The following is a 55,791-nucleotide window of genomic DNA, read 5'->3' as shown; positions in this document are numbered from 1 at the left end:
CGGATGTGGTCAGGCGTGGTGCCGCAGCAGCCGCCGACGATGTTCAGGAAGCCGGATTTCGCCCATTCGGCGATGTGTTTCACCATGTCGGCCGGCGATTCGTCGTACTCGCCGAAGGCATTCGGCAGGCCGGCGTTCGGGTGGGCCGACACGTGGGTATCGGCAAGGCGCGACAGTTCTTCGACGTGCGGGCGCAGCTCTTTCGGGCCGAGCGCGCAGTTGAAGCCGAACGAAATCGGCTTGGCGTGGCGCAGCGAATTCCAGAACGCCTCGCCGGTCTGGCCGGACAATGTGCGGCCGGACGCGTCGGTGATGGTGCCGGAAATCATGACCGGCCAGCGGCGGCCTTCTTCTTCGAAGAACTTCTCGACCGCGAAGATGGCGGCCTTGGCGTTCAGCGTGTCGAAGATGGTTTCGATCAGCAGCAGGTCGGCGCCGCCTTCGGTCAGGCCGCGTGCGGCGGCGACGTAGTCGTCCACCAGCTGATCGAAACTCACGTTGCGGTAGCCCGGATCATTCACGTCGGGCGACAGCGAACAGGTGCGCGACGTCGGCCCGAGCACGCCTGCGACGAAGCGCGGCTTGTCCGGATTCTTCGCAGTGTATTCATCGCACACCTCGCGCGCCAGGCGGGCGCCGGTCACGTTCAGCTCGTGCACGATGGCTTCCAGGCCGTACTCGGCCTGCGAAATCACGGTCGCGTTGAAGGTATTGGTTTCGACGATGTCCGCGCCGGCTTCGAGGTAGGCGGCATGGATGCCGCGGATCACGTCGGGCCGGGTCAGCAGCAGCAGGTCGTTGTTGCCCTTGAGGTCCTTCGGATGCGTGGCGAAGCGTTCGCCCCGATAGTCGTTCTCGACCAGTTTGTGCCGCTGCACCATGGTGCCCATCGCGCCATCCAGGATCAGGATGCGGCGGGTCATCAGGCTCTTGAGCAGGTCGGTGCAGTCGGGGCGAATCATCAGGGTCTCCGGGAGCGGGGCTATCGGCACTGCAGAGGGTCACGGCAATGACGTCACGCCATCATGGCGGCACCAATGCAAAAACCCGTCGAACGCAGGCAGCGTACCGACGGGTCGGGACTCTCTTTAGCTGCATTTGTAACGCGCCCGCAAGCTGTGGCTCAAATCGGCGCGAGTGCGCACATTAAAAGCGTGTGCGCATCAAGTCAAGCGGACCTATCTCACATCGAGCGAAAGGATCCAGCCGACCAGCTTTTTCGCATCGGCTTCGCTGATGGCGACCTCGTTCGGCGGCATCGCCAGTCCGCCGACCTTGCCCTTCCAGTGGCTGGAATACGGGCTGGAGCCGTGCATGACGATCTGCGTCAGCGTGGTCTGCGCCTCCTTGACGCCGTAGTAGCGCGACGCGACGTCGCGCCACGGCGGACCGACCGGCACGCTGCCGTCGGCCTTGGCTGCGGGTTCCACGCTGTGACAGACGGTGCAGCCGCTGCTGGCGGCCAGCTTGAGCATGGCGGTGTCCTTCGCCGGATCGGCCAGCGCAGGCGTACTGATCAGGCTGAGCGACACGAGGCCGGCAGCCAGAGCGGTGTGGACGATGTGCATGATGAAACTCCTGATGGTTGAAAGCTTCGGAACGATGCGTACACGCTACGACCGGCGCCTGACCGCGGGATTGATGCACATCAAACGGATGTTGCGCCGCAACAGCGGCGCGTGGCGAAACTGCAGCTCAGGCCTTCGACAAGGCCTTCAAGGCCTGCCGGATGCCATCCGACACGCCCACGCCCTCGGGCAGCGTACGCAGCGCCGCCTGCGCTTCGCGGTCACTGTAGCCGAGCGCCATCAGCGCATTCAGGATGTCGGCGCCAGCGTCGGGCGCCACGGCGCTGGCCAGCGAGGCGGTCGGCAACAGCTTGTCGCGCAGCTCCAGCAGCAGACGTTCGGCGGTCTTCTTGCCGATGCCGGGGATCTTGGTCAGGCGCCCGGCTTCCTGCATGGCCACCACGCGCGCCAGTTCATCCACCGACATGCCGGACAGCACGGCCAGCGCCATGCGCGGCCCGATGCCGGTGATCTTCACCAGCTGGCGGAAGGCCGCCTGCTCGGCCGGCGAGGCGAAACCGAACAGGAAATGGCCGTCTTCGCGCACGACGAAGTGGGTGTGCAGCGTCACCCGCTCGCCGGCCGTCGGCAGGTTGTAGAAGGTGCTCATCGGCACATCGACTTCGTACCCCACGCCCTGCACGTCAAGCAGGATGCGCGGCGGGTTCTTTTCAAGCAGCGTGCCGGTGAGGCGACCGATCATGGGGGCTCCGGAATCAGGGTGACCGGGGGCGCTCCGCATGCATGCATGCCTGGTCGCAAGCGTGCGCGCCCCGTGAATGCCGCGATTGTAGGCGAGCGACCGCCCCAGGATGCGGCAGCCTGAAGGGCGCTGTTGGAAGGGGGCGGGGAAGCGACATTTGTGGGCGCGTCAATCCACTGCCGGCCCTGCGTGGCCAGCCGGCTTCGCGGGCAGCGAGCAGTGCTCTCCGAACCCCCCGCTCCGCTCCCGCCGTGACAGGCACAATGCACAGTGTCCATCGCGGCACGAGTGCGACATCCTGTGGGAGCGGCGTCCCCGCCGCGATACGTACTTTGCACTGCGGCACTCTGCACTGCGACCATCGAAGCACCGATCGCGGCGGGGACGCCGCTCCCACAAAAACCTCGCCGCTCCCAAAGTGGATCACGACTCCCCGCAGGCACCGATACCTGCGTCAGGCCGGTCGACGCGCGATGATGCGACCGCCGCGGCGGCGGCTGCCGGGGCCGGCCAGCGCGCCGATGCCGCGGGCGGCATGCGCGTGGCAGATGGCGCAGGCCAGCGCGTCGGCGGCATCGGTGCCTGGCGTGGCGGCCAGCGCCAGCAGGCGCGTCACCATGAACTGCACCTGTTCCTTGTTCGCCTTGCCGTGACCGACCACCGCCTGCTTCACCTGCAATGCGGTGTATTCGGCCACCGGCAGACCGCCTGCGGTCAACGCCGACAGCGCCGCACCGCGCGCCTGACCGAGCAGCAGCGTCGACTGCGGATTGACGTTCACGAACACGATCTCGACCGCGGCATGCGTCGGCTGCCAGGTGTCGACCACCTCGCGGATGCCTTCGAACAGCGTGGCGATGCGCGACGGCAGCGGATCGCGTTCGTTCGACGTGATGCGGCCGCTGGCCACGTACTGCAACTTCGCGCCCACCGCTTCCAGCACGCCGAAACCGGTGATGCGCAGGCCAGGGTCGATGCCGAGGATGCGCATCACTGCACCGGCGTCATGCCGGTGTTGATGCGTTCCAGCTGCTCGCGGATGCGCAGCGGGTCGTCGGAGCGCAGCAGCTTGAGCACGCGCGGCGCCACGTCGCCGCAGTCGCACCGCAGCACTTCGCGTTTCACTTCGAGCAGCTGCGAGGGGTGCATCGAGAACTGGCGCAGCCCCATGCCGAGCAACAGACGGGCGAACTGCGGCTCGCCGGCCATTTCGCCGCACACCGCCACCGGCATGCCGGCGCGCTTGGCCTGCGCGATCACCTGCTGGATCAGCCGCAGCACCGCCGGATGCAGCGGATCGTAAAGATGCGCCACCGCCTCGTCGGCACGGTCGATGGCCAGCGTGTACTGGATCAGGTCATTGGTGCCGATGGACAGGAAGCTGAAGTGGTTCATCAGCGTGCCCAATGCCAGCGCGGCGGCCGGTATTTCGACCATGGCGCCGACCGGCACGCGCTCGTCGAACTTGCGTCCGGCTTCGCGCAACTGCTGGCGCGCCAGCGCGACCAGGGCGAGCGCCGATTCGATCTCGTGCTGGAACGCCACCATGGGCAGCATGATGCGCACACTGCCGTAATGCGACGCACGCAGGATGGCGCGCAGCTGCGTGACGAACATGCGTGGTTCGGCCAGGCAATAGCGGATGGCACGCAGGCCCAGCGCCGGATTGGCTTCGCTGCGCTGTGCGCCGCGCAACGCCTTGTCGGCGCCGATGTCCAGCGTGCGCAGCGTGACCGGCTTGCCCTTCATCGCCTGCACGACGCTGCGATAGGCCTCGAACTGTTCGTCCTCGTCCGGCAGCGTGTCGCGGTTCAGGAACATGAATTCGGTGCGGAACAGGCCGATGCCGTCGGCGTCCACCTCGCGCACCTGCTCGACGTCCTGCGGCAGTTCGATGTTGGCGTACAGCTGCACCACCTCACCGTCCAGCGTGCTGGCGACACCGCCGACCAGACGCTTCAGCTTCGAGCGCTCGATCTCGATCTCGCGAGCGCGCAGCCGGTACTCGTCGAGGATGTTGTCGTCCGGATTGATGATGAGCACGCCGCGCAGGCCATCGACGATGAGCATGTCGTCGTCCTGGATCAGCGTGCGTGCTTCGCGCATGCCGACCAGCGCTGGAATGGCCAGGCTGCGCGCGACGATGGCGGTGTGCGAGGTGGCGCCGCCAAGGTCGGTCACGAAGGCGGCGATGCGCTGCGCCTTGAACTGGATGGTGTCGGCCGGCGACAGGTCATGCGCGACGACGATGCTGTCGGTGTCGCGCCGGCGCGTGCTCATGCGGTTGCGCTTGCCGGCCAGCACCTTCAGTACGCGCTCGACCACCTGCACGACGTCGGCGCTGCGGCTGCGCAGATAGGCGTCGTCGATCTGGTCGAACTGTTCGACCAGTCGGTCCATCTGTCGCTTGATCGCCCACTCGGCGTTGCAGCGGCGTGTGCGCATGAATTCGCGCGCCTCGTCGAGCAGCATCGGGTCGTCGAGAATCATGCTGTGCAGGTCGACGAAGGCGAGCAGTTCGCTCAGCGCTTCGGAACTGTCGGTGACCAGCCCGCTGCGCAGCTCGGCCAGCTCGTTGCGCACCGTGTCGAAGGCGCGCGACAGGCGCAGTATTTCGTCCTCGACCTTGCGCGGGGCCACGGCGTAGTGCGCCACCTCGAGCGTGGCGTGCGACACGAGGTAGGCATGGCCGATCGCGATGCCGCCCGACACCGCGAGACCGTGCAACGTGAAGGTCACGTTACTCGCCTTCGCCAAAACGGTCTTCGATCAGCGCGACCAGCCCGGCCATCGCCGCGTCGGCGTCGCTGCCTTCGGTGTCGATGGTGATCGTGCTGCCCTTGCCCGCGGCGAGCATCATCACGCCCATGATGCTCTTGGCGTTGATGCGGCGGCCGTTGCGCTCGAGCCAGACTTCGCACTGGTGGCGGCTGGCCAGCTGGGTCAGCTTGGCCGAGGCGCGCGCATGCAGGCCCAGCTTGTTGATGATGGTGATGTCACGTCTTGGCATCGCGCGTCGTCCTCATGGCCATCACTCCGTCACGACCGCCGCTGACCGCGCGGTTCACCAGACCGTGCAGCGTTTCGCGTTCGCGGTAAGTCAGCGTACGCAGCAGCATCGGCAGATTCACGCCGGCCACTGCCTCGATCCGCCCCGGCTCGCACAGCTTCTGCGCGAGATTGGACGGCGTGGCGCCGAACACATCGGTCAGCAGCAGCACGCCATCGCCGGTATCGACGACCGACAGCCACTTGCGGGCCAGCGGCAGCAGGTCGAGCGGGTCGTCCTGACCCGATACGCCCAGCTGCGCCATCTGCACCGGCCGGGTATTGAGTACATGGCAGGCGCACTGGATCAGCGATTCGCCGTAACTGCTGTGGGTGATCAGAAACAACCCGATCATGGGAATCCTCCGTAGGCGAGCCCGCATTCTAGGGTCAGTTGACTCCAAAACGCGGATCGCACGACATCTTCCACGGGCCGCCCCGGCCAGACCCTGCACGCGGACACGGGTTTCACACCTCGAACAGCAATTGCAGACGCGGCACGTCCACTGTGGAGTGGCGAGTCCCCTGTGGGAGCGGCGTCCCCGCCGCGACGCGCACGCTGCAATGAGACCATCTCGGGACTGATCGCGGCGAGGACGCCGCTCCCACAAGGCGCCGCTCACACAAGGGCCGCTCCCACGGTGCAGCGCCCGAAGGCCCGCCCGACGGCTCAGAACGTCGCGCAGCGCTCGCACGGCACCTGGAAGACCGCGCGATCTTCCAGCCGCAACGCGGTCAGCGCGCCGCCCCACAGACAGCCGGAATCGAGTGCGATGACGTGATCGGCGGTGCGATAGCCGAGCGCCGACCAGTGGCCGCACACCAGCGTGTGGCTGCGCCAGCGCGCGGCCGCGTTGTCGAACCACGGCAGATAGCCGTCCGGCGGCTCTTCGGGTGCGCCCTTGCTGTGGAATTCCATGCGGCCGTCAGGCGTGCAGAAGCGCATGCGGGTGAGCGCATTGACGACGATGCGCAGGCGGTCCCAGCCGTGCAGGTCGTCGCGCCACTGAGCCGGTTCGCTGCCCCACATGCGCTGCATGAATTCGACCGATTGCGGCCCGCGCAGCGCCGCCTCGACCTCGTGCGCCAGGGCCTGTGCCTGCGCGATGTCCCACTGCGGCAAAAGGCCGGCGTGCACCATGGCGTAGTCGCCCTCGACGTGCATCATCGGGCGCTGGCGCAGCCAGTCGATCAACTCGTCGCCATCGGGTGCGTCGAGCACGTGGTGAAAGGTGTCGAGACGGTGCCGTTTGCCCTGGCCGGCCGCGATCATCAGCAGCGACAGGTCGTGGTTGCCGAGCACCGTGACGGCAGCGTCGCCCAGATCGCGCACGAAGCGCAGCGTTTCGAGCGATTTCGGGCCTCGATTGACCAGGTCGCCGACAAACCACAGGCGATCGTGCCTGCGATCGAAGCCGCAATGTTCAAGCAGTGCTTCGAGTGGATCGAAACAGCCCTGCAGATCGCCGATCGCGTAAGTGCTCATGCCTGCTGACTGTCCGGTCCGGTTGCCGCGGGCGCCAGCATCACCGGCTGCGGTACGTCGTTCTGCGGTTTGTATTCGGTGACCCACTGCGCCAGCTCGCTGCGCAGCGCCACCGGATCGGCCGGCAGTGCGCCGGACAGCCAGCGTTCGAGACGGGCCAGCCACAGCGTGTCATCGATGGCCCGGGCACGCGCAATGCGCACCTTGGGGTGATGCGTCGGGCGGGTGGTTTCGTCGCTGGCCAGCAGTTCCTCGAACAGCTTTTCGCCCGGCCGCAAGCCGGTGAATTCGATCTTCACCTCGTCTTCCGATGCGCCCGACAGGCGGATCATGTCGCGCGCCAGATCGGCGATGCGCACTGGCTCGCCCATGTCGAGCACGAAGATTTCGTTGCCCTCGCCCATCAGCGCCGCCTGCAGCACCAGCTGCGCCGCCTCGGGGATGGACATGAAATAACGGATGATGTCCGGATGCGTCACGGTGACCGGCCCGCCGCGCGCAATCTGTTCCTGGAACTTCGGAATGACGCTGCCGGCGCTGCCCAGCACGTTGCCGAAGCGCACCGTGCTGAAGGCGGTCGTGCCGCCGCGCGCCGCCAGCGCCTGGCAGGCCATTTCGGCCAGCCGCTTGGTGGCCCCCATCACGTTCACCGGGTTCACCGCCTTGTCGGTCGACACCAGCACGAAGCGCGGCACGCCGCAGGCCTGCGCCGCGCGCGCCGCCGCCAGTGTGCCGCCGACATTGTTGCGGACGGCCTCGGCCGCATTGGCGCCTTCCATCAGCGGCACGTGCTTGTAGGCGGCGGCATGGAACACGACGACCGGTCGGTACTGCTGCATCGCCGCGGTCAGTCGCGCCTCGTCCCGCACATCGCCGATCACCGGCTCGATGCGCTGCTGCGGAAACACCTCGGCGAATTCTTCCACCAGGGTGTAGAGGAAGAATTCGCCGCGTTCGAATGCCACGATGGCCGACGGTGAAAAACGCGCAATCTGCCGGCACAGTTCGGAACCGATCGAGCCGCCGGCGCCTGTCACCATGACCACCTGACCTTCGATCAGCTGACGCAGGCGCGGCGCGTCGATCTTGACCGGATCGCGCCCGAGCAGATCCTCCACCTCGACCTCGCGCACCGCAGCCACCGCGACCTTGCCGCTGATCAGGTCGTCGAAGGACGGCACGGTCATCGGCTTGACGCCGGCCCGCACGCAGGCGTTGGCGGCATCGCGCCGCGCCTCGTGCGAGGCATTCGGCATGGCGATGATGGCGTGCGACACCTTCATTTCGCGCGACAGCCGTTCAAGCTCGCGCACCGGCCCGAGCACGCGCAGGCCATACAGCGTACGGTCGTGCTTCTTCGCGTTGTCATCGAGCAGGCCGACCACGCGCCACTGGCCCGAGCGGCTGATGTCCGGCAACAGCCGCGCCGCCGTCTCGCCGGCCCCCAGCACGAGCACCGGTTTGCCCTTGGCCATCAGCGCGCCGAATTCGCGATGCTCGCGCCAGGCGCGGTATGCAAAGCGCACACCGCCCATCAGGATGATCAGCAGGATGGGGTCGAGCACGTAGACCGACCGCGGCACGACGACCGACATGCCGAGCAGCACGATCAGTGGCGCACACAGCGCCGCCGCCGCGACCGAACGCACCAACTGCTGCAGGTCAGGCAGGCTGGCGAAGCGCCAGATGCCCTGATAGAGCCCGATCAGCCGGAACACCAGCGCCTGCGCCCCGACGACCCACGGCAGCGTGACCCACAGCGAGCGGACGAAATCTTCGGGGATGGAAAAGTTGAAGCGCAGCAGGAAGGACAGATACCAGGCGGCGCCGGCAAGCACGATGTCGCACAGGAAGACGACCGTGGAACGGGAAAGCAATTTCATCACTGACCCTCCGTCAGCTTCGATTCGAACGACCGCCAGCGCTTGTCGATACGCCGCCCCATGGCGCCGAACAGCAGGCACCACGCGACAAGCAACCAGATCGTGCGGGCCGGCGACAGCATCTGCACGATCACGGTCGAGGCGGCGCAACCCACCATCGCCGCGACATACAGTCGGGCCGTGCCCGAATGTCCCAGGCCCATGCGCACCAGCCGCTGATAGTAATGCGTCCGATGCGCCTGCCACACGCGCTCGCCGCGCAGTAGCCGGCGCACCAGCGTTGCCGACGCATCGGCAACGAACACCAGGAAGAGCATCGCAGGCGCAAAAAGATCCCACAAGCCACGCTGCACGCCGATGAGGCCGATCGCGGCCGCCATGAAACCCAGCGGAATCGAGCCGGCATCCCCCATGAACACCTTTGCCGGGTGGACGTTGCGCAGCAGGAAGGCGAGCGCGGCGCCGGCAATCACGAGGCAGACCGACAGCAGCTGCAGGTCGCCACCCAGTGCCGCAAGCAGCGCATAGCCACCGAAGCCGATCAGCGCCATGCCGCCGGCCAGCCCGTCGGAGCCATCCATGAAGTTGTACAGATTGGTCATCCAGACCATCGCAAACACCGTTGGCAGCAGCCACCAGGAGAGGCCCATCAACGATGCGGCAAAAGCAGCGGCCACGCCGATCTGCACCGCAAAGCGCGGTATGGCAGGCAGGGTGACGAAGTCGTCGATCAGCGACACGGCGGCCAGCACCGGCACCGGCCAGAGCCAGCCGGCCCAGGCCTGGCCGGCCAGGGGCAGGGCCAACGCTCCACCGATCAGGATGGCCAGGCCACCGAAACGCGGAACCGGCTGCGTGTGCAGCGAGCGCTCGTTCGGCCGATCCATCGGAAGCAGGTGGCGGGCGCGCATCAGCAACAGTTGCAGCACGATGGCAGTCATGCCGAAGGCGGTCAGGGCGGGCAGGACTGATTCGATGGACATTGAGGACTGCAGGGCTGTGCGGATGATCTACCGGACATGTTATCAAGCATGAGCGCTCATTCTCGCGGATTACCGGCTGCGGCGGGCGCGAGCCGATCGGCTTCAGAGCAGTTCGCGATAGATGGCAATCGTTTGTTCGGACGACAGCGCCGCCGAGTACTCGCGCTCGGCGATCCGGCGTCCGGCCTGCCCCATGCGCAGGCGCAACGACGGATCGGTGATCAGCGTCGCCAGTTTGTCGGCCAGATCGCGGGCATCGCGCACCCGGACGAGCAGGCCGTTCTCACCGTCGCGCACGACCTCGCGGCAGCCGGGCACATCCGTGGTGACGATGGGACGCGCCGCGGCGCAGGCCTCCAGCAGCGCCTTGGGCAGACCTTCACGGTAGGACGGCAGACAGACGATGTGGGCCGACGCGAGCATGGCCGGCATGTCGGTGCAGTGCCCGCTCCAGCTCACCAGGCCGGCGCGTTCCCACGCCTGCAACTGTTCGGCCTTCAGGGCCGCCGGGTTGTCGGCGTCGATGCCGCCGACCAGCACGAAATCAGCCTCGAGGCCTCGGGCGTGCAGCAGGCGGGCGGCCTCGACGAATTCATTGACACCCTTGTCGACCAGCATGCGTGCCGGCAGCACGATCCTGACGCGACCGTCCGGCTCGGGCGCACGACTGTAGGCATCGAGATCGACGCCGACACCCGGGACGAAACGGATGCTCCGCTCGGGTGCCAGACCCTCCCGGGTGAACATGCGTACATCATCCTGGTTCTGCAGGATCAGCCGGCTGCCCGGCACGGCCAGCACGCCGCGCAGCACCAGCCGCACGAAGGGCCGCAGCATACGCGCCGTCAGCGTCGACGACGAAAAAACGAAGCCCAGCCCGGGCAACGCGTTGACCACATGCTTCATGCCGGTCAGCCGGGCGGCCAGCCCGCCGTAGATCACCGGCTTGAGCGCAACGTGATGCACGACGTCGGGCCTGAGCTGCCGGTACAGTCGCATGATGTGCATCAGCAGCGCGAGATCGCTCACCGGGTTCAGGCTGCCGCGCTCGAACGGCACGTGATGCACTTCGATGCCCAGGCTGCGCAGGTATCCGGCGCGGTCACCGGTACGGGCGAGCAGCGCGACCTGCATGCCCTGGTCCATCGCGGCGAGCGCCAGCGGCAGACGATGCGAAATGAGCGCCCAGTCCTCGGTCACCAGAAACAGCAGCTTCTTTCCGGCGAGCGACACCGGCGCCTTACCGCTTGCCATGCCAGTGCTCCAGCCAGGACTGGAACATCAGCGCGTTCCAGATCGAATACTCCCAGTTGCGCCGGCCGGACAGATGCTCATCCCAGCGGGCGCGCACCAGATCGGCCGCCAGATAGCCGTCGGCGCGCAGGCGCTGCGGGTCGAGCAGTGCATCCGCCCAGGCACGCAGCGGGCCACGCAGCCATTCGCCGACCGGAATGCCGAAGCCCATCTTCGGCCGGTCGGTCAGCGCGGTCGGCACGTGGCGCGCCAGCACTTCGCGCAGCACGCGCTTGCCCACGCCACCCGATGCGCGCGCGCTGTCCGGCAGACGCCATGCGAATTCGAGGATGCGGTGGTCGAGCATCGGTACGCGCGATTCCAGACTGACCGCCATCGACGCGCGGTCGACCTTGACCAGGATGTCATCCGGCAGATAGCTCACCGTGTCCGCATACATCATCGCGTCGACGAAGCGGTCGTTGCCACCGAAGCGGTCCCAGCCGGCATCGGCGGCCATCGCATCCGGCGGCTCGACGCCGGGGCAGATGTCCCATTCCCAGAAGCGCACCAGTCGGTCGTACAGCGCACGCGGCTCGACCAGCGCCAGCACTTCGGCCAGCTTGTGCAGCTTGTCGCCCGGATTGGCGTAGTTGTAACGCGCCGGCAACAGGCCCATGAAGGGCTTGAGCAGCTTCGACCAGGTGACCGGCCGCAGCAGGCGGATCATCGATGCGGCCTGCGCCCGCACCGGCGTCGGCAGACCGGACAGCCTGCGCCACAGCGCCTGCGCGATGAAGTAGCGGTTGTAACCACCGAACAGCTCGTCACCGCCGTCGCCCGACAGGCTCACCGTGACATGTCCGCGCGCCAGCTTCGACACCAGATAGGTCGGGATCTGCGACGAATCTCCGAACGGCTCGTCGTACAGCTGCGGCAGCAGCGGAATGACCGCGCGCGCCTCGTCGGCCGTCACGTACTGTTCGGTGTGCTGCGTGCCCAGATGACGTGCCACGGCCGCTGCGTGCTGCGCCTCGTCGTACCCTTCCTCGTTGAAACCGATGCTGAAGGTGCGCACCGGCGCGCCACCCAGCTTCTGCATCAGCGCCACCACGGTCGACGAATCGATGCCGCCCGACAGAAAGGCGCCGAGCGGCACGTCCGCCATGCTCTGCAGGCGGATCGTGTCGCCGAGCAGCTGCTCCAGCGTGTCGGCCGCGTCCTGCAGCGAGCCGGAAAAAGGCTGCGCGCGCGCCACCTCGATGGCGGACAGCGCATGCCAGTAGCGCCCCATCACCGGCTCGGCGTCGGCTGCGTCGTAGCGCACCGTCGCGCCCGGCTCCAGCTTGCGGACACCCCGGTAGATCGACCACGGCGCCGGCACGCAGGCGTAGCGCATGAACAGCGAAACCGCCTGGCGGTCGATTTCGGGCGACCAGCCGGGCAGCGCGGCGAATGCCTTCAACTCGGATGCGAACACCAGATCGCCGTTGCCCGCACGACCGTAGTAGAGCGGCTTCTCGCCGAGCCGGTCGCGTGCCAGCTGCAGCACGCGCGCCTGGCGGTCCCACAGCGCCAGCGCAAACATGCCGACGCAGCGCTGCAACGTGGCTTCGAAGCCCCACTCGGCAAACCCTTCGAGCAGCGTTTCGGTGTCGGAATGGCCGCGCCACGGCGTGGCACCGGCGCGCTGCGCGTCCAGCACGTCGCGCAGCGCGGCGTGATTGTAGATTTCCCCGTTGAAGGCGATCACGTAACGGCCGCAGCGCGACTGCATCGGCTGGTGGCCCGCCGGCGACAGGTCGACGATGGCCAGCCGCCGGTGCGCCAGACCCAGTCCGGTCCCGGTGTCGATCCACGTACCGCCGCCATCCGGACCGCGATGCAGCATGGTCGCCGCCATGGCCTGCAACACAGCTTCAGCGGGGTCGGCGCGCGGCGACCACAGTCCTGCAATTGCACACATGGGTGTTCTTTCAGTTCCGCGCGGCGCGAAGCTGCGCCGACAGTCTTGTCCATTCGTCGCGCAGGGTATCCGGGATCGTACCGACGCGGCGACGGATCACGTCCCGATCGCGCCGAAAGCCCATGGCCAGAAGATCGCGCACGGCGGCAGCGGCATGCAGCAGCGTCGAGACGCAGGCGTCCATCGGCGAGCCGTACGCCCACACCGCACGCAGGAAGTGGTAGCGCCCGAGCAGCGTCTTGCGCACCGACAGCTGCGCGTAGCGGTAGGCCAGCAGCGGTTGCCCGATCGCCGCGAACCGGCTGCCGCGGAAAGTGCGGTAGAGCAGATGCTGGTCCTGCGCCTTGACGGCCTTCTCGTCATACGGATGCGCACGGAACCACTCCGCCCGGCCCATCCAGGTCGGATGCGGCATCGGAAAATGCAGCGCCGCACGATGCACGAGCTGGTCATGCCCGGTCGGGCTGAGCGCCACGCCGATCGGCGCGCCGGCGTCATCGATCATGAGCACCGACGCCGCCAGCAGATCGACGTCCGGATGTGCGTCAAGGTAGTCGGCCTGCACGCACAGCCGCTGCGGCAGCGCGATGTCGTCGGCGTCCATGCGCGCGATGTAGCGGCCGCGCGCCAGTCGCACGCCCTCGTTCAGCCGGGTGGCCAGCCCGGCACTGTGCGCGTGCCGGATCAGGCGGATGCGCGGGTCGCCGAGCAGGCGCGGCGACTCGGCGCCCGCGTCGCGCGAGCCGTCGTCGATGGCGATCAGTTCCCAGTCTTCTTCGGTCTGCCACTGCAGCGAAGCCACGGCGTCATCCAGTCCGCTGCCGCCATCGCGGAAGGACATGACGATGCTGATGCGCGGTGCAGCGCCCGCCACGGCTTCAGCTTGCACGGTAGAACAGCCGGCCGGGCAGCCCGGCCGCGCGATAGGTCACCGCACCGCACAGCCGCCAGCTCAGTTCGAACAGCAGCCGGCGCGCGGCACGCTCGCCGCGGCGTTCGCCCCACACCCACTGCAGCGGCCGCACCATCAGCCCGCGCAGGGCGCGCAGCGCAAGACCGCTGCGATGCCCGCCCACCGCCTGCAGGAACTTCGTGCGATCCATCGGCCAGGCCACTGTGCGCGCCGTGCCGGCGCATTCTTCCAGCAATGGCTGGAAGCGCCTTTCGTACAGGTGTTCTGCCATGGTGCGCCGGTAGCCGGCCCATGCCATGGCGTCGCGACGCGCGGGATCGGCCAGCAGCGCGCGCGCGCGCTCGACCAGGTCGCTCTCGTCGGTGAAGGTTTCGATCTCGCTGCCGCAGACGTAATACGCGTCGAGACGGTCGGCGACCTCCGTCATAAGGCACCCGCCAGCCGCCGGCACCTCGAACACGCGCGCCTTGATCTGCCGGCTGCGGTACGGGCGAAAGCCGCGCCACTGCAGGCCCGAATCGCCGAAATTGAGACTGATGCGCGAACTGCGGTAGAGCTCGGGAATGCGCTCCGCCGCCACCGGCCCGCTCGGCCAGCCCTGACCGAAGCAGGCGACCGGCAAGCCGCGTTCGCGCAGGCGCTCGACCCAGCGACCCCGGTTGCCATAGGCCGAGCCGATGAAGCTCACGTCATGCTCACAGTCGGCCGACGCCAGCGGCTCGCGCGTGCGGGTGCCGCTGGCTGCCCACTGGCTGAGGCGGAACATGGCCAGCCCGTCGGCGCGGGCCGCGTCGAAGGCGTCATGCGAGGTGGTCGCCCACAGGCTGACCTCGGGCGCGACGAAACGCGAAAACTGGCTGTACTTCCATGAGTCGTCGGTGCCCCAGTTCAGCACCGGCAGACCCGCGCCGCGCAGCGTCTGCAGCGTTTCCGACCAGATTTCGTACCCCATCAGCACGCAGAACACGAGGTCCGGACGCAGCGCGTCGATACGCTCGAGCAATGCGGTGTTGAGCGCGGCGAAATCGGCCTGCGCCGTGCGGTCCCACGATTCGAAATGGTGCACGTCATGGCCGAGCGCTCGCAGCGCCGGCAGGAAGTTGCTGTACTCGTAGCCCTCGCCGCGCAACGGGTCGCCGTAGTTGTGGCGACCGAACACACACAGGATGTTCATGCCTCAGGGGGCCCCGCGCGTCGAAGCCGGTGCGCTGCGGCGCACCGCGGTCACGTGATAGCCGATGGTGAAGCGCTGCTCGCGGTCGTAGCGGTCCAGCAGCGCGGCCGCCAGCGGAATCAGGCCGGCCAGCACCGGCAGCAGCAGCAGCCAGAACGGCCACCACAGCAGGCTGGGTAACAGGGGCAGACGACGGAACGGCATCGTGCCGGCGACAAAGCGCAGCGACTCCTGCGAAAAGAAGCGGAACGAGCCGGCGTTGGCTTCGACGTGAATCGACTCGAACCCGGCCGCTTCGAGCACGCGCCGGTGCCACCAGGGCGTGAAGCCGCCGAAATAATGATGCGGCTCCTGATGGATGCCGGAACCGAGCGGTGCCGTCAGCATCAGCCGGCCGCCCGGGCGCAGCAGGCGCGCAAACTCGTTGATCACCTTTTCCGGCTCGGCCAGGTGTTCGATCACCTCGGTGCACAGCACGGCTTCGAAACTGGCATCCGGCGCCGGGATCGCTGCGGCATCGCAGATGTAATCGATCTGTCCGTAACCACCGTGCCGCAACTGGTCGTCCTTCAGGCCGGTGAAGTCCTGCGTGCGATAGTCGCAGTGCGCGAACAGCGGGCGGTACGGGCAGGAGCCGGCGCCCACATCGAGCACCCGCGTGCCGGCAGGGAGCAACGCCGCCTGCTGCGCCACCCAGCGATCGCGAAAGACGAGGTTGAAGGCGAACAGGGGGTTCGTCCGGAGCTGTTTTCTGAGAAAGGCGATCACGTTGAATCAGGTCCTGGAAGGCCGGAGGCTTCGCATCAATGCGGCGCGCTCCTGACCCGCGAACAACCGCGCGGTCAGCAGGGCAAGCGAGATTTCGATCCGCACCCGCTGCAGCAGGCCGAATCCGGTCTGCGCGAGGATCGAACGCGCCGCAGTATAGAAGGGAAGGTAGCGCAGTCCGCTGCCCCAGGAACCGTGCTGGGTCTTCACCACATATTCGGTTCCTTCGACCCCGGCCGTATAGAGCCGCTCGGGGACCAGTACGACGCCCCGCCCCTGCGTGATCAGACGCAGCGCGAAGTAGCAGTCGTAGTAATCGAACATTTCACCTTCGAGAAAGAACTGCACCGCTTCGCGTCGATGCACGCCGTAGATGACGCCCGGCGCCATGCACTGCAGGAAGGCGCAGAAATTCTGTCCGCGGCTGTGATCGGGTGACAGCGCGGGCATCGTAACCGGGACACGCCGGCCATTGCCGCGGTACAGCGTTTCAACCCCGGTCATCGCGGACACTGCGCCGGGTGCGCTCAACAGCGCGCTCATGCAGGCCTCGACGAACCCGGGCGCCCACTCGTCATCATCCGCCGCCCACATGAAAAACTCGTCGCGGCAAGCGTCCAGCAGAAAACGGAAATTGCCGGTCGCGCCGAGTGACGTCGGCTGCCGGACATAGCGGATGCGCGGATCGCGCGCGGCCATCTCAGCCACGACCTCCGCCACCGCAGGGTCAGGCGACGCGTTGTCCGACACCAGGATGTCGATGTTCGGATAAGTCTGCGCACTGAGGCATGCCAGCGTGTGCCGCAACCCGGCCGGACGATTGTAGGTCGGCACGCCGATGCCGACACGCGGCATCACCTGTTGATCCACGACTGCTCGTCCACATAGATCGTGTTGATATAGGTGTCGGCAAAGCGGATATAGCCCCGACCCAGCAGCAGATCATCGATCTCGCTTCGCTTTTCGCCCTTGCCGGTCGAGGAGAACACGATGGTTTCCACGCAGATGACGCTCGGGCGGTGGCGCGCCGGATCGAGCGACTGGAGGATTTCGTAGTCCAGCCCTTCGACGTCGACCGACAGGAAGTCGGGCGTTGCCTTGAAATGGGCGTCGATGACGGCGCCGATCATATTCACCTCGACGCGGTGCCGGGCGTCGATCCGATAGCCCTGCGACACATACATGTTGGCTTCCGGTTCAGACAGCGTATTCAGCGTGCGCGTCGACATGATGAACAGCTCGAATGAACCTGGTTCGGGGCCGATGCCGATGTTCAGATTGACGTCTCGTGGCCGCTTGTCGAGAAACCGCGCATGCAGTTCCGGATCGGGCTCGATCGTGACACCCTGGCAGCCCTGTTCATAGAACAGATAGGTATTGCTGAGAAAGGTCGGGTGATGCGCGCCGATGTCCAGATAGGACGGGCTGGCAATGCCGAGCATGTCGAACACGGTGCGTACGATCACGTCTTCGCCGCACTGCGCGTAGGACTTGCGGTAATCGATGCCGGCCTTGCGGCGCAACAGGTCGGTGGCGCGCTTGAACAGCATGCCGCGGCGGCGGGCGTCAAACAGTGATTTCATGTCAGTGGTCAAAGGCGCGACGGGCCGCGGACAGCGGCCAGATGTCGAAAAGTCGTTGGCGCAGCCGGTCTGCGCTGAATGCCCCGGCAAGCAGCGCCATCAGACCACACAGGCCCAGCAGGCAGACCGTCAGCACGGTACCGAAAGGCTCGCTCAGGATGAAGGCGAAAGCGTAGGTCGCAAGGGCAGCGGCAGCGAGGGGCGACAGGATGTCCTTCACATACCAGCTGACCTTCTCCGCCGGCAGCAGCCGGCGATACATGAAATGCATCCCTATCGTCATGTATCCGATATTCAGCGCCACCCACGCCCATGCGGCGCCCGTGGCACCGTAGCGCGGCGTTGCCCACAGGATGGCGGGAATGAGCAGCGTCACCGCCACCAGATTCACGCGCACCGCGAAGCCGGACCAGCCGTGCGCGAGCTGCAGCATGTACGGGATGTACATCAGACCGTTCAGGAAGGTGCCGGCAGCCAGCAGCGCCAGCAGTGGTGCGGTGTGCGCAGACAGCGCGGCATCGCCCGTCCATGTTCGGAGCAGAACCTCCGGCAGCAGGATCATGATCAGGGCCGGCGGCGCACACAGCACGGTCACCGCTTGCGCACTGCGGTGATACAGATCCGCCAACGCATCGCCATCCTCTGTCGTCGCCAGTTCGGTGAGACGCGGATAGACCGCCTGCGTTACCGGGGTGGCGAGCAGCGTGAGCGCCGACGCGACGGTTGCCGCCAGCGTGTAGTAACCGAAGGCCTCGAGCGAAATCAGGCGCGACAGCAGCACCTTGTCGATCTGCGTGAGCAGCAGCGCGAGCAGCGTGGTCGCGATCATGCCGCCGGCGAAATGACGCACGTCCAGCAGCGCCTGCTTCGAGAATCGCGCGGCGGTGTCGATGGCGGGCAGCGTGCGATGTGTGGCCAGCGCCAGCCCCGCCACGGCAAACAGCGACGCGCACGCCTGCCAGATGAAGAAGGCTTCGATGGTCGGCGACACCCAGATCAGCACCGCAACCGCGCCGGCGGCACGCAGGGTCGCGTTCAAGGCGTTGAACGCATTGAAGAACACCTGACGCTGCAGACCCATCAGCGCACCGCGGTAGATGCCCTCGACGAAGCGCAATGCGATCACGATGCCCATCAGCGCGATCGCATCGGCGACCGACGATACGGGCAGCGCGCCGGGCTGCAGCCAGTCCGACGCCAGCCAGCCCGAAGCGGCCCAGATCACCAGCACGATGCCGGCCGCCATCGCGATGCAGATCCATTCGAGCGTGCGCAGCAGGTCGTTGATGCTCCGCGCCGAGTGGGAGCCGGCGGTGAAGCGCGCCATCTCGCGATTGAGCGTCGGCGTCATGCCCAGATCGAGGAGCACCATCCATGCCTGCAGCATCGTGAACACGCCGATCAGGCCGAACGCCTCGACGCCGAGATAACTCAGGTACAGCGGCACGAATGCGAATTGCATCAGTGCAGTCCAGCCCTGCCCGAGATAGTTGGCGACGACGTTCCTGCGTACGGACACAGACGGCCTCTCCGATGACACGGTCAGCGATCGCGCCGCAGATAGCCGTCGGGCGCCACACTGATCAGCAGCTTGTGATCGATCGCCTTGTCGATGGTGAATTCCGGATGTGACTTGAGGTATTCATGCACCGCAGTCTTCGGATTGTTGCCGGGACCCCACGGGCGATCCGGGAACATGTCGGCCGGCATGTCCTCGACCAGGGTGTCGAATACCACGCAGTAGCTGCCGGGACTGGTCAGCGGCGCATAGGCCTCGAGTTCGGCCAGCACATGTTCGTGCGTATGGTTGCTGTCCAGACAGATCAGCACCTTCGAATGGTTGGCCGCGATGGCCTTCACCTGTCCGATCACTTCCGCGCTGATGCTGGAACCCTGGATCATTTCGATGCGCGACGCCATCGGGTGGGCCTCGATTGCGGCACGGTTGTGCGCGCGGATGTCGATGTCGATGCCGAGCACCTTGCGCGCCGGCTTGCGCGGATCGACGGTTTCACCGCGTTCCGCCGCATCGCACAGTTCGAGCAGCGCCAGCATCGAGGCGCTGAAAACCAGCGATCCGCCGTGCGCGATGCCGGTTTCGATGATGAGATCGGGCCGGACCGCCCAGATGATCTCCTGCATGGCCCAGGCATCGTTCGGAAACTGGATGGCCGGGCGGCCGAGCCATCGGAAGTTGTAGGCATACTTGTGACGCGAGATCTCCCTTACCCAGACGCGCGACAACGCCTGCAGGTCGCCGTCCCGGCCGAGAGACTCGATGTTCGCCTCGACTTCGGCCTTGAATCGTTCGATTTCATCCATGTTCTACGAATTCCTTCCAGTTTCGTGTTCCGGAGCAGATCAGGGACCGCCCCGCTTTTCCCTTGTTCGCAATGAGGTCAAGGATTGAAACAAACGGCGTGAATGCGCCGTGCAGCTGTTCGTAAGGCACTTTCCGGTAATCCATGTAGGACACCGACACGCCTTCGCGCTCGAACAACGCGTGATCGAGATAATTGCGCGCGCCGTGCCCGGTGATGTATTCGGTGCCACCCACCGCGTGCACCACATCGAGCACCCGCCTCGAGCTCGCCCCCGGAATCGACAGTTCATCGATATGAACGAAACGTCGTCCGCGCAGCAGGTCGAAATAGTCGCAGACGGTGCTCAGACTGGCTTCGCTCAGTTCGGCAATCGTCTCGTGGTTGCGCGCATAGACGCCCTGCACCAGCGACATCATCTCGTCGAGGAACGGCGCCTCGCCATACGATGCGAGAAGCATCCTGATGTGATCCGCGCGCCACGCTCTCGTGTCGTCGATGCGCACCTCGTTGATGCGCTGACCGAGACTGACTTTCCCGAGCGGGACGGTCAACCAGTGTGAACCTTTCTCCGTCTTGATCTGCACCCGGTTGGTGAAGCTGCCCTTGGAGAACTGGACATCCGAGTAATGGACATAGACGTCGGCCAGCGCAATCTGCTCGAACATGCCCACCCATGGGAAAAACATGGGCTGGGAGATGACCACCTTCACGCGCCGTCCTCGTCTGCAGACGCAGCACAGAGAAATTTCTCCATGATCAGCACATCCTGATATCCGAGTGCGGACGCATGATGCCGACGCAACACCCCGGCCTGATTGAAGCTCGCGGCAGCATAGAAGGCGATGGCTCGCGTGTTCGAAGTCAGCACCTTGAGGAGCAGCTTGCGCAGCCGGAACACCCGCACGAGATAGGCTTCAAGCAATGCGAGCGCTTCAGCGCCAAGTCCCATGCCCTGTGATCGAGGAAGCAGGGCGATGCCCAGAAAGGCGGTCCGGTTGCGTCGGTCGAGTTCCGTAATCTGCACGAAGCCCGCCGGCTGGTCGTCTGCTGCCGTGGCAATGACAAACAGAAGACCATCCTCCCTGCCGGAACGCTCCGACAACCACTGCCGGGTGCGCTCGAGGGAATTGGGCCGGGGCTCTGCCATCAGCATTTCCTGCAGCTCGACATCATTGCGCAGCAGCTGCAGCGCAGGAACATCCGCTTCCTTCCATGCGCGCAGGATGACTGTTGCTCCGTTCAGCATGCTTCGGGTCTCCTTCAGAGGAAGAACTTGCGCAGCGCAGTCAATGCATCGAGCTGATCAATGATCGCCTTCGCATTGGCCGGGTTCAATCCGACCATCAGCACCGAAATGTCGGTCGGCAGCGAGGACGGGTGGATGACGGGGCAACCGTTGACGACACGCCCCTGAAGATGGGGATTCTGGTCAAGGAAGCAGCGGATGCGTTCCGGTTTCTCAAGCACGGCGGCAAGAAAGGCTCCGTAGAAACCCGCGCCGTAGACGGCCAGCACATCATCGTCGCGGAGCGTGCGTTCGAAGTCCCGTGCCTTCTGCGCCGCAGTCGACCAGAAATCACCGAGCCGGCGCGCCTCTGCAAGCAGTGCAGCAACTGAAGGATCATCGCGCGTCGAAGCGTCGGCTCCCGAAATCGACTTCCCCGCAACGACGACAAAGGCACCCCGGTGTACCGTGTCGTCTATATCCACGCTGGCGAATCCTGCATCGGAAAACATCCTCAGGATTGAAGTGTGGGTGAAGTGATTGACGTGATCGACGACCACGAGATCCGCGACATTCGAGAACACGTTCGGCACGATGCAGTAAAAGCGACCGTCAGGGCGCAGCAGGGACGCCACAGTCCGCAGGGATGCAACCGGATCCGGAATGTGTTCGAAGGCGAAAAACGAAGTGATGACATCGAAGTACGCGGTCCATTCGCTGCGTGGTACGTAGGTCGACCAGCGGTCTGGCGTCAGAAAGGTCGCCCAGAAAGGTACATAGCGATCGCTGACATCGAACAGATTCAGCTCGATGTCAGGCCGAGCTTGCGCGAGTGCTCGATAGGTCGAACTTTTGGCGCAGCCATAGTCGAGCAGCTTCGTGCCCGCGCTGAGTGACAGCTTGTCCTGCAGGACAGCGACCTGGTGCGCAGTGCGGAAAACGGGCGTCCCGGCGATGACTTCGTAAATCTGGTCCTCGTCCTCGCTCTCGACCAGGATGTCGTATTCCTTGTCGTAGTAAGTCGGTGCATGTACCACTTCATCCGTCTGGATGTGTGCGCATGCAGGACACGCCCGGACACGCGTCGGCGTGTCGACGATGCGACACAGCGAAGTGAGCGAAGCTCCTGCGCCCGAATCGTAGAGTGCCGGCAGCAAGGCGGCAGCGCAGACATTGCATTGATCAGTCATGGACGTCCTCAGTCTGCGACCAGTTCGGGGTGAATCGTGGTGAAGTCGGTGCCGGCGGCATAGGAGCCACGCCATGCATGCGACACCCCGGTCGGCTCCCGGAAGTTGAAGAGCCGGCTCTGCATGGACCAGCGCGATCGCCGGCTCGTGTTCTGACCGGACGCATGAAGTGTCAGAAAATCCATGATCAGCAGGTCGCCCGGATGGGTCAAGGGCGCCCGCTCGGGATAACGCGCCACGCGCGCTGCGCGGTCAGACAGGATGAGTCCGTATGCGCCCGCCTTGTCAGGGTGGTCCGGGTCGCGTGTCAGCACGGGCACCAGCCCCTCGGCCTGAGATCCGACGCACACGCGTACCGGTCCCATGTCCGCCTCTATCGACACCAGCGGACTCCAGAACACCGCGCCATCCACACTGCGCAGCTGGGCCGGGTATTCCTGGTGCCAGTCGGCGCGAAAGCGCTCCTCACCCGGATTGTCGATGCGTATGCCGTAACCACCGCCGGCAATGCCAGCGAGATCCGTCTTGCGCAGCTGGCGGAAGACCGCCTCGTGTCCGGTCGAACAGACGAGGCGGACAAATGCCGGAATCTGCTTGACGGCGTCGTAGACAACCCCGCCAAGACGGCGATCGTGTGCAATGAGGTCCGCGAACTGGTGGTCGAAGTGCGCGACGCTGTCGGGTGCTGTGACCGGCAAACCGTGGCTCGCCCTGACCAGCGCGATGATTTCGGCGATCGCTGCCTGGATGGGCCGGATCTCGGCATCCACGTCGTAGAAACCACGGAGCAGGACAAAGCCGTCGCGATGAAAGTCATCGATCTCTGTCTGGTGAAGTTGTTCGCGCATGAGCGTTTCCTCGTCGGGCTTCGCGGCTGCTTCGTCGAGCGCCGCTGTCTGGGTCAGGGCAGATCGCGAAGTATCGACACGACGCGCTGCAGTTCATCGTCGGTGATGTCGTGGTAGGCCGGCAGATTGATGGCGCGCGCAGCGATGTCGCGTGCCACCGGCAAGCCGTCGCCCCGGTCGAAAGGCGAGGTCGACGACAGCGGCCAGAAGAACACGCGCGCGTCGGCATTGCCGCGGGCGAAAGCTGCCTGCAGCATTTCCCGCGTCACCCCCCTGTCCCGGCTGAACACGACGGTCGGCATCCAGAAGCCGTTCTGCGTACCCGCGGGCTCCGGGTTCATCGAAACACCGGCCACATCGGCGAGGCCCTCCCGGTAGGCCGTGAATATCCTGCGCTTGCCGGCGATCAGTTCGTCGATGCGCTCCATCTGGGCGCAGCCGATGGCGGCCTGGATGTTCGACATCTTGTATTTGAAGCCGACCATGTCGGGCCAGAACTGTTTCGTCTGGCTGCGTGCCCTGCCGTGGTTGCTGAGTGTGAGCACCCGTTCGTACAGCGCGTCGTCGTTGGTGACGAACATGCCGCCTTCACCGGTGGTCATGGTCTTCGTGCCATGAAAGGAGAAGGCACCGAAGGCGCCCATGGAGCCGGCACGCCTGCCGCGCCACACCGAGCCGATCGCCTCTGCGGCATCCTCGACGACCGGAATGCCGTGGCGGGCGCCAATGGCGAGCAGCGCATCCATGTCACACAGATTGCCGTACAGGTGCACCGCGAGGATGGCCCGCGTACGCGGCGTGATGGCCGCTTCGACCAATGCGGGATCGGCACACCAGGAATCGGGCCTGATATCGACGAACACCGGATCCGCGCCCAGATGCACAACCGGTGCGACCGATGCGATCCAGTTCGTGTCGGCGAGAATCACCTCATCGCCCGGTCCGACGCCCAATGCCGCCAGACCCATGTGCAGCGCGCCGGTGCAGCTGGAGGTGGCGATGGCGTGGCGCACGCCAAGATGCGTGCGAAAGGCGTCTTCGAAACGGGTGATGTACTCGTAACAGCGCTCGCCCCAGCCGTTGCGGGCGGCATCGGTGGCGTAGCTGACTTCGAGTTCGGTGATCGAAGGCTTCGTATAGGCAATGCGCGGCGGGGTCATGCGATCTCCAGTGCAGGAACCGCCGTGACGAAGCGCGTTCCGCCCGCGTGCAGCGACTGCAGCTGGGAGAACACTTCCTGACGCAGGTTCCACGGCAGGATCACCAGGTAATCAGGCGGCTCGGCCTGCAGCCGCGACTCGTCGACGATGGGTATGCGGCTGCCCGGCATGAACATGTCCTGCTTGGCCGGATTGCGGTCGACGACGTACGAAATGAGGTCGCCGCGGACGCCGGCGAAGTTCAGCAGGGTGTTGCCCTTGGCTGCCGCCCCGTAGGCCGCGACCGTCCTGTCGTCGCGTCGCGCGTCGATCAGGAAGGCGACCAGATCGTTCTTCACCTTCTCCGCCTTGTGCTGGAAACCGCTGTAGAACGCGGGCTGGGTCATGCCGGCCGCGTGCTCGCGCGCCAGCATGCCGGCCACTGCCGGTGCCACCGGCCGGCGGCCGGTCTGCGCGCGCTGTGCGAATACGCGCAGGCTGCCACCGTGCGTCGGCAATTCTTCCACATCGAATACGCTCAGGCCGTTCGACTCGAAGATGCGCGCAACCGCAACCAGCGACAGGTAGGAAAAATGTTCGTGATAGATGGTGTCGAACTGGTTGAGCTGCACCAGATTCAGCAGATGCGGAAATTCGAAGGTGGCCACGCCGTCGTCCTTGAGCAGGCGGGCGAAGCCGGCGACGAAGTCGTTGATGTCGGGGACGTGCGCCAGCACATTGTTGGCCGCCATCAGGTCGGCGCGGCGCCCCGCCGCGGCCAGCTCATCGGCCAGTGCCACGCCGAAGAACTGTTCGATCACCTCGATGCCGCGGCCGCGCGCGGCGGCGGCGGTGCTTGCGGTCGGTTCGATGCCGAGGCACGGAATGCCGCGTTCGCGTACGTACTGCAGCAGGTAGCCGTCGTTGGATGCGACCTCCACCACATGCGAGGTCGCGCCGAGACCGAAGCGCTCCGTCATGCCCGACACGTAAGCCCGGGCATGCGCCAGCCAGCTGCTCGAAAAGGAGCTGAAATAGGCGTAATCGTCGGAAAACAGCTCGCCGTGGTGCGCATAGTCTTCCGTCTGCACCAGCCAGCAGTGATCGCACACCAGCACGCGCAGCGGATACCACTTCTCGGGTTCCGACAATGCGGCCTGCGTCAGGTAGGCATTGGACGGCGGTGCGCTGCCCAGATCGATCAGCGGCAGCGTCAGTTCAGTGCCGCAGTGGCGACATTTCATGCGGTGATTCCCTTGAAATCCGGGTCGAGCATCGGGTGCGTGCGATCGCGCTCCGACAGGTCGGTGATGTCCAGCGGCCAGCGTATCGCCAGCGCGGGGTCGAGCGCGTTGGCCGCACCCTCGGCATCGGGCGCATAGGCGGCGCTGTGCAGGTAAAGCAGTTCGCAGTCGTCGGTCAGCGCCTGGAACCCATGCGCGAAGCCGCGCGGGATCAGCAGACTGCGCCGGTTGTCGGCGGACAGCACTTCGCCGTGCCAGCGCAGGAAGGTGGGTGAGCCCGCGCGCAGGTCGACGGCCACGTCGAACACCTCGCCGCGCAGGCAGCTCACCATCTTCACTTCGGCATGCGGCGGACGCTGATAATGCAGGCCGCGCAGCGCGCCGCGGGCACGCGTCAGCGTATGGTTGATCTGTGCGATCGGCGCGTCGAAGCCGGCTTCGCGCAGGGTTTCGGCGCAGAAGAAGCGCGACAGGAAGCCGCGGTGATCCTCGATGCGCGGACGCTGAACGACGACCAGTCCGGCAAGCGGGGTGGGCGACCAGTCAGGGCAATTGCTCATGAACGGTCCGCATCCGCTGACGCGACATGGTCGGCAATCTGGGCCAGGCAGACAGCACGCATGTCAGCGCCGGCACGCCACGCCTGATGCCACTGCAGCGTGCGGTCGAGCGCCTCGGCCAGACGCCAGCGCGGTCGCCAGCCCAGCCGCGAACGGGCCTTGCTGCTGTCGAGCTTCAGATAATGGGCTTCGTGCGGCTGCGGCGCCGCGTCGACCTGCCAGACGAGATCGGACAGTCGCGACGCGAGGCGTTCGACGATCCAGCCGACACTGCGCGCGTCGTCCTCCGCCGGACCGAAATTCCACGCTTCGGCGAAATCGCCGTTGCCACCGGCCAGCGCTTCGGCCAGCGCGAGATAGCCGGACAGCGGTTCGAGCACATGCTGCCAGGGACGCACGGCATGCGGCGAACGCACCGGCAGCGTGCGGCGCGCGTCGAGCGCACGGAAGATGTCGGGCAGCAGCCGGTCTTCGGCCCAATCGCCGCCGCCGATCACGTTGCCGGCCCGGGCAGTTGCCACCGCAACGCCGGCCTCCTTCAGGAAGGACGCGCGGTAGGCGGCCGTGACCAGTTCGGCGCAGCCCTTGCTGGCGCTATAGGGATCGTGCCCGCCCATCGGCTCGATTTCGCGATAGGCCCAGGGCCACTCCCGGTTCTCGTAGCACTTGTCGGTCGTGACATTGACCACCGCCGCGACGCCGCCGGCGCTGCGCACGGCTTCCAGCAGGTTCACGACGCCCATCACGTTGGTGGCGAAGGTGTCGACCGGCTCGCGGTAGGACTGGCGCACCAGCGCCTGGGCGGCCAGGTGAAACACGATCTGCGGCCGCACCTCGCGGCACAGCGCCGTCAGCGTCGTCAGGTCGCGGATGTCGGCCAGGGTGGACGACGCCAGCGCTCCATCCACCCCGGCAACGGTGAACAGGTTGGGCGAAGCGGGCGGCACCAGTGCGTAGCCATGCACCTCGGCACCCTGCGCATGCAGCCACAACGTCAGCCAGCTTCCCTTGAAGCCGGTGTGCCCGGTCAGCAGGACGCGTCGGCCGCGCCAGAAGCCGTCGCTCATTCCCAGCACTTCCACGGCGCACGGCCGGATTGCCAGATTTCTTCAAGCTGGTTCTTGTCGCGCAGGGTGTCCATCGCCTGCCAGAAACCGGCGTGCGGATAGGCCATCAGGCGATCGTCGCGCGCCAGCTGCATCAGCGGCTCGGCCTCCCAGCTGGTCTGGTCACCGGAAATCAGGTCGATGACCGACGGATCGAGCACGAAGAAACCACCGTTGATCCACGCGCCATCTCCGGCCGGCTTTTCCTGGAAGCTGCGCACTGCATGGCCGTCGAGGTTCAGCGCGCCATAGCGCCCGGGCGGCTGGATGGCCGTCACCGTCGCCGCCTTGCCGTGCGCGCGATGGAAATCGACCAGCGCACCGATATCGACATCGGCCACGCCATCGCCGTACGTGAAGCAGAAAGGCTGATCGCCCAGATGCTGGCGCACCCGGCGCAGCCGGCCGCCGGTCAGCGTGTTTTCGCCAGTGTCGACCAGCGTAACGCGCCACGGCTCGACGTAGCGCTGATGGACTTCCATCTCGTTTTTCGACATGTCGAACGTGACGTCGGACATGTGGAGGAAGTAGTTGGCGAAGTACTCCTTGATGACGTAGCCCTTGTAACCGAGGCAGATCACGAAGTCGTTGATCCCGTAACGGGAATAGATCTTCATGATGTGCCACAGGATGGGCCGGCCGCCGATTTCTATCATCGGCTTGGGCTTGAGGTGCGACTCTTCGGAAATCCGGGTGCCGAGGCCGCCGGCGAGAATCACGGCTTTCATTGAATGACGGGTCCAGTGTGTAGTGCTGCGAACGCGCGACGGAATTGCGCGCCGGTCAGGTGTCCGATTATCTCACGCCGCCGCGGGCAGCCGGGAGGCTGCCGCCATCTTGGTATCCTTGGCACTGATCGGTCCGGCGCCCTGCCGGCTGCCCGCCTCCGGCTTCCTGACCCGTGCCCCTGAATCGCGTTCTGTACACCCTGATCTGGCTGGTCGCACTGCCCGCCGTGCTGCTGCGCCTGGCGTGGCGCGCCCGCCGGGAATCGGGTTACGCATGCGATGTCGCCCAGCGGCTGGGCTTCTTCCGCGTTGAACCCGCTGCATCGACCCTCTGGATACATGCTGTGTCGGTCGGCGAAACGCGCGCCGCCCAGCCGCTGATCGCTGCGCTGCGCGAGGCCCACCCCGACGCCCGCATCCTCCTGACCCAGACGACCGCGACCGGGCGCGCCACGGCGCAGGCGCTTTACGGCGATACGGTGGCCCTCGCCTGGCTGCCCTGGGATCTGCCGTGGGCGCAGCGTGCCTTCCTGCGTGCCTGGCGTCCGGCCATCGGCATCCTGATGGAAACCGAACTGTGGCCCAACCTGATTGCCGAGTGCCACCACCTCGGCGTTCCGGTGGTGCTGGCGAATGCCCGCCTGTCGGAACGGTCCGCGCGCCGCTACGCAAGAATGCCCGCACTGACCGGCGCGATGCTTCAAGCACTCTCCGGCATCGCCGCTCAGACGGCTGCCGACGCCACACGGCTGAATGCGCTCGGTGCGCACAATGTGACGATGACCGGCAATCTGAAGTTCGACCTGGCACCGCCGCCGGATCAACTCGCGCTCGGCCAACGGTGGCGCGCGGCGCTCGGTGCCCGCCGGATCGTGCTGCTGGCCAGCACCCGCGACGGCGAAGAGGGGCTGCTGCTGCCGGCGCTGCAGGCACAGCTGCCGGACGATGTGCTCATTGCGCTGGTGCCGAGGCATCCGCAGCGCTTCGACGAGGTGGCCGGCATCGTGGCCGGATGCGGCTTGCACGCGATACGGCGCAGCGAACGCACGCTGCCCGGCGACCGTGACCCGGTGTGGCTCGGCGACTCGATGGGTGAAATGGTCGCCTGGTATGCGCTGGCGGACGTCGCCGTCATCGGCGGCAGCTGGCTGCCGCTGGGCGGTCAGAATCTGATCGAGGCCTGCGCGGCGGGCTGTCCGGTCGTCGTCGGACCACACATGTTCAATTTCGCCCAGGCCACCGATGACGCGCTCGCGGCCGGCGCCGCCGTCCGGGCCGGCGGACCGGACGACATGGCGTCGATGGTCGTCAGCCTGCTCGAGGATCTGCAGGCGAGACAACGCATGGCCAACGCCGGCCGGGCCTATGCCGCCATGCACCGGGGCGCCACCGCGCGCTGCATGGCACTCATCGAACCGCTGCTCGCCGCGCGACTCGAGCAGGTTGCGCGCGATCATCGGCGATAATCGCGCGCTGTTATCCCGTGCCTTTCACACCGGATCAAAGCACATGACCAAAATCGCACTCATCACCGGCGTGACCGGCCAGGACGGCGCCTATCTCGCCGAATTCCTGCTCAAGAAGGGCTACGAGGTGCACGGCATCAAGCGCCGCTCCTCGCTCTTCAACACCGACCGCATCGACCACCTGTACGAAGACCCGCACGTCGACAACCGCAAGTTCATCCTGCACTACGGCGACCTGACCGATTCGACCAACCTGGTGCGCATCGTCCAGGCGGTGCAGCCGGACGAAATCTACAACCTGGCCGCCCAGTCGCACGTGGCGGTCAGCTTCGAAGAGCCGGAATACACGGCCAACGCCGACGGCATCGGCGCACTGCGCATCCTCGAAGCCATCCGCATCCTGGGGCTGGAGAGGAAAACGCGCTTTTATCAAGCGTCGACGTCCGAACTCTATGGCCTGGTGCAGGAAATCCCGCAGAAGGAAACCACGCCCTTCTACCCGCGAAGCCCGTACGCCTGCGCCAAGCTCTACGCCTACTGGATCACCATCAATTACCGCGAGGCGTACGGCATCTACGCCTGCAATGGCATCCTGTTCAATCACGAGTCGCCGGTGCGCGGCGAAACCTTCGTGACGCGCAAGATCACGCGTGCCATCGCGCGCATCGCACTCGGGCTGCAGGACTGCCTGTACCTGGGCAACATGAGTGCCTTGCGCGACTGGGGCCATGCGCGCGACTACATCGAAATGCAATGGCTGATGCTGCAGCAGGACGTGGCGGAAGACTTCGTGATCGCCACCGGCGTGCAGTACAGCGTGCGCCAGTTCGTCGAATTCGCCGCCGCCGAGCTGGGCATCACGATCCGCTTCGAAGGCGAGGGTGAGCAGGAGGTGGGCATCGTCGCCGCGATCACGGGTGACCGCGCCAAGGCGAAGGTGGGCGACGTGATCGTGAGGGTCGATCCGCGCTACTACCGGCCGACCGAAGTCGAAACCCTGCTCGGCGACCCGACCCGGGCGCGCGAAAAGCTGGGCTGGACGCCCAAGACGACGCTGCGCGAACTGGTGAAGGAAATGGTGGAAGCCGACTACACCAGCGCCAAGCGCGATGCGCTGGTGAAAATGGCGGGCTTCAAGGCCTACGACCACTTCGAATAGGCGCGGGCCACAGACATGGACAAGAACGCGCGTATCTATATAGCAGGCCACCGCGGCCTGGTCGGCTCGGCCATCGTGCGCAACCTTGAAGCCAGGGGCTACACCAACCTGGTCACCCGTACGCACGCCGAGCTGGATCTGACCGACGCGGCCGCGACCGATGCCTTCTTCGCCACCGAAAAGCCCGAGTACGTGTTCCTGGCTGCGGCCAAGGTCGGCGGCATCGTCGCCAACAACAGCTATCCGGCCGAATTCATCCGCGACAACCTGGTCATCCAGACCAACGTGATCCACAGCGCGTACACGCACGGCGTGACGCGGCTGATGTTCCTCGGCTCAAGCTGCATCTACCCGAAGCTTGCGCCGCAGCCGATGCGCGAAGATTGCCTGCTGACCGGCCCGCTCGAACCCACCAACCGGCCATATGCGCTGGCCAAGATCGCCGGCATCGAAATGTGCTGGAGCTACAACCGGCAGTACGGCACGCAGTATCTGGCGGTGATGCCGACCAATCTGTACGGCCCGGGCGACAACTACAGCCTGATGAACAGTCATGTCATCCCGGCCATGATCCGCAAGTTTCACCTCGCCAAACTCGCTTCGCAGCGCAACTGGGCCGCCATCGAGCAGGACGAGGCTGTGCATGGCGCCATCCCCGACGACCTCAAGGCGCAACTGCGCGCCGCTTGCAACTTGAATCTTGAATCTTGCATCTCCCTCTGGGGCACCGGCACGCCGCGGCGCGAATTCCTGTACAGCGACGACATGGCCGACGCCTGCGTCTTCCTGATCAACCTGCCGGACGACCAATACGCGAGCCTGCTGGGCAGTGACGAGTCAAAGACCGGCCGCTTCGAGCCGCCGCTGGTGAATGTGGGCGTGGGTGAAGACGTGACGATCAAGGAACTGGCCGAACTCGTCGGCAAGGTGGTGGGCTTCGACGGCGACCTGGTGTTCGACACGACCAAGCCAGACGGCACGCCGAGGAAGCTGATGGACGTGACGCGGCTCAATTCGATCGGGTGGCAGGCAAGCACTGGCCTGGCCGAGGGCCTCGCGCGCGCCTTTCGCGACTTTCAGGCAGGCCTCAGCGCACCCTGACGGCGCCGACACCGCGGTCGACCTTCAGCCGTTGCCGCGCAAAGCCCGCAGGCAGCATCAGCTGCTGTACCGCGCGATACGGCCCGACCACGCTCCGCGCCACTTCGATCACCGCCCGCCGGCCGGTCGCCGAATGCGACTCGACCCACCATCCCGCGTCATCCCGCATGGTGCGGGTACCGAACGGGCGCGCCAGCGGCTCGCCGATGAACACGCCCTCGCCCGGCCAGGCGACGCTCTTCCAGTAGGCCTCGATCAGCGTGTCACCTTCCGCGTACAGGCCCATCAGGATGCCCGGATGGGGAAACTTCTGCAGGTGGTTGCACGGCTCGATCACCGTGCCGTAGCTGCCGGTGGCGCCCGCCGTCAGCCATTCGAGTGCGCTCATCTGCGCGGTGTTGTCGAGCAGGGTGCCGCCGACCGACGTCAGGTGGTCGGCCGGAGCCCCCGGCAGAAAGCCCAGCGTCGGCAGTGCCGGCACGCGCACCGCGCCGGTGAAATAGCCGATCACGTCCTGCTGGCCGAACGCTTCGGCCGCCCTCGGGCTGGCGAACTGCAGGCCACGCACCTGGGCCATCGTTTCGTCGAACAGCAAGGAGCGAACATTGCGCGCCGCGTCTTCGGTGCGCACCAGATACACCGTGCCTTTCGGATAGCTGTAGTCGGCAGCCACGCCGCGGTCGATCAGGCGCTTCACCTGCTCGACCGATTCGCCCGCCAGAAGCATGGCGGGCCGGGGCATCGCGGCGTTGTCGGGCGCGTTGCGGCCGTTGTTGAAATAGCCGCTCGGCCGCGTCGGGCCGCAGGTCGATGAACAGAAGCTTTCGTCGTAGCCGAAAGCAAAGGCGGAGGTGATGCTCATGCAGCCGGCGCGCCACGGGCGCGTCCAGGCCAGCGCGAAGGCCTTGATGCCGGGTGCCAACCTTGCGCCGACCTCGGCGTATACCCGTTCGAACTCTTCCCGCGACAGCGCGCCGCGTTCATGCGGAAAGCTCACCTCGATGACGTTGGCCGCCGGGATGTCGCGCTGTTGACGATAATAGGCGGCGGATTCCACGCTCGCCGGATCCGACACATTGACGATGAGCGCCAGTTCGCCGGCGCCGAGGGCGTGTGCAGCGTGCACGCAGAACAGCAGCAAGGCCGGCAGCAGCCAGCGCAGGCGGGACGGGAATTTCGGCATGTCACGTTCGGAGGGCAATGCGGCCAGGCCGCCAGTCTATATAGGCAGGCTCATGCGAGACACCCGTCCGCACCGGGGCATGGCACCATCGCGTCGCAGATCGAGCTGCGCCCACGACAATATCAAACGGAGGTTCACACGAATGCGTTACCAAGCCTATCTTGAGCAGTGCAATGCCGACAGCCTGACGATGATCGACGCTGAAGTCCCGCGTCCCGGTCCCGGTCAGGTGCTGGTAAAGATGCGCGCAGCGTCACTCAACTACCGCGATCTGTTCATCCTGCAGGGTCTGTATCCCGGCGTCGACTCGAAGGATCTGGTTCCGCTGTCCGATGGCGCGGGCGAGGTGGTCGAAATCGGTGCGGGCGTTGACCGCTTTGCCGCCGGCGACCACGTGATCGGCACCTTCTTCGAAACCTGGATCGCCGGCCGGCTGCAGCCGGCGTACTTCGGCAAGACCCTGGGCGGCACCGCGCCCGGGGTGCTGACCGAATACCGCCTGTTCCCGCAGGATTCGCTGGTGGCCAAGCCGGCCCACCTGAGCTTCGAGGAAGCGGCCACCCTGCCGTGCGCGGCGCTGACCGCGTGGAATGCGCTGTTCGAAGGTCCGGCGCCGCTGCGCGCAGGCGATCGCGTGCTGGTGCTCGGCACAGGCGGCGTATCGATGTTCGCACTGCAGTTCGCGAAGGCGGCGGGCGCCGAGGTGATCGCCACGTCGTCGAGTGACACCAAGCTCGAAAAGGCGAAGGCGCTCGGTGCGACCACGCTGATCAACTACCGCAGCCATCCGGACTGGGATCAGGAAGTGCGCACGGCCACCGGCGGCGTGGGCGTTGACCACGTGGTCGAAGTCGGCGGCCCGGGTACGCTGCAGCGCTCGATCGCTTCGCTCGGCCAGAACGGTCAGGCGCACCTGATCGGCGTGCTGACCGGCGGCGAGATCAATCCGCTGCCGCTGCTGTTCACCACCTCGACGGTGCGCGGCGTGTTCGTCGGCTCGCGCGAAATGTTCGAGTCGATGAACCGGGTGATTTCGCTGCACAAGATCCGCCCGGTCATCGACCGCGTGTTCGGCTTCGCCGAGGCCCGCGCGGCGCTGGCGCACCAGCAGAGCCAAGCCCATGTCGGCAAGGTCGTCGTCAGCATGGGCTGAAAGGCAGATGCAAGAAGAAAGATGCGAGATTCAAGCGGCACGCGGTGCCTCCCTTGCGTCTTGCATCTTGAATCTTGAATCTGCTAAAGCGTGCGCGCGCCGAAGCTGTCGCAGGCCTTCATTTCGCCGCTGTCCAGTCCGCGCTTGAACCAGCGCACGCGCTGTTCGGCGCTGCCGTGGGTGAAGCTTTCCGGCACCACATAGCCCTGCGCCTGTTTCTGCAGCGTGTCGTCGCCAATGGCGGACGCAGCGCGCAGCGCCTCTTCGATGTCACCCTGTTCGAGAATGCCGCGCGAGCGGTTGGCGTGGTGCGCCCAGATGCCGGCGAAGCAGTCCGCCTGCAGTTCCATCCGCACCTGTAGTTGATTGGCGTCGCGCTCGCTGACGCGCTGCTTCGAGGCCTGCACCTTTTCGGCGATGCCCAGCTGATGCTGCACGTGATGGCCGATTTCGTGCGCGATCACGTAGGCCTGCGCAAAATCGCCCGGCGCGGCGAAGCGCGCCTGCAGGTCGCGGTAGAAATCGAGATCAAGATAGACGCGCTCGTCGCCCGGGCAGTAGAACGGCCCCATCGCGGCCTGTCCGGTGCCGCAGGCGGTCTGCGTACCACCCGTGTAGAGCACCAGTTTCGGTTCTCGGTACTGCTTGCCGCCGGCGCGGAACAGTTCGTTCCACGTGTCTTCGGTATCGGCCAGCACCTGTGCGGTGAAACGCGCCAGCGCGTCGTCTTCCGCCCGCCCGGTGGACTGCACCCCTGGGGCCACCGGCGCCTGCTGCGAAGTCTGCGGCACGCCGGCACCCATATTGAGCACCACCGACGGATCGACACCGAAATACATCGCCACCAGCGCCAGCACGATGGTGCCGACACCGATCTTGCGACCGCCGCCGCCCAGCATGCCGCCGCCACGCGCACCCCGGCGGTCCTCGATGTTGTCGCTTTCCCGCCCGTCGCCCAGTCGCATGTCGATCTCCGATGAATGCGCGGATCATGGCAGAACTTCGACGATCAGGTGGTCGCCGTATCCATCACCGGCAGCCACAGTGTCACCGTCGTGCCGACCCCTGGTGCGCTGTCGATCTCGATCTCGCCGCCGTGCAGGTCCATGATTTCCTTCACCAGCGACATGCCCAGACCGGTCCCCGGAATATTGCCCGACGGATCGGCGCGATAGAAGCGCTCGAAGATGCGCGACAGCTGGTCCGGCGTCATGCCGATGCCGCGGTCGATCACGCACATGCCGGCCATCAGCCGCGAATTGCGCAGGGCTTCGCAGACCGTCACCACCACTTCGCCGCCGCCCGGCGAATACTTGAAGGCGTTGGTGATGACGTTGCCGAGCGCGCGCACCATCTTCGCGTGATCGACCCGGATGCGCGGCACCGCCTGCGGCATGTCCAGCCGCACGGTATGGCTGTCGTCCGGCATGGTCAGCGCTTCCAGCGTGGCGCTGATGATGCCCTTCACCGACAGGTCTTCGAAGCGGAAATCCTGCCCGGCCCGTGCCTCGATGCGCGCCAGGTCGAGCAGATCGTTGATCAGATTGACCAGCACGCGAGACTGGCGGTGAATGATGGTATGCATGCGCCGGCGCGCCGGCTCGTCGTACTCGCGGTTGATCAGCAGTTCGGCAAAGCCGAGGATCGACGCCAGCGGCGTACGGAGTTCGTGCGCCGCAGTGCTGAGGAACTCGCTCTTCATGCGGTCGACCTCGAACTGCTGCGTGATGTCGCGGAAGTACAGCACCGTCTCGGAGCGGCCTTCCGGCGCCACACGCGCGCTGCGTTCGAGCACGCGCGGTTCGGGCAGGCGAAGCCACAGGCGCTGCGGTTCGGTGGTCGACTGATCGAGCACCAGTCCCGGCCACGGCTTGTCCGGGTCGGCCAGCCGGGCCAGCCTGCCGTCGAACACGGCGGCGCTGAGGCCCACCAGTTCGGCCTGCGTCAGTTCGGTCATGCGCAGGAACGCCGGGTTCACATTGGTCAGCGTGCCAGCCTCGTCGAAGGTGACGAAGCCGTCCGGCGACAGCGCGAACACCGTGTGCAGCCGATTCGTGCGGCGGATCAGCTTGCGTTCGAACTCGATGCGCTCGGTCACGTCGCCGAACACGTCGACGTAGTGCGTGACCCGGCCTTCGTTGTCGCGCACCGGAGACGATGACAGCGCCACCCAGATCGACCGGCCGTCTGCACGCCTCACGTCGAGCGTGGTGCTGTAGGGCTTCTGGTGTGCGATCGCCCAGCGCATTTCATCGAGCACGTGCTCCGGGTTCTGCTCCCCCGACGCCAGCGTGAAGGTGCGGCCGATCACTTCGTCGGCCGCCCGGTCGGTCAGCCGTTCGAATGCCGCATTCACATACACCACGGGGTACCCGCCACGCTGAACGTCGCGGATGATCACCGCCTCGCTCGACGATTCGAGCGCGCGATCATGCAGGCGCATGCGTGTCTGCGCTTCCACCTGTTCGGAAATGTCACGCATCAGCAGCGAATACACCGGTCGCCCGTGCAGGTTGAAGCGGCTGGCCGACACGGTGACCGGAAAACGACGCGAGCGGCGCACGCCCTGCACATCCTGCCGGAAGCGCCAGCGCAGCCCGATGGGGTGCGTGTCCGCCTGACCGGCAAACCATGCGGCATCGAACATCGGCAGCAGGCGCGCCAGCGGCAGGCCGATCGCCGCATCAATGCCGATCTCGAACATTTCGGCAGCGGAACGATTGACCGTCAGCACCATGCCGGATTCGTCGGTGGTGACGATGCCGTCGGCGGCGGTATCGAGCAGTGTGACGAGGCGCGATTCGCTGATGGTCAGCGCCTGTGTCATGGCGTGCGCGCTGCGATTGGCACGCGCCGTCGCGGCCAGCAGGCGCAGCAGGTAAAACAGCAGCGCGCTCAGGCCGGCGCCCATCAACGGAACCAGCCAGAGCACGAGGTGGTCGGCGCTGAAGGCGGCAGGCGCGCGCAGGCTCACCGTCCAGGCATGTCCCGCCAGTTCGATCTCGCGCACCGCTTCGAGCGACGAAACCGGCTTGCCGTCGGCGCTGCTGTAAAGCACCGTGCCGGGCGATGCGCCCCAGCCGTCGTGGATCGTCACGACCACCTTGTCGGCGAAACCGAGCAGGATGTCGCCAAGCAGATCGTGCGCGCGGAACGGGCTGTAGGTATAGCCGAGGAGTGCGCGGCCCCGTTCGGCCGGCGTATCGGCCGGCTCGTCGCGTACATACAGCGGGTAGTACAGCAGGAAGCCCGGCTGTGCCGGTCCCTTGCCCTCCTGCACCAGCGTCACCCGCCCGGACAGCGCCACGTTGCCGGTATCGCGCGCGCGCCGCATCGCTGCGGCCCGCACCGGCTCGGAATACATGTCGTAGCCGATGGCCCTGAAGTTGCGTTCGTTCAGCGGTTCGAGAAACACGACGCTGTGGTACTCGTCGCGCACGTGCTTCGGCCAGACCGCATAGGTCGGCATGTCATTGAGCCGGATCGTCTCTTCATGGGCGGCCAGTTGTGCCGCCGGAATGCGCAGCGACAGGCCCACCCCGAGCACGCCCGGAAAGTTCCGCTCCAGCCCCAGCTGGTTCACATAGTTGTACCAGTCGGCGCGCGTCACCTCGTCGCTGGCCTGCATCAGGCCGGCCGCGGCGCGCAGGATGTTCTCGTGCGCCGCCATGCGCAGGCTGATCTGGGCGACCACCTTGTCGACCTCGTTGTCGAAGCGCTGTGCCGTGGCCTGGGCCAGCCTGTCCCAGAGCAGGAAGGTGATGACCAGCGTGACCAGCATGCCGAGTGCCAGCGCCGGCCAGGCGATCATGGACGGATCGCGCATTGCACGCGCGAAGGGCGGCGCGTCACCGCCGGATGCACCGGACGGTTCGGCCCACACCGGGTCGCGCAGGTTCATCTCGCGTCAGACGGATTCAACAGCCCGGCAATGCGGTCCAGCAGTTCCATCGGACTGAAGGGCTTGGTCAGATAGGCATTTGCACCGGCTTCGAAGCCGATCTCGATATCGCGCTGCTGGCTGCGTGCGGTCAGCAGGATGACCGGAATCGCCTGCAGCGCCGGGGTTTGACGCAGTCGGCGGCACAACTCGAGACCGTCCATCGAGCCCGGCATCATCACGTCGAGCAGAATCAGGTCGGGCGGGCTTTGCTGCATCAGCGTCCAGCCGGCATCCGCATCCGGCGCCTCGGCCAGATCGAAATCACCGAACTCGAGGGTCATGCGGATCAACTGGCGGATCTCGGGCTGGTCTTCCACCAGCATGATGCGTGCGCGCATGTCAGCGCGCTCCGCCGCAACGCGAACGGTCGGTTGCCACCCGCGGCCGGGCGGGGCTGAAGTGTCGGAAGTTCATGGGTCCGGGGTGTCGTTACGCCAGAAATGGGAAGCAGCAAAGCTTAACGACACCCGCAGCGGCGGACTTGAGCCATGGCAGCGGCACGGCCGCCGCCATGGCTCAACCGGCAGCGAATTCCAGGATGATCTGGTCCACCGCCAGGCTTTCGCCCTGCTGTGCCGATACCTTGCCGATCACGCCGTCGCGCTCGGCGCGCAGGATGTTCTCCATCTTCATCGCTTCGATCACCGCCAGCCGCTCGCCAGCCTTGACCGCCTGGCCAGGCTTCACCGCGACTTCGCGCAGCAGGCCCGGCATCGGCGACAGCAGGAAGCGCGACAGGTCGGGGGCCGACTTGACCGGCATGCGCTTGAGCAGCTCGGCCGCGCGCGGGCTCATCACTTCGGCATCGACACGCGCACCGCGGTGCTGCAGCCGGTAGCGCAGGCCGATGCGTTCGACCTGCAGCGTGAACGGGCGGCCGTCGATCTCGCCGCGATACACCGGATCGGACACGCGCCAGTTGCTCACCATGCGGTGGCGCACGCCGTCGATCAGCACCGCGTGATGGTCGCCGTCGTTCTCGATGTGCACCCGGTGTTCGACGTCGCGCAGGCGCACCACCGCATCCGGGCTGATGCGGAACTCATGTCCCGGCAGCTGGCCGACGATGCGCGATGCGCGTTCGATGTAACGCTGGTGCACCGTGGCCGCCACGGCCACGAGCAGGGCCTCGTCCTCGTACGCAGCGGTCGCCGGGTCGTACCCCTGCGGATATTCTTCGGCGATGAAGGCGGTCGTGAAGTTGCCGGCAGAGAAGCGCGGATGACCGAGCACCGCCGACACGAAGGCGATGTTGTGGTTCGGGCCGCGGATGCAGAAGGCGTCGAGCGCGTCGCGCAGCTGCGCGATCGCTTCGGCACGGGTGGCGCCGTAGCAGATCTGCTTGGCGATCATGGAATCGTAGTGCATCGACACTTCGCCGCCCTCGAACACGCCGGTATCGACGCGCACACGGTCGCTGGCGACCGGCGGACGGTAGCGGATCAGGCGCCCGACCGACGGCAGGAAACCGCGCGCCGGATCCTCGGCACAGATGCGCGCTTCCATCGCCCAGCCTTCGAGCTTCACGTCGGCCTGCGTGAAGGCGAGCTTTTCGCCGGCCGCCACGCGGATCATCTGTTCGACCAGGTCCAGCCCGGTGATCAGTTCGGTCACCGGGTGCTCGACCTGCAGCCGGGTGTTCATTTCGAGAAAGTAGAAGGACTTGTCGCGGCCGACGACGAACTCGACCGTGCCGGCCGACTGGTACTGCACCGCCTTGGCCAGCCGCACCGCCTGCTCGCCCATCGCGCGCCGGGTGTCCGGATCGATGAACGGTGACGGTGCCTCTTCGATCACCTTCTGGTGCCGCCGCTGGATCGAGCACTCGCGCTCGTTCAGATACACCACGTTGCCGTGGCTGTCGCCCAGCACCTGGATTTCGATGTGGCGCGGCTCTTCGACGAATTTCTCGATGAACACGCGATCGTCGTTGAAGGCGTTCTTCGCCTCATTGACGCAGGAGGCAAAACCTTCATGCGCCTCGGCATCGTTGAACGCCACCCGCAAACCCTTGCCGCCGCCGCCGGCACTGGCCTTGATCATGACCGGATAGCCGATGCCGCGCGCGATCTCGACCGCGCGCTCTGGGCTTTCGATCGGATCGTTCCAGCCCGGAATCGTCGTCACGCCGGCTTCCTTGGCCAGCTTCTTCGACGCGATCTTGTCGCCCATGGCGCCGATGGCGTGCGCCTTCGGCCCGATGAACACGATGCCCTCGCGCTCCAGCGCGGCACAGAACGCTTCGTTCTCCGACAGGAAGCCGTAGCCCGGATGCACCGCCTCGGCACCCGTCGCCTTGCAGGCGGCGATGATCTTGTCGATCACCAGATAGGACTCGCGCGCCGCGGCCGGGCCGATGCACACGGCTTCGTCAGCCAGCTCGACATGCAGCGCGCTGCGGTCGGCTTCGGAATACACCGCCACCGTGGCGATGCCCATGCGGCGCGCCGTGCGGATGACGCGGCACGCAATCTCGCCGCGGTTTGCGATCAGTATCTTCTTAAACACGGTTTGTCTCCGCGGCGAGATCGCGTGCACACGCTGTGCGTGTGCTGCGAGTAGTGGGGATCGCAGCGCGACCGCGCTGCGCGTCGCCGCGGTTTGCGATCAGGATCTTGTTGAACATATCAGTGCTCCACAAATGGAAGTCGGCACAAAGTTGGGCAACGGGTAATCCGCCGTGGCGTCGGAGCAGCATCCTGGGGAGCGGCCCTGTGGGAGCGGCGGCCCCGCCGCGATCAGTGCCGCGACCATCGTTGTGCAGCGTGCGTATCGCGGCGAGGCCGCCGCTCCCACAGGGCGTCGATCACAGCGGAATGTTCCCGTGCTTGCGCCACGGGTTTTCCAGCTGCTTGTCGCGCAGCATGGCCAGCGAGCGGCAGATGCGCTTGCGCGTTTCGCTCGGCATGATCACGTCGTCGATGAAGCCGCGCTTGCCGGCGATGAAGGGGTTGGCGAACTTCTCGCGATATTCCGCTTCACGCGCCGTGATGCGTTCCGGGTCGTTCTTCTCTTCGCGGAAGATGATTTCCACCGCACCCTTCGGTCCCATCACCGCGATCTCCGCACTCGGCCAGGCGAAGTTCACGTCGCCGCGCAGGTGCTTCGAACTCATCACGTCGTAGGCGCCGCCATAGGCCTTGCGGGTGATCAGGGTCACCTTGGGCACAGTCGCCTCGGCGTAGGCGTACAACAGCTTGGCGCCGTGCTTGATGATGCCGCCGTACTCCTGTGCGGTGCCGGGCATGAAGCCGGGCACGTCCACCAGCGTGATCACCGGAATGCTGAAGGCGTCGCAGAAGCGCACGAAGCGCGCCGCCTTGATCGAGCTCTTGATGTCCAGGCAGCCGGCCAGCACCAGCGGCTGATTGGCGACGATGCCCACCGTGCTGCCTTCCATGCGGGCGAAGCCGACGATGATGTTCTTCGCGTTGTCGGGCTGGATTTCGAAGAAGTCGCCGTCGTCGACCATCTTCAGGATCAGCTCCTTCATGTCGTACGGCTGGTTCGCATTCGCCGGCACCAGCGTGTTCAGGCTGCCGTCGGGCCGGTCGGCCGGATCGCTGCTCGGGCGCACCGGCGCCTTTTCGCGGTTCGACAGCGGCAGATAGTTGAACAGCCGGCGCGTATACATCAGCGCATCGACGTCGTTCTCGAACGCCAGATCGGCCACGCCGGACTTGGTGGTGTGGGTCGTCGCGCCGCCCAGGTCCTCGGCCGTCACTTCTTCGTGCGTCACGGTCTTCACGACTTCCGGACCGGTGACGAACATGTAGGACGAATCGCGCACCATGAAGATGAAGTCGGTCATCGCCGGCGAATACACGGCGCCGCCGGCGCACGGCCCCATGATCAGCGAAATCTGCGGGATCACGCCGGACGCCATCACGTTGCGCTGGAACACTTCGGCATAGCCGCCGAGCGACGCCACGCCTTCCTGGATGCGCGCGCCGCCGGAGTCGTTCAGCCCGATGACCGGCGCACCGACCTTCATCGCCTGGTCCATCACCTTGCAGATCTTCTCGGCGTGCGATTCCGACAGCGAGCCGCCGAACACGGTGAAGTCCTGCGAAAACACGAACACGAGGCGGCCATTGATGGTGCCGTAGCCGGTCACCACGCCATCGCCCGGCACCGATTCGTCGGCCATGCCGAAGTCGGTGCAGCGGTGTTCCTTGAACATGTCCCACTCTTCGAAGCTGCCTTCGTCGAGCAGCAGTTCCAGCCGCTCGCGTGCGGTCAGCTTGCCGCGCTTGTGCTGCGCGTCGATCCGGCGCTGTCCGCCGCCCAGTCTGGCTTGCTCGCGCTTTTCGTCGAGCTTGAGGATGATGTCCTGCATCGTCGTTCTCTCCCTGAAATCAGTCCATGGCCTGCAGCAGGCGCAGTGCGGCCGCCGATGCAGGCAGGGTACCCGCCGCCACTGCGGCGCGGATGTCCGGCAACGCGGCGCGTACCGCCGCGTGGTGTTCGAAACGGCTGCGCAGACCCTGATCGACCAGGGTCCACATCCAGTCCAGCGCCTGCCGGCTGCGCCGGGCCGTCCACGCGCTGCTGGCCTGCATGGTGTCGCGGTAGCGCAGGATGTCGGCCCAGAAGGCGTCCAGCCCGGCATGCTGCAGCGCCGACACCTTCAGCACCGGCACCGCCCACCCGCTTGGTGCGGCACGCAACATGTGCAGCGCACCGCGCATCTGCTGCATCGCCCGCTCGGCCGCGGTTTCGTCGATGTCGCACTTGTTGTAGACGACGATGTCCGCAAGCTCAACGATGCCCTTCTTGATCGCCTGCAGATCGTCGCCGGCATTCGGCAGCTGCAGCAGCACGAACACGTCGGTCATGCCGGCGACCGCGGTTTCCGACTGGCCGACGCCCACTGTTTCGACGATGACGATGTCGAAGCCGGCCGCCTCGCACACCAGCATCGCCTCGCGCGTGCGCGCGGCCACGCCGCCCAGACTGCCGGACGACGGCGACGGACGGATGAAGGCTTCGCTGCGCAGTGACAGATGTTCCATGCGCGTCTTGTCGCCTAGGATGGAGCCGCCGGTCAGCGACGACGACGGATCGATCGCCAGCACCGCGACCCTGTGGCCCTTGCCGATCAGCGCCAGCCCGAGTGCTTCGATGAAGGTCGACTTGCCGACGCCCGGCACGCCCGAAATGCCGACCCGGATCGACCGGCCCGTGTGCGGCAGCAGCGCGCGCAGCACTTCACCGGCGCGCTGCTGATGGTCCTCGCGCGTCGATTCGATCAGCGTGATGGTCTTCGCCAGCGCCCGGCGGTTGCCGGCTCGCACGCCGTCGATCAGGGACGCGTCGGAGGGCGGGGTCATGGCGACGATCCCGCCCTGCTCACCGGTGGTGCGCGGTCGACGATTCGATCGCCTGCGGGGCAGGCTCCTACACAAAGCGGCGCGGCTTTGCCCTTCGTAGGAGCCTGCCCCGCAGGCGACGGCACATCGATACTTGCCACAAGACCCGTCCGGCTCATCACGCCAGCTTCGCCCGGATCGCGTCCAGCGTGTCCTTCGCCGCCTTCGGGATCGGCGTGCCCGGGCCGAACACGCAGGCCACGCCGTGGCCGAACAGTTCGTCGTAGTCCTGCGCCGGAATGACACCGCCGACCACCACGACGATGTCGTCCGCGCCTTCGGCGCGCAGCGCCTTGATGAGCTGCGGCACCAGCGTCTTGTGACCGGCCGCCAGCGTCGACACGCCGACCGCATGCACGTCGTTCTCGATCGCCTGGCGCGCCGCTTCTTCCGGCGTCTGGAACAGCGGCGCGATGTCCACGTCGAAACCGAGGTCGGCGAAGGCGGTGGCGATCACCTTGGCGCCGCGGTCATGGCCGTCCTGGCCGAGCTTGGCGATCAGGATGCGCGGCCGGCGGCCCTGCTCTTCGGCGAACTGGCTCACGTCGTCCTTCATCACGCTCCACCCCTCGTCGTCTTCCACGATGGACTGATACACGCCGCTGACCGCCTGCGTGCTGGCGCGGTGACGACCCCAGATCTTTTCCAGCGCGTCCGACACCTCGCCCACGGTGGCCCGCACGCGCATCGCATTGACCGACAGTTCCAGCAGATTGCCCTGTCCGGATTCCGCCGCGGCGGTCAGCGCCGCCAGCGCGGCATCGACTGCTGCGCTGTCGCGACGGGCGCGAATCTGCTTCAGCTGCGCCACCTGCGATTCGCGCACGGCGACGTTGTCGATCACGCGCACATCCAGCTTGTCTTCGTCCTTCAACCGGTACTTGTTGACGCCGACGATCACGTCGCGCCCGGAGTCGATGCGCGCCTGCTTTTCGGTGGCGCACTTCTCGACCTGCAGCTTGGCCCAGCCGGACTCGACCGCCTTGGTCATGCCGCCCATCTGCTCCACCTCCTGGATGATCGCCCATGCGTGGTCGGCCATGTCCTGCGTCAGCTTTTCCATCAGGTAGCTGCCGGCCCAAGGGTCGATCACATTCGTGATGTGGCTCTCTTCCTGGACGATGAGCTGGGTGTTGCGCGCGATGCGCGCCGAGAATTCGGTCGGCAGCGCGATCGCTTCGTCGAAGCTGTTGGTGTGCAGCGACTGCGTGCCGCCGAACACCGCCGCCATCGCTTCGATGGTGGTGCGCACGACATTGTTGTACGGGTCCTGTTCGGTCAGCGACCAGCCGGAGGTCTGGCAATGCGTGCGCAGCATCTTCGACTTGGCGCTCTTTGCGCCGAAGCCGTCCATGATGCGGCTCCACAGCAGTCGCGCCGCGCGCAGCTTGGCCACTTCCAGATAGAAGTTCATGCCGATGGCGAAGAAGAAGCTGAGCCGCCCGGCGAAATCGTCCACATCCATGCCGCGCGCCATCGCGGTGCGCACGTATTCCATGCCGTCGGCCAGCGTCAGCGCCAGTTCCAGGCCCTGGGTCGCGCCGGCTTCCTGCATGTGATAGCCGGAAATCGAGATCGAATTGAAGCGCGGCATGTTGCGCGCCGTGTATTCGATGATGTCCGCCACGATGCGCATGGAGGGCTGGGGCGGATAGATGTAGGTGTTGCGCACCATGAACTCTTTCAGGATGTCGTTCTGGATCGTTCCTGAAAGTTGCGCCTGCGGCACGCCCTGTTCCTCGCCGGCGACGATGAAGCCGGCGAGCACCGGCAGCACGGCGCCATTCATCGTCATCGATACGCTCACCTTGTCGAGCGGAATGCCGTCGAACAGGCGCTTCATGTCTTCCACGCTGTCGATCGCCACGCCGGCCTTGCCGACGTCACCCTCGACGCGCGGATTGTCCGAGTCGTAGCCGCGGTGGGTCGCCAGATCGAACGCGACCGACACGCCCTGCGCGCCGGCGGCCAGCGCCTTGCGGTAGAAATCGTTCGATTCTTCGGCGGTCGAGAAACCGGCGTACTGGCGGATGGTCCAGGGCCGGGCGGCGTACATCGTGGCCTGCGGGCCGCGCACATAGGGCGCGAAGCCGGGCAGCGTGTCGGTGTGCGGCAGGCCGTCGATGTCGGCGCGCGTGTACAGCGGCTTGACCGTCAGGCCTTCCGGCGTATGCCAGTCAAGCTTCGCCGGATCGCCGCCGGGGGCCGATTTCGCGGCCGCCTTGAGCCATGCGGCGTATTCGGGGTGAGCGCTGCCTGTCGTGTCGGCCATGCTGGATTCCTTCGGTATTTCGGAGAGGCGCGCACGCGGCAAGCCGGATCCGGCTTGACAGTCACGCGCAAGGCGGAGAATACTTTATCCATAATTATGAATGCAAGTAAGTGCTGCAGTGCGTTAACTGCAGCCACGACAGCCCGGCCATGAACAGCGAAACCCTGAACCGCAGCGCCGACAGCATCGCCCCGCGCGCCCTCTATATAGAAGTGGCCGACCGCCTGCGCCGGTTGATCCAGAGTCACGCCATGGCGCCCGGCGAATGGATAGACGAGCAGGCGCTGGCCACCCAGTACGGCATTTCACGCACGCCGCTGCGCGAGGCGCTCAAGGTGCTGGCGACCGAGGGGATGGTGGTGCTCAAGCCGCGCCGCGGCTGCTATGTCGCCCAGATCAGCGGCGGTGACCTCGAAGAGATCTATCCGATCATGGCGCTGCTCGAAGGCGAATGCGCCGCGGGCGCGGCCCGCCGGGCCTCGGCGGCCGATCTGGAAGAACTGGCTGCGCTGCATCAGGCGCTGGAAGACAGTGCCGCGGCGCGCGACATCGACCGCTTCTTCGACGCCAACCAGCGTTTCCATCTGCTGATCCACCACATCGCCGGCAACCGGCGCATGGCGCAGATGATCGACGAGCTGCGCGCCGTGCTGAAGCTGCAGCGCCACGACTCGCTCTATCTCGAAGGCCGTCTGGTGGCCTCGCTCGAAGAGCACCGCATGCTGATGGCTGCACTGCGCGCGCACGACGCCGAAGCGGCGCGCGCGACCATGCAGCTGCACATCGAAAGCAGCCGCCGGGCGCTCGGCGGCTGAGACTTCAGCGCCCGATCACTTCTTTGCCGTGGTCGGTGCGCAGCTGCTCGAGCGGTTGCGGTAGGCGGTCACCCCGTCATCGACCGAACGCAGCACCATGCGCTCTGCCTCCATCGACACCACATGGTCGCTGAGCGCCTTGCCGCCGTCATACTCGGTGATGATGACGCCGTTCCACACATGCCAGCGTGACTTCAGCAAGGCCGACACGATGCGGCATTCCTTGTCGTCGTACTCACGGTACTCATAGCTCCCGTCGGCGTTGTAGGTTTCGCTGCTGGCGAAGTTCTCGTAGTCGGGACTGTCCGGCGGATTGATCCACGTACCGATCAGCCTGGCCGCCAGGGCCTCGTCGTCCAGCTTCGGCGCGCCCTGTGCCGCGACGGGCTGTGCCGCAAGCGCCCATGCAGTGAGCAGCGCGAACAGCGATTTCTTCAACACAGCGGATTTTTGCAGCACGGCACTTCCTCCGGAACATGTCTTGTGCGCCCGGCCGGGTGGTTCCGGCACGAACGATGGGCAATCTTCAGTGTGGGCGCCTGTTGAACCCGGTTGCGTCCACAGCCTGACTACGCGAAAACGGCCTGCGCGGATGCAGACACCGTCCAGCGCGCGGAGTGCCCGTGGGCCGACGCGTGCGCAGATTGCATTCTCGGGTGGCCTCGCGGGTTTGCCAAGCCTGCAGCGGCTTGATCGAACGTTTACCCATGCGTCAGTTCGTTGCCACACACATCAGTAGTGCTATACGCGACTTTTTCTCTTCCATAAGCGTTTCTTAACCTTATATCAGTAATGCTTATATTAAAATTGCATCGGTTGTCGCCGTGCACACGGCGCCACACCAAGGACCAAAAAACTACAGGAGACAAAAAATGTGCAAGGTATGTGACCAGAAGAATGAGGCCAGACGGGGATTCTTGAAGTTTGCTGCCGCGAGCATGGCGACCGGACTGGGGCTGTCAATGCCGCAGGCATTTGCAGCTTCCGGCCCGACCACGTCGCTGACGGCTGACGAAGCGCTGGCCAAGCTCAAGGCCGGCAACCGGAAGTATCTCGACGAGCCGCAGGTGTGTGCCGCCGAACTCCAATCCCAGCGCGCCCTGGTCGCCAAGGGTCAGGCGCCGTGGGCCACCATCGTGTCCTGCGCCGACAGCCGCGTACCGCCCGAACTGCTGTTCGGCGGCGTCGGCGTCGGCGAGCTGTTCGTGGCGCGCAATGCCGGCAACATGGCCGACACCGCCACCATGGGCACCATCGAGTACGGCTCGGGCGTGCTCGGCGTGCCGCTGATCGTCGTGCTGGGTCATCAGCGCTGCGGCGCCGTCGCCGCAGCGTGCGAAGTGGTCGAGAAGAAGACGCTGTTCCCGGGCTCGATCGGTCCGATGGTCGATGCCATTGTTCCTGCAGCCCTGGCCGTGGCGGGCAAGCCGGGCAGCTTCCTCGACAACGCGATTCACGAAAGCGCGGTGCGCACCGCGCGCAAGATCGCCACCGAAAGCCCGATCATTGCCGAGCTGGTGAAGAAGGGCAAAGTGAAGGTGGTGGCGGGACGCTACGACCTCGAGGACGGCCGGGTCGAGTTCTTCGCCTGATCGCGGGCGACACGGTATCTGTTGAAGCGGTTTGCGAACGGCCGGGCAGTTGCCCGGCCGTTTTCGTTTCAGCCCGGCCGCGACTGACTCAATGCGCGTAGTCATACAGCGGCTTGCCCTTGTCGACGATATGCACGGTGAACAACTTGAGCGGCACGTCGCCGATGACGGTGAAGCCGGCATGCCTCACCTCGCGCAGATTCATCGCCGCCGCACCGGTCTGCAGCGTCATCGCCGGCTTGCCGGGCGCCTGCACGGTCGCGCCCTGAACCACGTAGACCGCCTCGACGCCGTGGTGCAGATGCAGGTCGATGCGATCGCCCGGGCGGTATTCGGCTGTCGAGGCAATCACTTCCATGCCCGGCGCGCCGCTGAGGTCGGTACGCCGATGTTCGACACGCTGCGGCGAGTCGCTCAGCGCCGGCGTCAGCACCTCGGTCAGCGCCTGCGCGACCAGCGTGGTGGTGGCACCGGACACGATCAGTGCGGCACCGGTCAGCCGCGCCTTCAGGGTGGGTCGCTTCATGGGGTGTCCTGCCGTTGCGGATGTCAGCCCGCATGGTCGCCGTCACGGCGACTGGCGGCAAGCCTGGCGCGCCCACGCAGCGCTCATGCGCGTCGCTTCGCCCGCGTGCGGCGCGCACGCGGCGCCCGTCCGAGCGCCTGCATCGCCTCGTGCTGCAGGCGCACCCGCCGCCAGGCGAAGAACGCGGCCAGATAACCAACGATGCCGATGCCCAGCGCGAGCCCGACGCCCCAGCGCGTTGCGCCGGCATTCACGTACGCAATATCGGCCGCCAGCGTGCGCGTCTGCACGCCCCCGGCAACCAGTCCGTACACCGTCTGCGGATCATCCCGGCGGTCAGATCCCGCAGGCATGCGCGGCACGAAGAACGACAGGGCGGTCTGCCGCTCGACCCATGTCTGCGCGCTTTCAAGGATACGGGGCGCGCGGCTTTCGTAGATCGTCGGATCAGTGGCCATGCGGAACCGGACCCACGCGCTCTTGTGGCCGGCATGCCGCTGGGTAATCGCCTCCAGCGCACCAGCGCGTTGTTCGTAGGCCGCCGGATCCGCCGGCAGCGGTACCGGCGGGAATACCAGAAACAGCACCCCCATGGTCGTGACCAGCGTGCACAGCACCAGGTAGTAGATCAGGTCACCGCGCGTCTGGATGCGGAACATGGCGCCGCGTCAGCCGCGCCGACGCCACAGCCGGCGACCCATCAGCGCCAATGCGACCAGCAGGCATCCGACGGCGGGCAGGCCCCACACAAAGGCCGAATCGGTCGCGACAACTTGCGCCTCTGCATCGTAATGGCGGCCCAGTTCATTGAAATCGACACTGAGATAGCGCGCGTACCAGACCCAGAAAAACAGCGCGGACGCGACCAGCGCGAGCACAACCCCGCGCGAGAAAAGCCGTGCCGGCCGCGCCTGCTTCGGGTCCGTCATGGGTACCCGAGACGGCGGATGGAGGCCGACCCCCGCATGGTCAGGGTTCCTGACGGGCGAACCACTGCGCGAGCATGTCGATGAGCCGTGCCACTTCGGCCCGGTCATCCGCGCTGCGGCTTCTCAACATGTGCACCCACGCGCCTTCGCCGTCGGCATCGACGAAACCGGTGGTATCCATGAAGCACTCGAGCTGGTGGATGCCGGTGCGGATGTCATCCGGCAGCTTGGCGCGGTTCATCCGGTGCAGGCCGAGCCGGCATTCGAGGAAGGCACGCCCCAGTGCCTCGTGCTCACCGTCCGGATGCGGCACCATCAGTGCCTGAAGCGCGGAGGAAAACTTTTCGGCTGGGTAACTGTAGCTCATCGACCACTCCCGTTCTTGAACGCCCGATTATCGCTCGCGCGTTCCGCATTCATGGATCGGCACCGGACGAGCGGCGCCATCGGCCGCGCATGATACGGGACGCGGTGGCTTCATGACGGCAATCCGCGCCGGGCGGTTGGCGCACCTGCGCGCCACGCCCATTCGAGACAGGCCAGTCCGCCGACAAGAAGCGCCTCGCCCAGAAGATGACCGAGCCCGAACAGCGACGCTGTACCGGCGTGCCTCACCGCGAGCGTCAGGCACACCACGGCCCAGACCACGTTCGCCACAGCCAGCATTGCGATCAGGGACTGCGGTGGTCGCTCACGCAAGGCCAGCGAACCAGAACCGCTCGCATACAGCAGGTTGACCGCAGCGATGGTCAGCAGCAGATCGCGCGGCAGTGCATACAGGTCGGCAAGCCATCCGGCGCACAGCCAGACCAGTACGCCAGCCAGTGCAGCCGCCATGCAATCGATCCGCAGAAGCGTGCGAAGACGTGTCATCGATCACTTCGGTCTATCGCGCAGCGTCGCCCGGCTGCAACCCCGCGACCAGCGCAGCCTGCATGTCGGCCGGCAAGCGATCGACACCCCTGAGCACGCCAGGGCCGCCGTTTCGCCAGTGAACCGTGAATTGGCGTGGTGGCGCATCGCCCGGAACCGGGAACGTACTCACGTGCAGCAACACCTCGGTGCCGCCTTCAACCAGCGCAGCCGAAGAAAGCAGTTTGACCACCGGGCCGAGTTCGCGAACGCCGATCACAACCACCCGATCGTACCGCCCGACGTCCGCAGCACGCTGCGCGGACACGGCCGTCGGGCCGAGACTCGGCATGCGCCGAAGTGCTGCATGTGCGAAGCAACCGGAGCGACTGAAGAAATCCTTCAGGCCCGTTGCAGCGGCCGCCTCCCGCTTGACGACATCCTTCTGCTCCGCCCGCCATTCGGGCGCCCACAGCACGAGCGCCGTCGCCGATGGTTCGCACACCGGAGCCTGGGGTGACGGCGTGAGTGTGACGGCTGTACTGGCGCATCCGGCGATGAGCACAGTGCAGAGTGGCGCCGACAGGGTTCGGACGCCTCGCATTGGGGCTGCCATGGGTGAGTATCGAGGTTGGATGCAGAGCACATGACGGAAGTGATGCGTCACCGCAGGACCTGCGACTGAATCGCCCGACCCGGAGCCGCGATGCCGACGCCTCCCGCTCAGTGACCGTGTGCGTCGGTGGTGAGGCTCTTGTCGGTGAACAGGTAGTCCTTCAGTTCGTGCGAGAAGCGATCGTCCTTGCGACGGATCCATTCGAGCACCATGGCGGCGTGTTCCTTTTCCTCGTCGCGGTTGTGTTCAAGAATCTTCTTCAGCACGGGGTCCTTGCAGGCGGCGGCGCGCTGGTTGTACCAATCCACGGCTTCAAGCTCTTCCATCAGCGACACGATGGCGCGATGCATGTCGCGTACTTCATCCGACAGTTCTTCGACAGGTTCGTGGTAACCGACGCTGGACATTGGAAACTCCTTCTTCGCTTTGTTTGGGGAAGGTTCATTCTGCCTTGGTAAGGAGACAGGCGGAATGGCGGCGGGTCCGGTCCGGTTCCCGTCGGTGCCTGAGGAAGGCCGGGCGCGACATCGGACGCACGATGAATGACGCGCGAGGTTCGGCATCGGGGCGCGTCGGCCGAACTGCCCGAAGGCATTCACCGCATCCTGGAACGCAGCCTGATGCTCTCGCCGGCGACCATGAACTTGCCGTACCCGCGGTGATGAAGCGTGCGGGGGTCCTTGACCTTCGGGTCAACCCAGGCGGCCACGACTTCCAGCACAAACTGTTCGTACCGCCGAACCCGCCCGGTGTCGACCACCCGGCACTCGAGGCTCGCGTAGCAGTCATCGAGCAGCGGCGCCGCCACCTGTTCCGCGGCACGGCTCGACAGCCCGAAGCGGGCGAACTTGTCGACCTCGGCGCCGCTGCAGTTGCCGCACCCGACCACCTGCTTCGCCAGTTCCACCGTCGGGATGTTCAGCACGCACGTCTTCGATGCCCGAAGCAGCTTCTGCGAGTGATTGCCGGCACTGACGACACAGGCCACCAGCGGAGGCTCGAACCCCAGCAGGGAGTACCACGTCATGGGCATGACATCGCTGGCGTTGCGGTGGGCGGTGGTCAGCAGCAGCAGTGGCCCGGGTTCGAGCAGGCTGTAGACCTTTGACAGAGGGAAGCGCTTTTTCATTCGCGGCTCAGTTGGCATGGTGGTCGCCTGCGAACAATCGTCAGGCCGCAGCCTCTGACCAGACCGCAAACTCGTTGCCGCTGGGCTCGGTGAAGTGAAATCTGCGGCCACCCGGAAACGCAAACACCGGCTTCACGATCCTGCCACCCGCAGCGACCACCTTGGCAAGCGTACGCTCGAGGTCCGCGCTGTAGAAGACGATGAGCGCACTCCCCTGGCGGGTATCTGCCACCAGATCGGACCGGAAGAAGCCCCCGTCGAGGCCCTGGCCGGAGAACGCCGCATAGTCGGCGCCGTAGTCCTCGAACGCCCACCCGAATGCGTCCTGAAAGAACCGCTTCGTCGCACCCACGTCACGCGCCGGGTACTCGACGTAGTTGATCTTCTCGTGTGCCGGCATGGGCGTCTCCTGAGTCCTGCTATTCGACATGAAGGGCGGTGGTCAGGTCAGCCGACGACGCGCCCGGAACGGCCCGATAGTGCGACACCACGGGAAACGGCTCGTAGAAGTGATGCAGCAGCGCCTTCCATTCCTGGTAGCCCGCAGACTGCCGAAAACCCGTTTCGTGATCTTCGAGCGTGTGCCAGACGACGAGCAGCATGTACTCGCCGGGCCGCTCGATGCAACGCTGCAGGTCGTGCGACACATAGCCCGGCATCGACGAAATGATGCGCTGCGCCTGCCGGAACGCCGCTTCGAACGCGTCCTCCTGCCCGGCCTTGATGTGCAGCGGTGCGATTTCAAGAATCATGAACTGGCTCTCCTTCGGCTGCGGACGTCGGCGGCAGCTCGTCGCGCTGTGCAACCACTGTTGCTGCCTTGCAGCATTCAGATGAACTATGGACTTTCGGGGGACGATGATCGAGGTTCCATGCGAAAGACAATGGGTATCAGCACCCATGAATCCACAGGCTTTCCATCTGTCCGTACCGGAGAAAAACACCACTTCCTCATGGTATCCATGGCTGATTGATCCAGATTGCCGTATCCACTCGACGTGTGTACCTCAATGACTTCCGGGTAACCGTAAGAGGTGACGAAAACACGCAAGGTCGTCTTGCCCTGCTGGCCAAGGATTCTTGAGGCTGCCGGATACACGGGTGGCGGATTCTCTCTCGTTCCGCGCACATCGAAGCACGACTGCGGCACCGACGCACAGCTCACAACGAGCACACAGCTGCTCATGGTCGTGACAAGAGTCTTCAAATTGCAGCGCTCCCGAAATGCCCGACGCCAAAGCTGAGCGAAGCATCAGCCGCGGCCCGCCTGGCCATGAGGTCAGTGTCGGCGCGGCGGAAAACGCCACCACGCCGCAAGGACGAGCAGGCCGAAGACCGAGTACGCCACCGTAAACACCCAGAACGGCGCCTCGTAGAATAAAACGCGCTGAACCCAGTGTTCAATGAAGCTCCGGCTGTAGGCCGCACCGCCGGCTTGTTCGCGCAGCCACGATTCCAGCACCGTCAACGGACACAGCCTGCCCAGCATCGACTGGACGACGACGACCCCGATGGCAGCGAGATGAGCGAGACGGAACCACAGGCCATTCACCCAGCGCCATCCTCGCAGATTCCCTGCGACGATCGCAGCGAGCCCGGCGACGACAAACACCACCACGCCGAAATGCAGCAGCAGGACCGCATCCGCGAGCAGTCGGTAGGGCAGCACAGAACGATTACTGTGCCGTTGCCTCGGCCATTGCCGCGAGCGCTTTGCCCAGGTCAGCAGCGACCGGGCAGCCTGCGGCCGCGTGGCGCTTTGCAAGGAAGTCGGGGTCGTTGTAGCTGAGCCAAACCTGATTGCCCGCGTCCTGCCAGACCAGCGCCTTGAGCGGCAGATCAATTCCGACGGTTTGTGCGCACTCCATGAACGGCGTGCCGCCCTGCGGGTTTCCAAAGATGAGAAGCTCCGTCGGACGGAGGGTCTTGCCGACCTTGGTGGCCCCAGCCGCATGGTCGATCCGCGCGAAGACGGTAAGGCCACGCTGCCTGACGACGCCCTCGAGGCGATCCATCGTTTCCTTTGCGCCGTGAACGCTCTTGACAGAAATGAGACCGTCCGCAGCGCTGGACGCTGACGCCACGGCGGTCATCGCCAGGGCCGCCAGGAGTTGCCGTGCATTCATGAAGGTTCCGATGCAGAGGTGGAGGACACGATGCTACCTCCCCAACATGAAATCGAGCGCTTGCTCGCCGGCAGATCACCGGCCTGTACTTCGCGCTCTCGACACCAAAGACCGATCCCGGAAGGCCCTGAAAGGTGCGGATTGCCGCTACCTCAATCTCACCATGTCCGCACTTCATGCACGTGTAGCGCGCCGTCGGAGACCGCGTTTGGAGCGCCCCTTCCAGAAGCATCGCGACCTGGAGGTAGTGCCCCGGATTCACCTTTCTCAGGCGGATATGCTCAGAAAGTTTGCTATGGGTAAGCGCCGGAATCGACTCAGGAGCGGGTACAGGCCAGGACTGATCTGACAGGGTTCGCGCGGTCCAATGTTCGAGGTGAGGGCGCGACGATTGCGCGCCGCTGGAACCCGGCAGGCGAAGAGGTACGGCGTACCGACTGCCGGCCATGGGGCACGCCGCCGGCGCTCCCCCTGACCTGAGCTGTCAGGCCGCACCGCGGTGTGGCGCAATGTCGAAGTGCATCACGTCCTCTCGAGATCCAAGCTTCGTGTACATGGCCACGGCGGGTTCGTCTCCGTAGTCCGCCTGCACAAAGATGACGTAGATGCCGCGCTCGGCGGCCAGGGCCTTGAGGGTGTCGATAAGGGCCGTGGCGACACCCTTTCGTCTGTGCTCCTCGGAAACCGCGAGGTCGTAAATGTAGAACTCGCTGCGTGCCTGCTCGAACTTGGGCAGCACGTAACCGGCGAGGCCTCCGATGACGCTGAACCCTGAGAAGGCCGCGATCGCGACGAAGGTCTCGCTGGACAGCAGGCCATGCAGGTATGGGTCAGTGGGTTGATTCGAGACATACGTGTCCGGGTCGTCGAAAGCGTCCCCGAAGAGCGCCAGGACGGCACGCATCGCTTCGATGTCCATGGCTCCGAGTATGCGAATGGATACGGATTCATTCATTTGCGCGAGCGCCGAAAAGAAGTGTTGTAAGGCCTGACGTCCGGGCTGAAAGGACGACAGCGGCATGGCGTCCGGCCCGTGAGGTGCAAGTTTGCCAGTGGCGCCTCGCGGGCCCGGTGCCATGCCGGTGGCTCTCCGCTTGAGCGAGGGGTTGGGCATCAACGCGACTTACCTCTCCTGCTCGCTCCAAGGCGAACATACATCGACGAGGCACCCTGCTGGATCAAGTACCAGGAACCGACGTTGACCGTAGAACTCGTTGCGCGGCTCCTGGATGATCTGTGCCTTCATGGCCTGTGCCTTCTGGTAGACCTCGTCGACATTCGACACGACAAAGGTCACATACATCCCGCATGGGGCGGTCTGATAGGCAGCGGGAACGAGTTCATGCGTCCGCTTGATGATGCCGAACTCAAGTTCCAGGGGTCGCGGGGAGCCCAACTGGACGTACCAGTCACTGTCGTACTTCACCTCGAACCCCAGAAGCTGAACGTAGAAATCGCGGCACGCGGCGAGATCCTCGGCGCAGATGTTCGTAAGGATTCGGCTGAAGGACATGGCGGCAGGATGAGGCTTGAATGTGATGCTTAACGACGCTGTAGAAAAACCCCATTTCGGGGCAAATTGCTGCGTCCGGACATTGCCGGCTTGAGCTCATTCTTCATCGCATCAATCCGGTTTCACGGGTTTCATCGTCGTCTCCTGACGCCCTGACAGGGCGACTCCTGCCTGACCTGATCGGGCTAGTTCCCCGTCCGCCAGCTTACCTAATTCGCGTAGCCATGGTGCCCGAGCTTTTCGATGTTGTGCACCATGCAATAGAGCTTCCACTGCCCATCGACCTTCGTGCGCCCGCGCAGCGTGAAGCGGTCGAGCCGCTTGTTGTGCCGCAGGTTGCCGAACACCGGTTCGACCGTGGCAAAGCGCGCG

At 65.6% G+C, this 55,791-nt stretch carries 59 protein-coding genes, 1 pseudogene and 1 riboswitch (1 of these 61 only partly in view); of the genes and pseudogenes, 6 read left to right on the top strand and 54 right to left on the bottom strand.

Going from position 1 to position 55,791, the window contains the following annotated elements:
* The 28 genes from metH to rfbF form a co-directional block, all read right to left on the bottom strand.
* Positions 1-962 carry the start of a methionine synthase gene (gene metH / locus ACTIFF_RS14595; protein ID WP_439537486.1) on the bottom strand. The gene continues 2,722 nt to the left of window position 1, outside the view, so the window shows 962 of its 3,684 coding nt (coding positions 1-962); its start codon is at positions 960-962; the stop codon falls past the left edge of the window.
* A gap of 104 nt (positions 963-1,066) precedes the next feature.
* A riboswitch (SAM riboswitch) is annotated at positions 1,067-1,145 on the bottom strand.
* Between the two features lie 33 nt (positions 1,146-1,178).
* The gene (locus ACTIFF_RS14590; RefSeq protein WP_439537485.1) at positions 1,179-1,568 is read right to left on the bottom strand and encodes a c-type cytochrome; all 390 of its coding nucleotides are present in this window, start codon (positions 1,566-1,568) and stop codon (positions 1,179-1,181) included.
* Between the two features lie 127 nt (positions 1,569-1,695).
* Positions 1,696-2,271, bottom strand: a complete 576-nt coding sequence (gene ruvA / locus ACTIFF_RS14585) for a Holliday junction branch migration protein RuvA (RefSeq protein ID WP_439537484.1) — start codon at positions 2,269-2,271, stop codon at positions 1,696-1,698.
* Between the two features lie 454 nt (positions 2,272-2,725).
* The gene (gene ruvC, locus ACTIFF_RS14580) at positions 2,726-3,262 is read right to left on the bottom strand and encodes a crossover junction endodeoxyribonuclease RuvC (protein WP_306475600.1); all 537 of its coding nucleotides are present in this window, start codon (positions 3,260-3,262) and stop codon (positions 2,726-2,728) included.
* Positions 3,262-5,010 (bottom strand): phosphoenolpyruvate--protein phosphotransferase, encoded by a 1,749-nt coding sequence (gene ptsP / locus ACTIFF_RS14575; protein ID WP_439537483.1) that lies wholly within the window; start codon positions 5,008-5,010, stop codon positions 3,262-3,264. Before ptsP ends, ruvC begins: the two co-directional genes overlap by 1 nt.
* A gap of 1 nt (position 5,011) precedes the next feature.
* Complete coding sequence (locus ACTIFF_RS14570; protein ID WP_069039008.1) at positions 5,012-5,281, bottom strand: HPr family phosphocarrier protein; 270 nt, start codon at positions 5,279-5,281, stop codon at positions 5,012-5,014.
* Positions 5,268-5,675 (bottom strand): PTS sugar transporter subunit IIA, encoded by a 408-nt coding sequence (locus ACTIFF_RS14565; protein ID WP_306475598.1) that lies wholly within the window; start codon positions 5,673-5,675, stop codon positions 5,268-5,270. The genes ACTIFF_RS14570 and ACTIFF_RS14565 overlap by 14 nt, the downstream gene beginning before the upstream one ends.
* A gap of 314 nt (positions 5,676-5,989) precedes the next feature.
* Positions 5,990-6,805 (bottom strand): symmetrical bis(5'-nucleosyl)-tetraphosphatase, encoded by an 816-nt coding sequence (locus ACTIFF_RS14560; protein WP_439537482.1) that lies wholly within the window; start codon positions 6,803-6,805, stop codon positions 5,990-5,992.
* The gene (locus ACTIFF_RS14555) at positions 6,802-8,688 is read right to left on the bottom strand and encodes a polysaccharide biosynthesis protein (RefSeq protein WP_439537481.1); all 1,887 of its coding nucleotides are present in this window, start codon (positions 8,686-8,688) and stop codon (positions 6,802-6,804) included. Before ACTIFF_RS14555 ends, ACTIFF_RS14560 begins: the two co-directional genes overlap by 4 nt.
* Entirely contained in the window at positions 8,688-9,671 is a 984-nt protein-coding gene (locus tag ACTIFF_RS14550) for an MraY family glycosyltransferase (RefSeq protein ID WP_439537480.1), read from the bottom strand. Before ACTIFF_RS14550 ends, ACTIFF_RS14555 begins: the two co-directional genes overlap by 1 nt.
* Positions 9,672-9,773: 102 nt before the next feature.
* The gene (locus tag ACTIFF_RS14545) at positions 9,774-10,925 is read right to left on the bottom strand and encodes a glycosyltransferase family 4 protein (protein ID WP_439537479.1); all 1,152 of its coding nucleotides are present in this window, start codon (positions 10,923-10,925) and stop codon (positions 9,774-9,776) included.
* Complete coding sequence (asnB, locus tag ACTIFF_RS14540; protein ID WP_439537478.1) at positions 10,912-12,870, bottom strand: asparagine synthase (glutamine-hydrolyzing); 1,959 nt, start codon at positions 12,868-12,870, stop codon at positions 10,912-10,914. The genes ACTIFF_RS14545 and asnB overlap by 14 nt, the downstream gene beginning before the upstream one ends.
* A 10-nt stretch (positions 12,871-12,880) precedes the next feature.
* Positions 12,881-13,759: a glycosyltransferase family 2 protein gene (locus ACTIFF_RS14535; protein WP_439537477.1), complete on the bottom strand. Its 879-nt coding sequence runs from the start codon at positions 13,757-13,759 to the stop codon at positions 12,881-12,883.
* Positions 13,749-14,957: a CgeB family protein gene (locus ACTIFF_RS14530; RefSeq protein WP_439537476.1), complete on the bottom strand. Its 1,209-nt coding sequence runs from the start codon at positions 14,955-14,957 to the stop codon at positions 13,749-13,751. Before ACTIFF_RS14530 ends, ACTIFF_RS14535 begins: the two co-directional genes overlap by 11 nt.
* Positions 14,958-14,960: 3 nt before the next feature.
* A complete protein-coding gene (locus ACTIFF_RS14525) occupies positions 14,961-15,725 on the bottom strand; it encodes a class I SAM-dependent methyltransferase (protein WP_439537475.1) in 765 nt (254 codons plus the stop codon).
* A 6-nt stretch (positions 15,726-15,731) separates the two neighbouring features.
* Positions 15,732-16,595 carry a glycosyltransferase family 2 protein gene (locus ACTIFF_RS14520; RefSeq protein WP_439537474.1) on the bottom strand — a complete coding sequence of 288 codons (864 nt, stop codon included), beginning with the start codon at positions 16,593-16,595 and terminating at the stop codon, positions 15,732-15,734.
* Positions 16,580-17,308, bottom strand: coding sequence for an FkbM family methyltransferase (locus tag ACTIFF_RS14515; protein ID WP_439537473.1), 729 nt, complete (start codon positions 17,306-17,308; stop codon positions 16,580-16,582). The genes ACTIFF_RS14520 and ACTIFF_RS14515 overlap by 16 nt, the downstream gene beginning before the upstream one ends.
* A gap of 1 nt (position 17,309) precedes the next feature.
* Complete coding sequence (locus tag ACTIFF_RS14510; RefSeq protein WP_439537472.1) at positions 17,310-18,827, bottom strand: lipopolysaccharide biosynthesis protein; 1,518 nt, start codon at positions 18,825-18,827, stop codon at positions 17,310-17,312.
* 23 nt (positions 18,828-18,850) lie between these two features.
* Positions 18,851-19,630, bottom strand: a complete 780-nt coding sequence (locus tag ACTIFF_RS14505; RefSeq protein ID WP_439537471.1) for a cephalosporin hydroxylase family protein — start codon at positions 19,628-19,630, stop codon at positions 18,851-18,853.
* On the bottom strand, positions 19,623-20,342 hold the full coding sequence (locus tag ACTIFF_RS14500) for a WbqC family protein (RefSeq protein WP_439537470.1): 720 nt from the start codon (positions 20,340-20,342) through the stop codon (positions 19,623-19,625). Before ACTIFF_RS14500 ends, ACTIFF_RS14505 begins: the two co-directional genes overlap by 8 nt.
* Entirely contained in the window at positions 20,339-20,878 is a 540-nt protein-coding gene (locus ACTIFF_RS14495; protein WP_439537469.1) for a GNAT family N-acetyltransferase, read from the bottom strand. Before ACTIFF_RS14495 ends, ACTIFF_RS14500 begins: the two co-directional genes overlap by 4 nt.
* A gap of 14 nt (positions 20,879-20,892) precedes the next feature.
* On the bottom strand, positions 20,893-22,047 hold the full coding sequence (locus ACTIFF_RS14490; protein ID WP_439537468.1) for a class I SAM-dependent methyltransferase: 1,155 nt from the start codon (positions 22,045-22,047) through the stop codon (positions 20,893-20,895).
* A gap of 8 nt (positions 22,048-22,055) precedes the next feature.
* The gene (locus ACTIFF_RS14485; RefSeq protein ID WP_439537467.1) at positions 22,056-22,895 is read right to left on the bottom strand and encodes a phytanoyl-CoA dioxygenase family protein; all 840 of its coding nucleotides are present in this window, start codon (positions 22,893-22,895) and stop codon (positions 22,056-22,058) included.
* Positions 22,896-22,948: 53 nt separating this feature from the next.
* Positions 22,949-24,055: a DegT/DnrJ/EryC1/StrS family aminotransferase gene (locus ACTIFF_RS14480; RefSeq protein ID WP_439537466.1), complete on the bottom strand. Its 1,107-nt coding sequence runs from the start codon at positions 24,053-24,055 to the stop codon at positions 22,949-22,951.
* Entirely contained in the window at positions 24,052-25,278 is a 1,227-nt protein-coding gene (locus tag ACTIFF_RS14475; protein ID WP_439537465.1) for a methyltransferase domain-containing protein, read from the bottom strand. The genes ACTIFF_RS14480 and ACTIFF_RS14475 overlap by 4 nt, the downstream gene beginning before the upstream one ends.
* Positions 25,275-25,838 (bottom strand): dTDP-4-dehydrorhamnose 3,5-epimerase, encoded by a 564-nt coding sequence (rfbC, locus tag ACTIFF_RS14470; protein WP_439537464.1) that lies wholly within the window; start codon positions 25,836-25,838, stop codon positions 25,275-25,277. Before rfbC ends, ACTIFF_RS14475 begins: the two co-directional genes overlap by 4 nt.
* The gene (gene rfbG, locus ACTIFF_RS14465; protein WP_439537463.1) at positions 25,835-26,905 is read right to left on the bottom strand and encodes a CDP-glucose 4,6-dehydratase; all 1,071 of its coding nucleotides are present in this window, start codon (positions 26,903-26,905) and stop codon (positions 25,835-25,837) included. Before rfbG ends, rfbC begins: the two co-directional genes overlap by 4 nt.
* Positions 26,902-27,672 (bottom strand): glucose-1-phosphate cytidylyltransferase, encoded by a 771-nt coding sequence (gene rfbF / locus ACTIFF_RS14460; RefSeq protein WP_439537462.1) that lies wholly within the window; start codon positions 27,670-27,672, stop codon positions 26,902-26,904. The genes rfbG and rfbF overlap by 4 nt, the downstream gene beginning before the upstream one ends.
* 179 nt (positions 27,673-27,851) lie before the next feature.
* Between rfbF and waaA the strand changes: the two genes are divergently transcribed.
* Genes waaA through ACTIFF_RS14445 form a run of 3 tightly spaced genes read left to right on the top strand, consistent with a single transcriptional unit; the run spans position 27,852 to position 31,398 of the window.
* A complete protein-coding gene (waaA, locus tag ACTIFF_RS14455) occupies positions 27,852-29,138 on the top strand; it encodes a lipid IV(A) 3-deoxy-D-manno-octulosonic acid transferase (protein ID WP_439537544.1) in 1,287 nt (428 codons plus the stop codon).
* 43 nt (positions 29,139-29,181) lie between these two features.
* Positions 29,182-30,297, top strand: a complete 1,116-nt coding sequence (gene gmd, locus ACTIFF_RS14450; protein ID WP_439537461.1) for a GDP-mannose 4,6-dehydratase — start codon at positions 29,182-29,184, stop codon at positions 30,295-30,297.
* A gap of 15 nt (positions 30,298-30,312) precedes the next feature.
* Complete coding sequence (locus tag ACTIFF_RS14445; protein ID WP_439537460.1) at positions 30,313-31,398, top strand: GDP-L-fucose synthase family protein; 1,086 nt, start codon at positions 30,313-30,315, stop codon at positions 31,396-31,398.
* Here the strand turns inward: ACTIFF_RS14445 and ACTIFF_RS14440 are convergent.
* Positions 31,385-32,581, bottom strand: coding sequence for a TIGR03790 family protein (locus ACTIFF_RS14440; RefSeq protein WP_439537459.1), 1,197 nt, complete (start codon positions 32,579-32,581; stop codon positions 31,385-31,387). The two genes, ACTIFF_RS14445 and ACTIFF_RS14440, sit on opposite strands and share 14 nt — an antisense overlap.
* Before the next feature lie 142 nt (positions 32,582-32,723).
* On the opposite strand from ACTIFF_RS14440, the gene ACTIFF_RS14435 reads away from it, so the two are divergent.
* Positions 32,724-33,734 carry a zinc-dependent alcohol dehydrogenase family protein gene (locus tag ACTIFF_RS14435; protein WP_439537458.1) on the top strand — a complete coding sequence of 337 codons (1,011 nt, stop codon included), beginning with the start codon at positions 32,724-32,726 and terminating at the stop codon, positions 33,732-33,734.
* An 83-nt stretch (positions 33,735-33,817) separates the two neighbouring features.
* On the opposite strand, the gene ypfJ is transcribed toward ACTIFF_RS14435, so the two are convergent.
* From ypfJ to scpA, 7 genes are all read right to left on the bottom strand, one after another.
* Entirely contained in the window at positions 33,818-34,699 is an 882-nt protein-coding gene (gene ypfJ / locus ACTIFF_RS14430) for a KPN_02809 family neutral zinc metallopeptidase (protein WP_439537457.1), read from the bottom strand.
* A 44-nt stretch (positions 34,700-34,743) separates the two neighbouring features.
* A complete protein-coding gene (locus ACTIFF_RS14425; RefSeq protein WP_439537456.1) occupies positions 34,744-37,635 on the bottom strand; it encodes a CHASE domain-containing protein in 2,892 nt (963 codons plus the stop codon).
* Positions 37,632-38,015: a response regulator transcription factor gene (locus ACTIFF_RS14420; RefSeq protein WP_439537455.1), complete on the bottom strand. Its 384-nt coding sequence runs from the start codon at positions 38,013-38,015 to the stop codon at positions 37,632-37,634. Before ACTIFF_RS14420 ends, ACTIFF_RS14425 begins: the two co-directional genes overlap by 4 nt.
* 178 nt (positions 38,016-38,193) lie before the next feature.
* Positions 38,194-40,185: an acetyl-CoA carboxylase biotin carboxylase subunit gene (locus ACTIFF_RS14415; protein WP_439537454.1), complete on the bottom strand. Its 1,992-nt coding sequence runs from the start codon at positions 40,183-40,185 to the stop codon at positions 38,194-38,196.
* Positions 40,186-40,483: 298 nt separating this feature from the next.
* Complete coding sequence (locus tag ACTIFF_RS14410) at positions 40,484-42,016, bottom strand: acyl-CoA carboxylase subunit beta (protein WP_439537453.1); 1,533 nt, start codon at positions 42,014-42,016, stop codon at positions 40,484-40,486.
* A gap of 19 nt (positions 42,017-42,035) precedes the next feature.
* Positions 42,036-43,010 (bottom strand): methylmalonyl Co-A mutase-associated GTPase MeaB, encoded by a 975-nt coding sequence (meaB, locus tag ACTIFF_RS14405; protein ID WP_439537452.1) that lies wholly within the window; start codon positions 43,008-43,010, stop codon positions 42,036-42,038.
* Between the two features lie 157 nt (positions 43,011-43,167).
* Positions 43,168-45,321 carry a methylmalonyl-CoA mutase gene (gene scpA, locus ACTIFF_RS14400; RefSeq protein ID WP_439537451.1) on the bottom strand — a complete coding sequence of 718 codons (2,154 nt, stop codon included), beginning with the start codon at positions 45,319-45,321 and terminating at the stop codon, positions 43,168-43,170.
* A 149-nt stretch (positions 45,322-45,470) separates the two neighbouring features.
* On the opposite strand from scpA, the gene ACTIFF_RS14395 reads away from it, so the two are divergent.
* A complete protein-coding gene (locus tag ACTIFF_RS14395) occupies positions 45,471-46,136 on the top strand; it encodes a GntR family transcriptional regulator (protein ID WP_439537450.1) in 666 nt (221 codons plus the stop codon).
* A gap of 15 nt (positions 46,137-46,151) precedes the next feature.
* On the opposite strand, the gene ACTIFF_RS14390 is transcribed toward ACTIFF_RS14395, so the two are convergent.
* Positions 46,152-46,595 carry a hypothetical protein gene (locus tag ACTIFF_RS14390; RefSeq protein WP_439537449.1) on the bottom strand — a complete coding sequence of 148 codons (444 nt, stop codon included), beginning with the start codon at positions 46,593-46,595 and terminating at the stop codon, positions 46,152-46,154.
* A 479-nt stretch (positions 46,596-47,074) separates the two neighbouring features.
* Between ACTIFF_RS14390 and ACTIFF_RS14385 the strand changes: the two genes are divergently transcribed.
* On the top strand, positions 47,075-47,728 hold the full coding sequence (locus ACTIFF_RS14385; RefSeq protein ID WP_439537448.1) for a carbonic anhydrase: 654 nt from the start codon (positions 47,075-47,077) through the stop codon (positions 47,726-47,728).
* An 88-nt stretch (positions 47,729-47,816) separates the two neighbouring features.
* On the opposite strand, the gene ACTIFF_RS14380 is transcribed toward ACTIFF_RS14385, so the two are convergent.
* The 17 genes and pseudogenes from ACTIFF_RS14380 to ACTIFF_RS14300 form a co-directional block, all read right to left on the bottom strand.
* Complete coding sequence (locus ACTIFF_RS14380) at positions 47,817-48,254, bottom strand: hypothetical protein (RefSeq protein ID WP_439537447.1); 438 nt, start codon at positions 48,252-48,254, stop codon at positions 47,817-47,819.
* Between the two features lie 83 nt (positions 48,255-48,337).
* On the bottom strand, positions 48,338-48,913 hold the full coding sequence (locus ACTIFF_RS14375) for a hypothetical protein (protein ID WP_439537446.1): 576 nt from the start codon (positions 48,911-48,913) through the stop codon (positions 48,338-48,340).
* A 9-nt stretch (positions 48,914-48,922) separates the two neighbouring features.
* Positions 48,923-49,183, bottom strand: a complete 261-nt coding sequence (locus ACTIFF_RS14370; RefSeq protein ID WP_439537445.1) for a hypothetical protein — start codon at positions 49,181-49,183, stop codon at positions 48,923-48,925.
* 40 nt (positions 49,184-49,223) lie between these two features.
* Entirely contained in the window at positions 49,224-49,550 is a 327-nt protein-coding gene (locus tag ACTIFF_RS14365) for a hypothetical protein (RefSeq protein ID WP_439537444.1), read from the bottom strand.
* A gap of 110 nt (positions 49,551-49,660) precedes the next feature.
* Positions 49,661-50,056 (bottom strand): hypothetical protein, encoded by a 396-nt coding sequence (locus ACTIFF_RS14360; protein WP_439537443.1) that lies wholly within the window; start codon positions 50,054-50,056, stop codon positions 49,661-49,663.
* Between the two features lie 13 nt (positions 50,057-50,069).
* Positions 50,070-50,600, bottom strand: a complete 531-nt coding sequence (locus tag ACTIFF_RS14355) for a hypothetical protein (RefSeq protein ID WP_439537442.1) — start codon at positions 50,598-50,600, stop codon at positions 50,070-50,072.
* A gap of 158 nt (positions 50,601-50,758) precedes the next feature.
* A complete protein-coding gene (locus tag ACTIFF_RS14350) occupies positions 50,759-51,058 on the bottom strand; it encodes a ferritin-like domain-containing protein (protein ID WP_306478474.1) in 300 nt (99 codons plus the stop codon).
* 188 nt (positions 51,059-51,246) lie between these two features.
* Positions 51,247-51,780 (bottom strand): flavin reductase family protein, encoded by a 534-nt coding sequence (locus tag ACTIFF_RS14345; RefSeq protein ID WP_439537441.1) that lies wholly within the window; start codon positions 51,778-51,780, stop codon positions 51,247-51,249.
* Positions 51,781-51,820: 40 nt separating this feature from the next.
* Positions 51,821-52,180 carry a VOC family protein gene (locus ACTIFF_RS14340; protein ID WP_439537440.1) on the bottom strand — a complete coding sequence of 120 codons (360 nt, stop codon included), beginning with the start codon at positions 52,178-52,180 and terminating at the stop codon, positions 51,821-51,823.
* Between the two features lie 19 nt (positions 52,181-52,199).
* On the bottom strand, positions 52,200-52,532 hold the full coding sequence (locus ACTIFF_RS14335) for an antibiotic biosynthesis monooxygenase family protein (protein ID WP_439537439.1): 333 nt from the start codon (positions 52,530-52,532) through the stop codon (positions 52,200-52,202).
* Positions 52,533-52,618: 86 nt separating this feature from the next.
* Positions 52,619-52,966, bottom strand: coding sequence for an energy transducer TonB (locus ACTIFF_RS14330; protein ID WP_439537438.1), 348 nt, complete (start codon positions 52,964-52,966; stop codon positions 52,619-52,621).
* Positions 52,967-53,059: 93 nt separating this feature from the next.
* Entirely contained in the window at positions 53,060-53,449 is a 390-nt protein-coding gene (locus ACTIFF_RS14325) for a DUF2784 domain-containing protein (RefSeq protein ID WP_439537437.1), read from the bottom strand.
* 7 nt (positions 53,450-53,456) lie between these two features.
* Positions 53,457-53,906, bottom strand: coding sequence for a DUF302 domain-containing protein (locus ACTIFF_RS14320; protein ID WP_439537436.1), 450 nt, complete (start codon positions 53,904-53,906; stop codon positions 53,457-53,459).
* A gap of 76 nt (positions 53,907-53,982) precedes the next feature.
* Positions 53,983-54,084 (bottom strand): annotated as a pseudogene (locus ACTIFF_RS14315) (hypothetical protein); the annotation flags it as partial.
* Between the two features lie 306 nt (positions 54,085-54,390).
* Entirely contained in the window at positions 54,391-54,861 is a 471-nt protein-coding gene (locus ACTIFF_RS14310) for an AAC(3)-I family aminoglycoside N-acetyltransferase (RefSeq protein ID WP_439537543.1), read from the bottom strand.
* 168 nt (positions 54,862-55,029) lie between these two features.
* Positions 55,030-55,419, bottom strand: a complete 390-nt coding sequence (locus tag ACTIFF_RS14305; RefSeq protein ID WP_439537435.1) for a VOC family protein — start codon at positions 55,417-55,419, stop codon at positions 55,030-55,032.
* Between the two features lie 209 nt (positions 55,420-55,628).
* Positions 55,629-55,791, bottom strand: a 163-nt coding sequence (locus tag ACTIFF_RS14300) for a transposase (RefSeq protein ID WP_439537542.1), incomplete at its 5' end; no start/stop codon positions are given.

Origin of the sequence: Methyloversatilis sp. (assembly GCF_051861465.1) — a bacterium.
Taxonomy (GTDB): domain Bacteria; phylum Pseudomonadota; class Gammaproteobacteria; order Burkholderiales; family Rhodocyclaceae; genus Methyloversatilis.
This window is presented reverse-complemented; position numbering and strand designations above follow the sequence as displayed.

What these genes read in the sequence shown, in the direction of transcription:
- ACTIFF_RS14560 (WP_439537482.1), bottom strand. Translation starts at nt 6,805, where the DNA reads ATGAGCACTTACGCGATCGGCGATCTGCAGGGCTGTTTCGATCCACTC.
- ACTIFF_RS14480 (WP_439537466.1), bottom strand. Translation starts at nt 24,055, where the DNA reads ATGACCCCGCCGCGCATTGCCTATACGAAGCCTTCGATCACCGAACTC.
- ACTIFF_RS14555 (WP_439537481.1), bottom strand. Translation starts at nt 8,688, where the DNA reads ATGAAATTGCTTTCCCGTTCCACGGTCGTCTTCCTGTGCGACATCGTG.
- ACTIFF_RS14570 (WP_069039008.1), bottom strand. Translation starts at nt 5,281, where the DNA reads ATGCCAAGACGTGACATCACCATCATCAACAAGCTGGGCCTGCATGCG.
- rfbC (WP_439537464.1), bottom strand. Translation starts at nt 25,838, where the DNA reads ATGAGCAATTGCCCTGACTGGTCGCCCACCCCGCTTGCCGGACTGGTC.
- scpA (WP_439537451.1), bottom strand. Translation starts at nt 45,321, where the DNA reads ATGGCCGACACGACAGGCAGCGCTCACCCCGAATACGCCGCATGGCTC.
- ACTIFF_RS14335 (WP_439537439.1), bottom strand. Translation starts at nt 52,532, where the DNA reads ATGATTCTTGAAATCGCACCGCTGCACATCAAGGCCGGGCAGGAGGAC.
- ruvC (WP_306475600.1), bottom strand. Translation starts at nt 3,262, where the DNA reads ATGCGCATCCTCGGCATCGACCCTGGCCTGCGCATCACCGGTTTCGGC.
- ACTIFF_RS14330 (WP_439537438.1), bottom strand. Translation starts at nt 52,966, where the DNA reads ATGAGCAGCTGTGTGCTCGTTGTGAGCTGTGCGTCGGTGCCGCAGTCG.
- rfbF (WP_439537462.1), bottom strand. Translation starts at nt 27,672, where the DNA reads ATGAAAGCCGTGATTCTCGCCGGCGGCCTCGGCACCCGGATTTCCGAA.
- meaB (WP_439537452.1), bottom strand. Translation starts at nt 43,010, where the DNA reads ATGACCCCGCCCTCCGACGCGTCCCTGATCGACGGCGTGCGAGCCGGC.
- ACTIFF_RS14410 (WP_439537453.1), bottom strand. Translation starts at nt 42,016, where the DNA reads ATGCAGGACATCATCCTCAAGCTCGACGAAAAGCGCGAGCAAGCCAGA.
- ACTIFF_RS14385 (WP_439537448.1), top strand. Translation starts at nt 47,075, where the DNA reads ATGGCGACCGGACTGGGGCTGTCAATGCCGCAGGCATTTGCAGCTTCC.
- ACTIFF_RS14550 (WP_439537480.1), bottom strand. Translation starts at nt 9,671, where the DNA reads ATGTCCATCGAATCAGTCCTGCCCGCCCTGACCGCCTTCGGCATGACT.
- ACTIFF_RS14475 (WP_439537465.1), bottom strand. Translation starts at nt 25,278, where the DNA reads ATGAAATGTCGCCACTGCGGCACTGAACTGACGCTGCCGCTGATCGAT.
- ACTIFF_RS14305 (WP_439537435.1), bottom strand. Translation starts at nt 55,419, where the DNA reads ATGTCCTTCAGCCGAATCCTTACGAACATCTGCGCCGAGGATCTCGCC.
- ACTIFF_RS14310 (WP_439537543.1), bottom strand. Translation starts at nt 54,861, where the DNA reads ATGAATGAATCCGTATCCATTCGCATACTCGGAGCCATGGACATCGAA.
- ACTIFF_RS14345 (WP_439537441.1), bottom strand. Translation starts at nt 51,780, where the DNA reads ATGAAAAAGCGCTTCCCTCTGTCAAAGGTCTACAGCCTGCTCGAACCC.
- ACTIFF_RS14505 (WP_439537471.1), bottom strand. Translation starts at nt 19,630, where the DNA reads ATGGATGAAATCGAACGATTCAAGGCCGAAGTCGAGGCGAACATCGAG.
- ACTIFF_RS14420 (WP_439537455.1), bottom strand. Translation starts at nt 38,015, where the DNA reads ATGCGCGCACGCATCATGCTGGTGGAAGACCAGCCCGAGATCCGCCAG.
- ACTIFF_RS14365 (WP_439537444.1), bottom strand. Translation starts at nt 49,550, where the DNA reads ATGAGCTACAGTTACCCAGCCGAAAAGTTTTCCTCCGCGCTTCAGGCA.
- ACTIFF_RS14370 (WP_439537445.1), bottom strand. Translation starts at nt 49,183, where the DNA reads ATGACGGACCCGAAGCAGGCGCGGCCGGCACGGCTTTTCTCGCGCGGG.
- rfbG (WP_439537463.1), bottom strand. Translation starts at nt 26,905, where the DNA reads ATGAGCGACGGCTTCTGGCGCGGCCGACGCGTCCTGCTGACCGGGCAC.
- ACTIFF_RS14515 (WP_439537473.1), bottom strand. Translation starts at nt 17,308, where the DNA reads ATGAAATCACTGTTTGACGCCCGCCGCCGCGGCATGCTGTTCAAGCGC.
- ACTIFF_RS14375 (WP_439537446.1), bottom strand. Translation starts at nt 48,913, where the DNA reads ATGTTCCGCATCCAGACGCGCGGTGACCTGATCTACTACCTGGTGCTG.
- ACTIFF_RS14320 (WP_439537436.1), bottom strand. Translation starts at nt 53,906, where the DNA reads ATGAATGCACGGCAACTCCTGGCGGCCCTGGCGATGACCGCCGTGGCG.
- ACTIFF_RS14395 (WP_439537450.1), top strand. Translation starts at nt 45,471, where the DNA reads ATGAACAGCGAAACCCTGAACCGCAGCGCCGACAGCATCGCCCCGCGC.
- ACTIFF_RS14435 (WP_439537458.1), top strand. Translation starts at nt 32,724, where the DNA reads ATGCGTTACCAAGCCTATCTTGAGCAGTGCAATGCCGACAGCCTGACG.
- ACTIFF_RS14340 (WP_439537440.1), bottom strand. Translation starts at nt 52,180, where the DNA reads ATGCCGGCACACGAGAAGATCAACTACGTCGAGTACCCGGCGCGTGAC.
- ACTIFF_RS14545 (WP_439537479.1), bottom strand. Translation starts at nt 10,925, where the DNA reads ATGGCAAGCGGTAAGGCGCCGGTGTCGCTCGCCGGAAAGAAGCTGCTG.
- ACTIFF_RS14490 (WP_439537468.1), bottom strand. Translation starts at nt 22,047, where the DNA reads ATGACTGATCAATGCAATGTCTGCGCTGCCGCCTTGCTGCCGGCACTC.
- gmd (WP_439537461.1), top strand. Translation starts at nt 29,182, where the DNA reads ATGACCAAAATCGCACTCATCACCGGCGTGACCGGCCAGGACGGCGCC.
- ypfJ (WP_439537457.1), bottom strand. Translation starts at nt 34,699, where the DNA reads ATGCGACTGGGCGACGGGCGGGAAAGCGACAACATCGAGGACCGCCGG.
- ACTIFF_RS14445 (WP_439537460.1), top strand. Translation starts at nt 30,313, where the DNA reads ATGGACAAGAACGCGCGTATCTATATAGCAGGCCACCGCGGCCTGGTC.
- ACTIFF_RS14590 (WP_439537485.1), bottom strand. Translation starts at nt 1,568, where the DNA reads ATGCACATCGTCCACACCGCTCTGGCTGCCGGCCTCGTGTCGCTCAGC.
- ruvA (WP_439537484.1), bottom strand. Translation starts at nt 2,271, where the DNA reads ATGATCGGTCGCCTCACCGGCACGCTGCTTGAAAAGAACCCGCCGCGC.
- ACTIFF_RS14380 (WP_439537447.1), bottom strand. Translation starts at nt 48,254, where the DNA reads ATGAAGCGACCCACCCTGAAGGCGCGGCTGACCGGTGCCGCACTGATC.
- ACTIFF_RS14350 (WP_306478474.1), bottom strand. Translation starts at nt 51,058, where the DNA reads ATGTCCAGCGTCGGTTACCACGAACCTGTCGAAGAACTGTCGGATGAA.
- ACTIFF_RS14485 (WP_439537467.1), bottom strand. Translation starts at nt 22,895, where the DNA reads ATGCGCGAACAACTTCACCAGACAGAGATCGATGACTTTCATCGCGAC.
- ACTIFF_RS14425 (WP_439537456.1), bottom strand. Translation starts at nt 37,635, where the DNA reads ATGAACCTGCGCGACCCGGTGTGGGCCGAACCGTCCGGTGCATCCGGC.
- ACTIFF_RS14530 (WP_439537476.1), bottom strand. Translation starts at nt 14,957, where the DNA reads ATGAACATCCTGTGTGTGTTCGGTCGCCACAACTACGGCGACCCGTTG.
- ACTIFF_RS14565 (WP_306475598.1), bottom strand. Translation starts at nt 5,675, where the DNA reads ATGATCGGGTTGTTTCTGATCACCCACAGCAGTTACGGCGAATCGCTG.
- ACTIFF_RS14495 (WP_439537469.1), bottom strand. Translation starts at nt 20,878, where the DNA reads ATGCTGAACGGAGCAACAGTCATCCTGCGCGCATGGAAGGAAGCGGAT.
- asnB (WP_439537478.1), bottom strand. Translation starts at nt 12,870, where the DNA reads ATGTGTGCAATTGCAGGACTGTGGTCGCCGCGCGCCGACCCCGCTGAA.
- ACTIFF_RS14440 (WP_439537459.1), bottom strand. Translation starts at nt 32,581, where the DNA reads ATGCCGAAATTCCCGTCCCGCCTGCGCTGGCTGCTGCCGGCCTTGCTG.
- ACTIFF_RS14360 (WP_439537443.1), bottom strand. Translation starts at nt 50,056, where the DNA reads ATGACACGTCTTCGCACGCTTCTGCGGATCGATTGCATGGCGGCTGCA.